Raw genomic sequence first — 44,334 nt, forward strand, 5'->3', positions numbered from 1 at the left:
GGCCGATGGCAGCGTGATCGCCGCCCTCTCGCTCGTGACCAGCGTGCAACGCATGGCCGTGATCGACCGCAGCAAACTCACCCCCCTCATCCAGCGGGCCGCGCAAGAAATTTCCGCGCGGCTGAGCTGATCCTTTCCTTTTGTTGACCCACCTGAAAGCCAGACCATGAAACTCATCAGCTTCCTGAACCAGGGCGTGCCCTCCTACGGCGTCGTGAACGGCGACGACGTGCTCGACCTGACCCCCATCCTGGGTGCACAAGCGCCCGACCTGAAAACCCTGATCGCCAAAAACCTGTTGGGCGCGGCGGCCGATGCGGCCAAGGCGCACAAGCCCACACTCCAGTTCTCGCAACTGCAGCTCTTGCCCGTGATCCCCAACCCGGGCCAGATTTTTTGCATCGGCTTGAACTACGGCGAGCACGTGCGCGAAACCGGCCGCGAGGTGACCGAGGTCCCAACGATCTTCATCCGCTTAGCCGACTCGCAGGTGGCGCATGGCCAGGACATCGTGCGCCCACCCGAGTCGCACCGCCTGGACTACGAAGCCGAGATCGCCGTGATCATCGGCAAGGGCGGCCGCCGCATCCAAGAGGGAGACGCCTGGGACCACATTGCGGGCTACAGCTGCTACAACGACGGCTCGGTGCGCGACTGGCAAATCGCCACCTCGCAGTGGACACCCGGCAAGAACTTCTACAAGACCGGCGGCTTCGGCCCCTGGATGGTCACCAGCGACGAGATCGCGCCTGCGCAAGTGATGCGCCTGCAAACCGTGCTCAACGGCCAGGTGCTGCAAGACACCACCACCGACAAGATGATCCACAGCATCCCGCGCCAGATCGCCTACATTTCCACCTTCATCCCGCTGTCGCCCGGCGACGTGATCGTGACGGGCACCCCCGGTGGCGTGGGCAACAAGCGCACGCCGCAGATCTTCATGAAACCCGGTGATGTGTGCGAGATCGTGGTGGACGCGATCGGCACGCTGCGCAACGGCATCCGCGACGACGCATGAGCCAAGAGGCGTTTTCAACGGCCGATGCCCAAGGCTATTTCAGCCGCATGTTGCGCGGCGAAACGCCCCCTGCGCCGGTGCTCACGCTGCTGGGCAGCCGGATCATTGCGGTGGACGCGGCCGCAGGCAGCCTGAGTGCCCGCTACGAAGCGCAGGCCAATTTCCGCAACCCGGCGGGCACCGTGCAAGGCGGCATGCTGAGCGCCATGCTCGACGACCTCACGGCCAGCTTGGTGGATGCCACCCTGGCTGCAGGGCAAGGCGTGGCCACACTCAACCTGAACGTGTCCTTCCTGCGCCCGGCGCAGGTGGGCACGCTGCAGGGCGAAGCGCGCATGCTGCGCCGTGGCCGCGATGTCTGCCATGCGATGGGCACATTGCTGCAGGACGGCAAGGAAGTGGCCACCGCGGTGGCGGTGTGCAAGATTGTCTCGGTGCCCTCGTAAGACCACGATCCTCATCACCATGACCCGTCACATGTTCTCGTCCTATCAGACCCACATCCCTTTTCAGGAGAACGCCCGATGAACAGTTCCACGATTCATTCCCCTCTCAACCGCCTTGGCCACACGCTGGGCCGCTCATGGGTTCTGGCCCTGGGCCTGATGGCCAGCTTGGGCGCAGCACACGCGCAGGACGCTTGGCCCACGCGGCCCATCAAGCTGCTGGTGGGCTTTGCGCCAGGCGGCAGCAGCGACATGGTGGCGCGCTTGATCGCCACGCCGCTGGGCGAACGGCTGGGCCAGCCCGTGGTGGTAGAGAACCGGGCGGGTGCAGGCGGCAACATCGCCGCCGATGCGGTGGCCAAAGCCACGCCCGACGGCTACACGCTGGTGCTGCTGCCCAGCGGGCATTCGAGCAATGCCGCGATGAAAAAGAACCTGCCCTTCGACCCGGTCAATGACTTCGCCTGGGTCTCCACCGTCACCACCTACCCGCTGACGCTGTCGGTCAAACCGAACTCGCCGATCACCTCGTTCCGTGATTTCATCCAGCGCGTGAAAAGCGAACCCAACCGCTACACCTACACCTCGGTGGGCGTGGGCACGGCCATGCATTTGTTTGGCGAATGGCTGATGGCGGAAAGCGGTGGTGTGGCCACGCATGTGCCCTTCAAAGGCGGCACGGCCCCGATGATGGAACTGCTGGCCGGTCGTGTGGATGTGATGATCGACACCATGACCACCACGGCACCACTGTTCAAGGAAAACCGGGTGCGGGTGCTCGCCACCACCGCACCTGCGGGCCAAAACGCCTTGCCTGGCGTGCCCTCGGTGGCCGACAGTTTTCCGGGCGTGGTGTTCGATTCATGGCTGGGCATTGCGGGCACCAAAGGCACGCCGCCAGCGGTCGTCGATCGGCTCAACCGCGAACTGCGCGCCGTGCTGGAGCTGCCTGCGGTCAAGCAACGCCTGACCGACTGGGGCGGCCACCCGCAGGCCAGCAAGCCTGCAGAATTTCGCAGCCGGGTGGACGGCGAGATCCGTCAGCTCAGCCGCATCGTGACCGAGCGAAAGATCGAAGCGCAGTGACCAGCGGCGGTGCAGTGCTGTTGCCAGCTTGACCCGCAACAGTGCACCGCCCACTGCACAAAGGATCAAACCCGCTCGATGATCAGCGCAATGCCCTGACCCACACCGATGCACATGGTGCACAGCGCGTAGCGGCCGCCCGTGCTGTGCAGGCGGTTGATGGCGGTGGTGGCCAAACGGGCACCGGAGGCACCCAGCGGGTGACCCAGCGCGATCGCACCGCCCCAGGCGTTGACACGGGCGTCGTCGTCTTTCAGGCCCAGCATGCGCAGCACGGCCAGGCCTTGTGCGGCAAAGGCTTCGTTCAGTTCGATCACATCGATCTGGTCCAGCGTCAGGCCAGTCTGGGCCAGCACCTTGAGGGTGGCAGGCGCGGGGCCAATGCCCATGATGCGCGGGGCCACGCCAGCAGTGGCCATGCCGACCACGCGCGCTTTGGGGGTCAGGCCGTTCTTGGCCGCGGTGGCCTCATCGGCCAGCAGCAAGGCGCATGCGCCGTCGTTCACGCCCGAGGCGTTGCCTGCGGTCACGGTGCCGTCTGGGCGCACCACACCTTTGAGCTTGGCCAACGCTTCAAGGCTGGTTTCGCGGGGGTGTTCGTCGGTGTCAACGATGATGGCGTCGCCCTTTTTCTGGGGGATGCTGACGCCCACGATTTCACGGGCCAGGTGACCGGCCTTGATGGCCGCCACCGCACGCAGCTGGCTGTTGTAAGCCATCAGGTCTTGCGCTTCGCGCTCGATCTTGAAGTCGGTCGCCACGTTCTCGGCCGTCTCGGGCATGGAGTCCACGCCGTACTGGGCCTTCATCAGCTTGTTCACAAAGCGCCAGCCAATGGTGGTGTCGTACACCGCATTGGCGCGGCTGAAGGCGCTTTCGGCCTTGGGCATGACAAACGGGGCGCGGCTCATGCTCTCCACACCACCGGCGATCATCAGGCTGGCTTCACCGGCCTTGATGGCACGCGCTGCGGTGCCCACAGCATCCAGGCCCGAGCCGCACAGGCGGTTGAGGGTAGCGCCCGGGACATCGATCGGCAAACCGGCCAGCAAGCTGCTCATGTGGGCCACGTTGCGGTTGTCTTCACCGGCCTGGTTGGCGTTGCCGTACAGCACGTCGGTCACCGAAGCCCAGTCCACGTTGGGGTTGCGGGCCATCAGGGCGCGCAGGGGCACAGCGCCCAGGTCGTCGGTGCGCACGCTGCTCAAAGCGCCACCGTAACGGCCGAAGGGGGTGCGGATGGCGTCGCAAATGTAGGCTTGGTTCATGTTTTCAGTCTCCAGGTTAAGGGTGTATGCATTTTATTGCATGTTTGATGTATATACTGAAGTCATTCTAGGGCTTGAATCCGCAAGGGGCCTGTGCGGCGCTGCCCGGGCTCAGAGGCGCTTCGCTTTGCCACATCGCCCGAACAGCGCCGCACAGGCCCCTTGCTCGATTACAGGCTTGATTTGCCCCTTGCCCACGCTGGTGGGTTGGGGTCAGGGGCTGGGGTGATGTGGCAAAGCGAAGCGCCTCTGAACCCCAGCCCCTGACCCCAACCCACCAGCCCACAAAGGGCAACATGAAGGACAATCCACCCCATGCTGATTCAACCTTCACAAGCCGATGTGCGGCGATTTTTTTGTGGCGTTTACGCCAAGGCCAAAACAGCGGCTCCGCTGGAGCCGATGGAAATGCTGGTGAGCCAATGGATCGACGAGCACCCGGAATACCACGCTGAACTGGCGGATGTGGACGCGGCGCTGGCCAGCATGCTCAAAGCAGACCCCAACAAGGAAAACCCGTTTTTGCATTTGTCCATGCACCTGTCGATCAGCGAGCAATGCAGCATCGATCAGCCACGAGGCATTCGCCAGGCGGTGGAGTTGCTGACGCACAAACTCAACTCACTGCACGACGCGCACCACCAAGCCATGGAGTGCCTGGGCCGCATGGTCTATGAAAGCCAACGCGCCGGCCGCATGCCCGACGGCGCGGCCTACATCGACTGCGTGCAAAGGCACGCGACCAAGGACTGATGTTTCAACGGTGCGTGGCGCCGCTGAACTGGCGCTCTTCGGCCAACCAGGTCAAGACAGGTATGGTGCCGGGCAATACCGGTACCACGTCCACTGGCAGTTGCTGCCAAGCGTGCGTTTGCGCTTCGCGCATTTGCAAGTCACCCTGCCAGTCCCACACTTTGCAAAAGTGCAGCCGCACCAAGGCGTGCGGGTAGTCCACCATCTGGGTTTTCCAGATCGCGGCTTGGCCAATCACGATGCCCAGCTCTTCCTGCAGCTCACGGCGCAAGGCCTCTTCGACCGTTTCACCGGCCTCGAGCTTGCCACCCGGAAACTCCCAATAGCCCGCATAGACCTTGCCCTCGGGGCGCGAGGTCAACAAAAACTGGCCATCGGCTTGCATGAGCACGCCCACCGCAACATCCACCACGGGGCGGTCGCTGCCGCCTTCGCGCTGGCGCTCGCCGTCGGCCACCAACAAGCTGCTCATGCGCTGACCTGACGGCCCATGTAGTCACGAGCAAACTGATACGCCACACGGCCGCTGCGTGAGCCGCGCTCCAGCGCCCACAGCAAGGCATCGGCACGGGCTGCTTCGATTTGGGCAGCAGTGGCACCCAAGCTGCCCAGCCATTGCGCGGCGATGTGCAGGTACTCGTCTTGCGAGAAGGGGTAGAAACTGATCCACAAACCAAAGCGTTCGGACAGGGAAATTTTTTCTTCCACGCCTTCACCGGGATGCACTTCACCGTCATCGGTGTGTTTGTAGGTGAGGTTCTCGCTCATGTACTCGGGCAGCAAGTGGCGGCGGTTGCTGGTGGCGCAGATCAGCACATTGGGGGTGGACGCTGCCACCGTGCCGTCGAGGATGGACTTGAGCGCCTTGTAGCCAGGTTCGCCATCTTCAAAGCTCAAGTCATCGCAATAGACCATGAACTTTTCAGGACGCGAAGCAACCACTTCGATGATGTCGGGCAAGTCGGTCAGGTCGGCCTTGTCCACCTCGATCAGGCGCAAGCCTTGCGCTGCATACGAATTCAAACAAGCCTTGATGAGCGAGGATTTGCCGGTGCCACGCGCCCCGGTCAGCAGCACGTTGTTGGCCGGGCGGCCGTTGACGAACTGCTCGGTGTTGCGTTGCAGTTTTTCTTTTTGCTGGTCGATTTCCTTCAGGTCATCGAGCGTCATGGCCGCCACGTGGCGCACCGGCTCCAGCACGCCGTGACCGGACGAGCGCTTGCGGTAACGCCAGGCGATCGCTTGCGACCAGTCGGGTGCGGACAAGGGTTGGGGCAAGACCGATTCGATGCGGTCCACCAGTTGGCTGACTTTGGCCAGCAGTTGTTCCAGCGTTTGGCTCATGAACGGTAATCCGCGTTGATGGTGACGTACTCGTGGCTCAAATCGCAGGTCCAGACGGTGTCGGTGGCGGTGCCGCGGCCCAGGCCCACACGCACGGTGATCTCGCTGCCCTTCATGACGCGCTGGCCGTCTTCCTCGCGGTACTCGGGGCGGCGACCGCCTTGCGAGACCACGTGCACATCGTCCAGGTGCAGCTCGATCAGGCCCTGGTCCAGATCGGTGATGCCGGCATAACCCACTGCCGCCAGAATGCGGCCCAGGTTGGGGTCGCTGGCAAAGAAGGCGGTTTTGACCAGGGGCGAATGCGCGATGGCATAGGCCACCAAACGGCACTCTTCGGCAGTGCGGCCGCCTTCGACCTGCACGGTGATGAATTTGGTGGCACCTTCGCCATCGCGCACGATGGCGTGGGCCAGTTGGCGTGCGACCTGCATCAGGCCCTTGAACAAAGCTTGACCGTCGGCGCTGTCCAGCGAAGTGATCTGCGCGTGAGCAGCCTGGTGGGTGGCGATCAGCATGAAGGAGTCGTTGGTCGAGGTGTCACCGTCGATGGTGATGCGGTTGAAAGACCCATCGGCCAAGGTCTTGACCAAAGCGGGCAGCAAGGCCGGATCGATGTTCGCATCGGTGGCCACAAAGCCCAGCATGGTCGCCATATTGGGGCGGATCATGCCCGCGCCTTTGCTGATGCCGGTGATGTTCACCGCCTTGCCACCGATGTTGACCTGCACGCTGGCCGCTTTGGGCTGGGTGTCGGTGGTCATGATGCCTTCGGCGGCTTGCGCCCAGTGGGCCGCTTGGGCGTTGGCCAATGCAGCTGGCAAACCGGCGACGATGCGGTCCACCGGCAGCGGCTCCATGATCACGCCGGTCGAAAACGGCAAGATCTGCGCAGGCGCGCATTGCAGCAAGCTGGCCAAAGCCTCGCAGGTCTGGCGCGCATGGGCCAGGCCCGGGGCACCCGTGCCCGCATTGGCGTTGCCGGTGTTGATCACCAAGGCGCGCACCGCACTGCCTTGCGCCAGATGCTCACGGCATACCTGCACGGGTGCTGCGCAATAGCGGTTGCTGGTGAACACCCCCGCCACACTGGCGCCTGCGTCCAGCAGCATGACGCTCAGGTCTTTGCGGTTGGCTTTGCGCACGCCGGCTTCGGCAATGCCCCAACGCACACCGGCAACGGCGTGCAATTGGGCGGGATCGATCTGGGGCAGATTCACGGGCATGGTGATCTTTCAAAAATGGAGATGAATTCAAAGTCCACAAACAAAACGGGCCGAAGCCCGTTTTATCCGCTGAGACATGCTCAAGCCAACTTGCCGTGGCATTGCTTGTATTTTTTGCCACTGCCGCAAGGGCAAGGATCGTTGCGGCCCACCAGGCCCCAGTCCTGCTGACCGCCAGCGGCGACGGTTTGCGGCTCGCCCGACTCGTCGGGTGCGCTGTAGGTCACGTTGCTGATGTGCTCGGCACGCTCTTCGATGTCGTGCGCAGCTTGCTCGATCTGCGCTTCGGACTCGATGCGCACCAACATCAAGGTGCGGGTGACTTCGTTTTTGACCGAGTCCAGCAATTGACCGAACAGCTCGAAGGCTTCGCGCTTGTATTCCTGCTTGGGTTGCTTTTGGGCATAGCCGCGCAGGTGGATGCCTTGGCGCAGGTAGTCCAGCGCACTCAGGTGTTCGCGCCAGTGGGTGTCGATGCTTTGCAGCAAGACCATGCGTTCAAACGGCGTGAAATTGACTGCGCCCACTTGGTCGAGCTTGGCCTGGAACTGGGCATGGGCCGCAGCCACCACGGTCTCCAGAATCTCTTCGTCGGTGATGGCGTTGGAGGCCTGCACTTTTTCACGCAGGTTCAAAGGCAGTTGCCATTCATCGGCCAGTACTTTTTCAAGGGCTGCCAGGTCCCACTGCTCTTCCACCGTTTCGGCAGGCACGAATTGACGCACCAAGTCGGTGAAGCAGCCTTCACGCAGCGATGCGATCTGGCTTTCCATGTCTTGCGCATCCAGGATGTCGTTGCGCTGCTGATAGATCACCTTGCGCTGGTCGTTCGAGACATCGTCGTATTCGAGCAATTGCTTGCGGATGTCGAAGTTGCGCGACTCCACTTTGCGCTGGGCGCTTTCGATGCTGCGGGTCACGATGCCCGCCTCGATGGCTTCGCCCTCGGGCATCTTCAAGCGGTCCATGATGGCGCGCACGCGGTCGCCCGCAAAGATGCGCATCAGCGGATCGTCCAGACTCAAATAAAAGCGCGATGAACCGGGGTCACCCTGGCGGCCCGAACGGCCACGCAGCTGGTTGTCAATGCGGCGTGACTCGTGGCGCTCGGTGGCGATGATGCGCAAGCCGCCGTTGGCTTTGACCTGCTCGTGGGTTTGTTTCCATTGTTCGCGCAAGGCGGCGACTTTGGCTTGGCGATCGGCTTCAGACAAGGACTCGTCGGCTTCGATGGCCTGCACGTCTTTTTCGATGTTGCCGCCCAGCACGATGTCTGTGCCGCGACCAGCCATGTTGGTGGCAATGGTGATCATGGCCGGACGACCGGCCTGCGCCACGATGTCGGCTTCACGGGCATGCTGCTTGGCGTTGAGCACCTGGTGCGGCAAGTTCGCTTGCGTGAGCAATTGCGAAATCAGCTCGGAGTTCTCGATCGAGGTGGTGCCTACCAGCACGGGCTGGCCGCGCTCATGGCATTCACGGATGTCGGCAATCGCAGCGGTGTAACGCTCTTCGGAAGTCTTGTAAACGCGGTCGAGTTGGTCTTCGCGCTGGCTCTTGCGGTGGGGCGGGATCACCACGGTCTCCAGACCATATATTTCCTGGAACTCATAGGCCTCGGTGTCGGCCGTACCGGTCATGCCACCGATCTTGTTGTACAGGCGGAAGTAGTTCTGGAAGGTGATCGAGGCCATGGTCTGGTTCTCGGCCTGGATCTGCACGCCTTCCTTGGCTTCCACCGCCTGGTGCAGGCCATCGCTCCAGCGGCGGCCGCTCATCAGGCGACCCGTGAACTCGTCCACGATCACCACTTCGCCGTCTTGCACCACATAGTGCTGGTCGCGGTGGTACAGGTGCTGCGCGCGCAGCGCGGCATTCAGGTGGTGCATCAAGGTGATGTTGGCCGGGTCGTACAGGCTCGCGCCTTCCGGGATCAAGCCCAGTTGGGCCAGCACGGCTTCGGCTTTTTCATGACCGTCTTCGGTCAAAAACACCTGATGTGATTTTTCGTCCACGGTGAAGTCGCCGGGTGTGATGATGCCCTCACCCGTGCGGGGATCGGCTTCGCCTTCCTGGCGCGTCAGCAGGGGGATGACCTGCTTCATCGCCAAATAGGTGGCGGTGTGGTCTTCGGCTTGCCCGCTGATGATCAGTGGCGTGCGGGCTTCGTCGATCAGGATCGAGTCCACCTCATCGATGATGGCGTAGTTCAGCGTGCGCTGCACACGGTCTTGTGCTTCATAGACCATGTTGTCGCGCAGGTAATCGAAGCCGTATTCGTTGTTGGTGCCGTAGGTGATGTCCGAGTTGTAAGCGGCCTGCTTTTCCTCACGGGACATCTGAGCCAAGTTGATACCGACCGACAGCCCCAGAAAGTTGAACAGCTTGCCCATCCACTGCGCATCGCGGCTGGCCAGGTAATCGTTCACCGTGACCACGTGCACGCCGCGGCCTGCCAAGGCGTTCAAATACGCAGGCAATGTCGATGTGAGCGTCTTGCCTTCACCGGTGCGCATCTCGGCGACCTTGCCGTTGTGCAAGGCGATACCGCCGACCAGTTGCACATCGAAATGCCGCATCTTCATGACGCGCTTGGAGCCTTCACGCACCACGGCGAAGGCTTCTGGCAGCAAAGCATCGAGCGTCTCGCCTGAGGCCACGCGCTGCTTGAAGCTTTCGGTCTTGGCGCGCAATGCGTCGTCGCTCAAGCCTTCCAGACCGGCTTCCAGGGCATTGATGCGCTCCACCGTTTTGCGGTATTGCTTGAGCAGACGATCGTTGCGGCTGCCGAAAATTTTGGTGAGGAATGGGATGGCCATGTTTGCGAGATCCACCTACAGCCATAAGCCGAGGAACAGACCGTCTATCCTGTCAAGTTAAAAGGTTCATTTGAAGCCGGGGCCACAGAAAACAAGTCCTGCACGACCCCGACCTGGCCCTGTCAGACCAAAGGATCATTTTAGCCTCTGACGGTGACCGTTCTGGGCTGGATCCATGCCTGCGCGGTGATGCTGCGTGATAATGCTTTGGCCTCGGTTCAACATGCAAAGACGCCACCACCCCATCCCCCTGCAACAAGCCGTGCAAGAGTCACCCACTTTTGCACTGCTGGCCAGCCGCGTGCGCGAATCATCCGAGCGCCTTCAGGCCATTCGCAGCCTGCTGCCTGCCCCTTTGCGCGCCAGTATTCAAGCCGGGCCGATCGAAGAGGGCTCCTGGTGCTTGCTGGTCAGCTCCAACGCCGTTGCGGCCAAATTGCGTCAGATGACCCCCGCACTGCAAGCTCATCTGAACCAAAAAGGTCTGCAAGTGACGGCCATCCGCATCAAGGTTCAAAACCAGCGTCTTTGAGGGTCGAGACCCAAGAAAAAAGCCCCTGATCTTGCGATCAGGGGCTTTTTAATTTTGGTGCCGCTTGTCGGATTCGAACTGACGACCTACCGCTTACAAGGCGGGTGCTCTACCAACTGAGCTAAAGCGGCACGGGCTAGATTTTAACGCGCTAAGCACAGCACTTTGGCCGAGCACGCGTAATTTTTTACTTTATTCGCGTCAACGCGGGACGCCCCGAAACCGGCGGCGGCGTGGGTTCACCATCGCCCTCATCGGCGCTTGATTTGTCCACGGCCGCTAAGTTGGCCGGCACCGACTCTTCGTCGCTGACCGGAAACGCCATGCCTTGACCGTTCTCGCGGGCATAGATGGCCATGACACGGTGGATGGGCACCATGATGTCGCGCGGCTTGCCGCCAAAGCGGGCCTTGAATTCAATGAACTCATTGCCCAGCTTGAGCGAACTGGTGGCGTCCATGCTCACATTCAGGACGATCTCGCCGCCTTGCACATATTCACGCGGCACCTGCACCGAGCCATCGACCTTGACCGCCACATAGGGCGTGAAGCCGTTCTCGGTACACCACTCATACAAGGCCCGAATCAGGTACGGGCGGGTCGATGGCAGTTCGGTGTCGCTGAACATGTCGGTCCTCACAGGCAATTACTTGCGCATGACTTTCTCGGAAGGGGTCAATGCTTCGATGTAGGCAGGGCGCGAGAAGATGCGCTCGGCGTACTTGAGCAAAGGTGCGGCATTCTTGCTCAGCTCGATGCCGTAGTAGTCCAGACGCCAGAGCAGCGGCGCGATCGCCACGTCCAGCATCGAGAAGTTGTCACCCAGCATGAACTTATTCTTCAGGAACACGGGAGCCAACTGGGTCAGGCGGTCACGGATGTGGGCGCGTGCCTTCTCCAGTGCCTTGTCGTTGCCCTTGAGGGTGCGGTTTTCCAGCGTGACGACGTGGGCAAACAGTTCTTTCTCAAAGTTGAGCAGGAACAAGCGCACGCGTGCACGGTCGACTGGGTCACCGGGCATCAACTGAGGGTGTGGAAAACGCTCGTCGATGTACTCGTTGATGATGTTCGATTCGTACAGAATCAGATCGCGCTCGACCAGGATGGGCACCTGACCGTAGGGGTTCATCACATTGATGTCTTCGGGCTTGTTGTAGAGGTCCACATCACGGATCTCGAAGTCCATCCCTTTTTCAAACAACACAAAGCGGCAGCGGTGTGAAAAAGGGCAAGTGGTTCCGGAATAAAGCACCATCATGGCGGGAGGCTCCTCAAAAAATCAAAAAGAGTGGGAGGCCACAAAGGCCCACCACTCCACAAGACCCGGCTCAAAGACCGGGTGGAAGATCAATTACTTGATGTCTTTCCAATAAGCGGCATTCAAGCGCCAGGCGATGAATGTGAAACATGCCAGGAACAGCAAGACCCACACGCCAATGCGCACGCGGCTGTTTTGTGCAGGCTCGGCCATCCACTGCATGTAGCTGACCAGGTCACCCACGGCAGTATCGTACTGCTGAGGTGTCATGGTGCCGGGCTTGACTTGTTTCCAGCCTTTGAAGATTTGCACGGCATGGCCATGTTCTTCACGCTCTTCGTAGACGGGCTGGCGCTCGCCTTGCAGTTCCCACAAAACGTTGGGCATGCCCACGTTCGGGAAGGCCAGGTTGTTCCAGCCGGTGGGCTTGCTTGCATCGCGGTGGTAGCTGCGCAGGTAGGTGTAGAGGTAATCTGCACCGGTGCCGCCATGACCGGAACGCGAACGTGCCATCAAGGTCAAGTCAGGTGGATTCTTGCCGAACCACTCCTTGGCTTGCAGCGGATCGATCGCTGCCTTCATGGTGTCGCCCACCTTGGTGGAAGCGAACAAGAAGTTGTCCTTGATCTGCTGCTCGGTCAAACCGATGTCTTTCAAGCGGTTGTAACGCATGAAAGCAGCTGAGTGGCAGTTCAGGCAATAGTTGACGAACAACTTGGCGCCGTTTTGCAAAGCAGCCAGGTCATTGGTCTTGGAGGGGGCCTTGTCCCAGGCGATGGTGTCGCCACCGGAAGCCTGTGCGCCTGTCACCAATCCGAGGGCCATCACAAAGCCCAACGCGAGTTTCTTGAGGTTTTTCATGTTCTTGAATCTCCGTGATCTCAGTGAGGCGTGAAGGTCACGCGGTCAGGAACGGGCTTGGGCGTACCCAGCTTGCTCCACCAAGGCATCAACAGGAAGAAGCCGAAATAAAACAAGGAACCGACTTGAGAGACACGCTCACCAATAGGCGATGGAGGCTGCACACCCAAGTAGCCCAGGATCAGGAAGTTGACCACGAACACGGCATACAGGTATTTGTGCCAGTCAGGACGGTAGCGGATCGACTTGACGGGGCTGTTGTCCAGCCATGGCAAGAAGAACAGGATGACAACAGCGCCACCCATGACGACCACACCCCAGAACTTGGCATCGATGGCCAGCATCATGGCGGAAACCACCACAGCAGCACCGATCACAGCGCCCTTGAGCAACTGAGGCAGTTTGCCTTTGGCCACAGCCAGGACAGCACCGATGACCACGCAAGCGATCAAGGCATACATCATCTCGCTGGTGATGGCACGCAGCATGGAGTAGAACGGCGTGAAGTACCACACAGGTGCAATGTGCAAAGGCGTGGTCAGTGGATCGGCCGGGATGAAGTTGTTGTACTCAAGGAAGTAACCACCGAACTCAGGCGCGAAAAACACAATCGCGGTGAACACCATCAGGAACAGGCTCACTGCAAAGATATCGTGCACTGTGTAGTAAGGATGGAAAGGGATGCCGTCCAGTGGGTGACCTTGGGCATCTTTGGGGGCGTTGGGGCCCTTGATTTCAACGCCGTCCGGGTTGTTGGAGCCGACTTCGTGCAGCGCAATGATGTGCGCCACCACCAGACCCAGCAAGACCAAAGGCACAGCGATCACGTGGAAGCTGAAGAAGCGGTTCAAGGTGGCGTCGCCCACCACGAAGTCACCACGGATCAGCAAAGCCAGATCAGGACCGATGAAAGGAATGGCCGAGAACAGGTTCACGATCACCTGGGCGCCCCAGTAGGACATCTGGCCCCATGGCAGCAGGTAGCCCATGAAGGCTTCGGCCATCAGGCACAGGAAAATCGCACAACCGAAGATCCAGACCAGCTCGCGCGGCTTGCGGTAGCTGCCGTACATCAGGCCACGGAACATGTGCAGGTACACCACCACAAAGAAAGCTGAAGCGCCTGTGGAGTGCATGTAGCGGATCAACCAGCCCCAAGGCACATCGCGCATGATGTATTCGACAGAGGCAAAAGCCACAGCCGCATCAGGCTTGTAATGCATGACCAGGAAAATCCCGGTGACGATCTGGATGACCAACACCAACAAGGACAAAGAGCCAAACATGTACCAGAAGTTGAAGTTCTTCGGTGCGTAATATTCGCTCAAATGCTCTTTGTAGAGCTTGGAAGCGGGGAAGCGGTTGTCCACCCAGTTCAGCAGTTTTTCGCCAGCAGGCGCGTTGGGGGAAATTTCTTTGAATTCAGCCATGTCGTTCTCCATCAGGCCTTCTTGTCTTCACCAATGAGCAACTTGGTGTCAGACAGGTACATGTGCGGAGGCACTTCGAGGTTGTCAGGCGCAGGCTTGTTCTTGAAAACGCGACCAGCGAGGTCGAACGTCGAACCATGGCATGCGCAGAGGAAACCACCCTGCCAGTCATCCGGCAGCGAGGGCTGGGCACCGGTTGCAAATTTTTCTCCAGGCGAGCAGCCCAAGTGGGTACAAATACCCACAGCCACCATGATTTCAGGCTTGATCGAACGGTGACCGTTCTTGGCGTATTCAGGCGTGGGGTAAGCATTGCGACTGGATGTCGGGTCGGCCAGACTGCCCTCGACCTTTTTCAAGGATTCGAGCTGCTCAGGCGAGCGCTTCATGATCCAAACTGGTTTGCCGCGCCACTCGACAGTGAGCTTCTCACCCGTTTTGAGGGCGGAAATGTCCACTTCGACGGCTGCGCCAGCGGCTTTAGCACGTTCGGAGGGTTGGAAGCTGCTGACGAAGGGGGTGGCCACAAAGCCAGCGCCTACGGCGCCTGCGCAAGTGGAGGCAATCAGCCACGTCCGCTTGCTGCTGTCGACTGGGGTGTCACTCATGGGATTCCTCTAGCGAGTCGTTATCGGGGTCAACCGAGGATTGTAGCGGAGTGAAACAGGCAACCGACTTACAAAGCTTGAGGACAGTTGATTTGCCCCCAACAAAAAATAAACTTTATGATTCACATTTTTCGAAGAGGATTCCCATGTCATTTTTTCAAGAATTCAAATCTTTCGCGGTTAAAGGCAACGTGATGGACTTGGCTGTGGGCGTGATCATTGGTGGCGCCTTCGGCAAAATTGTCGATTCCGCCGTTGGCGACTTGATCATGCCGCTCATCAGCAAGGCATTCGGAGGCTTGGACTTTTCCAGCTATTACATTGGCTTGGCAGGGCAAGCAGCAGGCCTGTCCCTGCTTGAGGCCAAAAAGATCGGCGCTGTGTTCGCCTACGGCAGCTTCATCACCGTGGCGTTGAATTTCATCATCCTGGCCTTCATCATCTTTGTGATGATCCGTCAGATGAACAAAATGGTGGCATCCCAACCAGTGGACGCTGCACCCACCGAAGCCATCACCCCTGAGGACGTTTTGTTGTTGCGCGAAATCCGCGACAGCCTCAAAAACAAGGGTTGACGCACCGCGCAGTCAGCGCCCACCACTGACCAGCTGCCAGGCCATGCGGATGGCCTGGACCATGCTGCTGGCATCGGCCACGCCGCGACCCGCCAGATCCATGGCGGTGCCGTGGTCAGGACTGGTCCTGACCAGTGGCAAGCCCAAGGTCACGTTCACACCCTGCTCCACCCCCAAATACTTGACCGGGATCAAGCCCTGGTCGTGGTACATCGCGATCACCACATCGAACTCGCGGCGGCCATCGGCTTGCCGCCGTGCCCGCATGAAGACGGTGTCTGGGGCATAGGGCCCATGCACATCCAGGCCTTCGGCGCGAGCTTGTTCCAGGGCCGGGTGCAACACTTCAATTTCTTCGCGGCCAAACAAGCCGCCCTCCCCTGCATGGGGGTTCACGCCCGCCACCGCCATGCGTGGTGCGCGTCCCAACACCCTCGACAGCGACAAATGGGTGATGCGCAAAGTCTGCAAGACGCGGTCCACTGTGATGGCGTCCAATGCTTCGCGCAAGGACACATGGATGCTGACCAGGACCGTGCGCAACTCCTCATTGGCCAGCATCATGCGCACCGGCATCTGCGCCAGCGATACGCCCGCATGCCGAGCGGCTTCGGCCTGCAGCAATTCGGTGTGCCCCGGATACTGGTCATAAGGGGCACCTGCGGCATGCAAGGCCTCCTTGTGCAAGGGCGCAGTCACCAGCCCCGCCACCTCGCCACGCAAGGCAGCACGCGTGGCCCACAAGACGGCCTCGCCAGCCAACTGACCCGCACGCGCATCCACCTGTCCCCAAGGCAGGGCAGGCGCTGTGGGCACCACTTGCAGCACCGGCAAGCAACGGGGCGGCACGGTCAAGGCTTGTGCCGGGCTGTCGATTTCGCACACCGCGAAAGCCGGTGCCGCTTGCACCAAAGCCATGGCTCGGCGCATCACGCCCACATCACCCGCCACAAAACAGTGGCGCGTTGCCGAGGGTGCATCACGCCATGCGCGGGCGATGATTTCAGGGCCGATCCCACACGGATCACCCGGGGTGATGGCCAAAGGCAGTTGTGTCATGTCGGGCCCCCATCAAGCGGGGTTATCGATTTCGATGAAGCGGTGCGCCAACCCCAGGTCCTGGGCGATGCGCGCGCCCACGGCTGACGCACCATACCGTTCGCTGGCGTGGTGCCCGCAGGCCAAAAAGGCCACGCCGGACTCTCGCGCCAAATGGGCTTGCGGCTCGGAGATTTCGCCGGTGATGAATGCATCGGCCCCCGCCGCCATGGCCGATTCAAAGTAGCCTTGCGCGCCACCGGTGCACCAAGCGATTCTGCGAATTGGACGCTCGGAGCCAGAGACACAAGTCACCTGCCGCCCCAACACCCGCGCCACGTGATCGGCCAGGCTCTGGGCTGTGTCCCACATTTGATCGCCCTGGCCGATGAATCCAAGATTTTGCTCACCAAAGCGTCCATCTGACTGCAAGCCCAACAGGCGCCCCAATTGTGCGTTGTTGCCCAACTCGGCATGGGCATCCAAAGGCAAGTGGTACGCGAAAAGATGGATGCCATGTGCCAGCAGCAAGCGCAGTCGCTCCCGCATCCAGCCCGTCACTCGGCCATCCTGCCCACGCCAGAACAAACCATGGTGGACCAAAATGGCATCGGCGTTCGCCGCTATGGCGGCCTCGATCAGGGCGCGGCTGGCGGTCACACCACTGACCAGCAAGCGCACCTCGCGGTCGCCCTCGACCTGAAGGCCATTGGGGCCGTAATCTTTGAACTTGTCCGGCTCCAGCAGCGCATCCAGCGCCAGGCCCAGGGTTTTGGCATCGGTCATGTGAGCATCTCTTGGCAATGGCTTCTATTGTGGCCCAAGGCGGTCTGGACCTGACACCTTCTGAACACGCACAGGAAAAGATCAAGGACAATCGCTTGCATGAAACGCTATTGGCTCTTTTTCTCTCAGTGGGTCACCGTCTTGTTGGCCGCCTGGTTTGTGGTGGCCAGCCTCAAACCTGAATGGCTGCGCAGCACGCAACGCTCGGCCGACGGCATGACGCTGTTGCAAGCGCCCGCTGGCTCGCCCTTGAACCGTCCCGCCGGCAGCCTGAGTGCTCCAGCCCAAAAAGCATCACCCGCAGTGGTCAGCATCAGCACCAGCAAAAACCGCACATCGCGCAACACCGATCCATGGTCGCGCTTTTTCGAGGGTGACCCGGAAGAGAACACAGGCGGTCTGGGCAGCGGCGTGATCGTCAGCCCCGAAGGCCACATCCTGACCAACAACCATGTGGTCGAAGACGCTGACGACATCGAGGTGATTTTGGCGGACGGCCGACGTGCAGCGGCCAAAGTGATCGGCACCGACCCGGACACCGATTTGGCGCTGCTGAAAATCCAGCTCGACAAATTGCCGGTCATCGTGCTGGGGCAACCCCAGGATTTGCAAGTCGGCGACGTGGTGCTGGCCATTGGCAACCCTTTTGGCGTGGGCCAGACCGTGACATCGGGCATCGTCAGCGCACTGGGACGCAGTCAACTGGGCATCAACACTTTCGAGAACTTCATCCAGACCGATGCGGCCATCAACCCCGGCAATTCAGGTGGCGCATTGGTCGATGTGCATGGCCATCTGATGGGCATCAACACCGCGATTTATTCGCGCTCTGGCGGCAACATGGGCATTGGCTTTGCCATTCCCGTGTCCACTGCAAAGCAAGTCATGCAAGACCTGCTCAAAAACGGCAAAGTCTCACGCGGCTGGATCGGCGTGGAGCCCCAGGACCTGACGCCCGAATTGGCCGAGAGCTTTCAGCTGCCCGCTGCTGGCAAGCAAGCCTTGCCGCAAGGCGTGGTCATCACTGGCGTGTTGCAAAACGGTCCTGCGGCCAAAGCTGGCATCCGCCCTGGTGACGTGATCGTTCAAGTTGGAGGCCAGAACGTGGGCAATGTGTCGGAGCTGCTGACGCAAGTGGCCAGCTTGCAACCGGGCAGCGCCACCGATGTGAAGGTCTGGCGCCGGCATGGTGAACTGGTCTTGCGCCTGACGCCCACCGAGCGCCCCACACAACGCAAACCCAACCGCTGACATCGGACCCCAACAGGCGCAAAAAAGGGAGCTTACGCTCCCTTTTTTCATGATCCGTCGCTCAAATCAAGCTTTTGCTTCTTCAGCCTCTTCGGGCGCCTGGGTGTGCTTGATGAAAATCTGCGCCGCCCAAATGCCCAGTTCATACAGCAAGCACATGGGAATGGCCAAGGCCAGTTGGGACACCACATCGGGCGGCGTGACCACGGCAGCGATCACAAAAGCCAGCACCACGAAATAGCCCCGAAAGTCCTTGAGTTTTTGCACAGTCACCACGCCCATGCGGGCCAGAACCACCACGGCCACAGGCACTTCAAAAGCCAGACCAAAGGCCAAGAACATGGTGAGCACAAAACTCAGATAAGCCTCAATGTCAGGCGCGGCGGTGATGCTCTTCGGTGCAAAGCCCTGGATGAACGCAAAGACCTGTCCAAAGACGAAGAAATAGCAAAACGCAACACCGATCAAGAACAAGAGCGTGCTGGAAACTACCAAAGGGAGAACCAACTTTTTTTCATGGGCATACAGGCCAGGCGCCACAAACGCCCACACTTGGTAAAGCACCATCGGCAAAGCGATCAGGAAAGCCGCCATCAACAAGATCTTCAAGGGCACCATGAAAGGTGAAATCACCGAAGTGGCGATCAAGGTGGCCCCTTTGGGCAAGTGCGCCACCAGGGGTTGGGCCAAAATATCGTACAACTCACCCGGGCCGGGGAAAATGGCCAACACCGCAGCCGCCACAGCTATCGCAGCGACCGCACGAACCAGTCGATCCCGAAGTTCAATGAGATGGGCAACGAAGGGCTGTTCAGAACCAGTGAGTTCGTCTTGAGGGTTGGTGTCGGACATAGGGCAATGGATTGGACGGCCTGCCCCAAAGGGGCGCACCCGTCACAAAGTGTTGAGAGACTTTGGCCTGTAGCGCGCCACGCGGGCCGCACCAGAGAGCGCCTTGGTGCGCACACCCGAGCGCGCCTTGTACCACTGAGGTACGGCGCCACGCTTGAGACGCCAATTTTTGTCCGGATGTTTGTAACTGGGTGGCGGCGACTCCAGTTCAGGCAATTCACTGGCCAAGCCGGCCGTGGTTTCTGCCCAATCTTTTTCAAATTCAGAAGCGGTGGTCTGAACCGACTGCTCGACATCACGGGCGGCGGTCTCCATCGTCTCCTTCATTTTTTTGAGCTCTTCAAGGTCCATGGACCGATTGACCTCGGCTTTCACGTCAGACACATACCGCTGGGCTTTGCCGATCAAGGCCCCCAGAGTACGCGCGACCTTGGGCAGCTTTTCGGGGCCGATGACGATCAACGCCACCACCCCGATCAGCGCCATTTTGGAGATGCCTAAGTCAAGCACAGCAGCGCATTCGTTGTTTCAAGCGATCAAGACTTGGTCTTGGCTTCAACGTCAATGGTGGCTTTTTCAGCCACTGCCGGTGCGGCCACCGACTTGTCGTCTGCAGCAGATGCACCACCATCTTTCATGCCATCCTTGAAGCCTTTGACGGCACCGCCCAAGTCTGAGCCCATGTTCTTGAGCTTTTTAGTGCCAAAGACCATGACCACGATGAGCAAGACGATCAACCAATGCCAAATGGAAAAAGAACCCATGGAAAACTCCTAATGTTTGTTGAATTCTAAGGGGATACACCCCACGAATCTGAACGACCTTGATCAAGTCAGGAATTGAATAGGGAAACCGGGGCCTCAGCCCTTGAGCCAAGGGCGAGGCCCGCCCATCACATGCATGTGCAAGTGATGAACTTCCTGACCACCTTCAGCACCGGTATTGAGCACAATTCGGTATCCGCCCTCCGGGTAAGGTTTGCAGCCTTCTTGCAAAGCCAGCTTGGGCGCCAGCGTCATCATGTGGCCCATCAGACCCTCATGGGCAGGCGTCAGGTGCGCCATCGATGGCACATGCAGCTTCGGGATGATCAGGAAGTGCACAGGCGCCCAAGGGGAAATGTCATGAAAAGCAAACACATGCTCGTCTTCATGCACTTTGCGAGAGGGGATCTGACCCGCGATGATTTTGCAAAAAATACAGTTGGAATCGCTCATCGTTCACACACTTTCAGGATCAGTCACTCACCGGGCGCTGCGCATTCAGGCGCACCATGCCCAAGACGATCCGGTACAAAAACCAGATGGAAATCAGCCCCCAAGCCACCCAGCCAGGGAACAAAAAGAAAAACCACAAAGGCACCGTGACAAGGTACAACACCGCCGCCCAAAGCACGGTGCGGATGCGGAAGCTGAAATGGCTAGCCTCCCAACCCGTGACATCGCCCTTTTTGACCAGATCGATGACCAAGGCGACCACCAACAAAGCCGGGCCCATTTGCCCACCCGGGGTCACCACACTGACCGCCACGATCAGGTGCAGGATGTAGCTGACCCAGCTGACCGTGAGGTTGCTGTCGTCGTTGGCAGGTGCGTTCATGGGGGGCTTACTCGCCTGCGGCTTCGCGTGCTTGCGCTTTGCGCAGGGCTTTTTCTTCCAGTCCGCTCAAGCCTTCACGGCGAGCCAACTCGTTGACCACATCGGCAGGCGTCAGGCCGTAATGCGCCAGCGCAATCATGCTGTGAAACCACAAATCAGCCACCTCATAAACCAGCTTGGACGCATCGCCCCCGTGGTCCACATCTTTGGCGGCCATCACGGTCTCGGTGGCTTCTTCGCCAATCTTCTTCAAAAAGGCGTCTGGGCCTTTGTGCAGCAGGCGGGCCACATAGCTTTTTTCGGGGTCGCCGCCGTTGGCCGCTTTGCGGCTTTCGATGATGGCCGCCAAACGCGCCAGCGTGTCGTTTGAGTTGAGGTCGCTCATGGGCTTATTTGTATATGGTTTCAGGGTCTTTGAGCACGGGATCGGCCGCAACCCAATCTTCGCCTTGCAGGCTTTGGAAAAAACAGCTGTGACGTCCCGTGTGACAAGCGATGCCGGGCTCATGCCCCAGCTGGGTCACTTTGAGCAAGACCACATCGCTGTCGCAATCGAGGCGAATGTCGTGCACAGTCTGCACATGGCCGGACTCCTCGCCTTTAAACCACAGCTTCTTGCGTGAGCGGCTGAAATAAACAGCGCGCTTGAGCTCGGCTGTTTTTTGCAGGGCTTCGCGGTTCATCCAGGCGAACATGAGCACATCGCCCGTCGATGCTTCTTGGGCAATGGCCGGAACCAGCCCGTGTTCATCCCATTTGATTTGATTGAGCCAATTCATGGTGTGCGATCAAAGACGGACAGAAATACCACGCTCGCGCATGCGCTGCTTGGCTTGTTGCACAGTGTATTCACCGTAATGAAAGATGCTGGCCGCCAGCACGGCGTCGGCGCCGCCAATGCTCACGCCGTCGGCCAAGTGGTCGAGGTTGCCCACGCCGCCAGACGCGATCACGGGCACGCTGACGGCGTCGCTCACGGCGCGGGTCAGTTGCAGGTCAAAGCCGCTTTTGGTGCCGTCACGGTCCATGCTGGTGAGCAAGATTTCGCCTGCGCCGTACTCGGCCATTTGCGTGGCCCAGGCCACGGCGTCCAGGCCCACGTTTTTTCGGCCGCCGTGGCTGTAGACGTCCCAACCGGGGCCCATGGGCAAGCCATGGATGCCGATGCGCTGTTCGTCGTCAGGCGTGCGTCGCTTGGCGTCGATAGCGACGACGATGCACTGCGCGCCGTATTTGGCCGATGCGTCACGGATGACTTGCGGGTTGGCAATCGCAGCCGAGTTGAAGCTGGTTTTGTCGGCACCGGCATTCAGCAAGCGGCGCACGTCTTCGACGGTACGCACACCCCCACCCACGGTGAGCGGGATGAAGACTTGGCTGGCCACGGCTTCGATGATGTGCAGGATCACGTCGCGCCCGTCGCTGGTGGCGGTGATGTCCAGGAAGGTGAGTTCGTCGGCGCCCTGCTCGTTGTAGCGGGCGGCGATTTCGACCGGGTCTCCGGCATCGCGCAGTTCGACGAAATTGACGCCCTTGACCACACGACCACCGGTCACGTCAAGGCAGGGAATGATGCGTTTGGCCAGCATGGAAAGCTATCTTTTCAAAAAATCAGAGCACGCGCAGACGCTGTGCGCCCTGCCAGAAATCACCCGGCGCAATGCCAACCGGTTCGTACACCTGTGCCGCCTCCACACACAGCATGTGCTGCCAACCGTCAGCTGGCATGTCGGCCAGGGCTGCGCATTTGGCTGCACCCGGGTTCCAGACCACGGTCTGGGCCCAATCCATGTCTTGCTCAATCGACAGGGTGTGTGGGCCGTCTTGCAGCTCATAGCCTTGCGGAGCCGCGGAGTAGACGCGGTCAAACTCGCCCAAAAAGCGCAGTTCAGGCGCTGCGGTGGCGTGACGGTCTTTGACCGCATCCCATTCGGCCTGACCACCCAGGCCAAACAATCGGGCCTGCGCCACATCGCTGACCGCGAAATAGGTGTGCAGCGCCCCGGTGAAACTCAGTGGCTTGCTGTCGGTGTTGCGCACCGCCAAGTCCACCTGCAGTGCGCCGGGCGTCAATTCGATCAGCAACAGCGCTTCAAAGGCCTGGTCCCACCACTGGCGTGTGGCGGCGCTGTCGTTCAACGTCAGCACCAGATGGGCTTGGTCATCTTCTAGGCGCGCGGGTTTGACCGTCCACGATTGGTTGCGTGCAAAACCATGCTTGGGCAAATCACCCCGCTGGTTGAACTGGGGAAAACACACCGGAATGCCACCGCGAATGGCCGCCTGGCCATCCATCACGCTTTGAGGACTCAGGTACAGACGCTCACGGCCACCGGCCACCCAGGACAACACATGGGCACCGTGGTGCGCCACGACCACCCGGTCACCATTGGGCAATTGCAACTCGGTGGCAGGCAGTCCCGCGAACAGCACCTCGCGGCTGGTGGCGCCAGTGCTCATGTTCAGCCGTTCAGCTCATCGGCGCGTTGCTGGGCCAGCGCAAAGTCCAGGTCACCGGAATACACCGCACGGCCACAGATCACGCCTTCGACGCCTTCGTCTTCTACCGCGCACAGCTGTTCGATGTCGGCCATGTTGGACAAACCGCCCGAGGCGATCACCGGAATGGTGAGCGCCTGCGCCAGCTTGACGGTGGCGTCGATGTTGATGCCGCTGAGCATGCCGTCGCGGCCGATGTCGGTGTAGATGATGGACTCGACGCCCCAGTCTTCGTACTTCTTGGCCAGGTCCACCACTTCGTGGCCGGTGAGCTTGCTCCAGCCGTCGGTGGCCACTTTGCCGTCCTTGGCGTCCAGGCCCACGATGATGTGGCCGCCAAACGCGGTGCAGGCGTCTTTCAAGAAGCCGGGGTTCTTCACGGCGGCGGTGCCGATGATGACGTAGCGCAGGCCGCTGTCGATGTATTTTTCGATCGTGTCCAGATCGCGGATGCCGCCACCCAGCTGAACCGGGATGTCGTCGCCCACGGCCTTGAGGATGGATTTGATGGCGCCGAAGTTTTGCGGCTTGCCCGCGAACGCGCCGTTCAGATCCACCAGGTGCAGGCGGCGTGCGCCTTTTTCCAGCCAGGTGCGGGCCATGGCGGCAGGGTCTTCGCCAAAAGTCGTGGCTTGGTCCATATCGCCCTGCTTGAGGCGAACGCAGTGGCCGTCTTTGAGGTCAATGGCGGGGATCAGAATCATGGCGAATTAAAAAAAGACTGAGGGGCTGAAAAACGGCAGTGAAAACTTCTCAAGGCTGCCAGTGGAGGAAATTGCGGAACAAGGCCAGGCCTTGGGCCGCGCTTTTTTCGGGGTGAAACTGGGTGGCAAAAATATTGTCACGGGCAATCGCACAGGCAAAGCGACCACCGTAATCGGTCTCCGCCGCAGCGTGCGCTGGGTTGGCGACCTTGGCATAGAAGCTGTGCACAAAATAATACCAGCTGCCATCGTCAATGCCGCTCCACAAAGGGTGGGCTGGCGAGGCTTGCCAAACCTGATTCCAGCCCATTTGCGGCACTTTGTAGCGGGTACCGTCGGGCTGAATTTGCCCTGCCAGCTCAAACTTGACGACACGGCCGGGGATCAAGCCGAGGCCCGGCGTGTTGCCCTCGTCGCTGTGGTCCAGCAGCATTTGCATGCCCACACACACGCCAAACAGCGGTTTGCTGGCGGCGGCTTCGAGCACGGCGTCCAGCAAGCCCGACTCGCGCAGCTCGCGCATGCAGTCGGGCATGGCGCCCTGCCCTGGCAAGACCACGCGGTGGGCGTTGCGCACGACTTGCGGGTCAGAAGTCACGGTGACCTCGGCATGGTCCACGCTGGAGGCCGCATGGATCACCGCCTGCGCCACACTGCGCAGGTTGCCCATGCCGTAGTCCACCACTGCAACGCGATTGACGCTCATGTCAGAGGCTGCCTTTGGTGGAAGGGATCACACCCGCCGAGCGGGGATCCAGCTCGAGCGCCGCGCGAATAGCCCGAGCAAAGGCCTTGAAGATGGTCTCGCACTGGTGGTGCGCGTTGACACCCTTGAGGTTGTCGATGTGCAGTGTGCACAGCGCGTGGTTCACAAAGCCCTGGAAGAACTCGTACACCAGCTGGGTGTCGAGCGTGCCCAAAGAACCCGAGGTGAAGTTCACGTCCATGTACAGGCCAGGGCGACCCGAAAAGTCCACCACCACGCGGCTCAAGGCTTCGTCGAGCGGTACATAGGCGTGGCCATAACGGCGGATGCCTTTTTTGTCGCCAATGGCCTGCGCAAACGCCTGACCCAGCGTGATGCCAATGTCTTCGACCGTGTGGTGACCGTCGATGTGCAGGTCGCCTTCGCAAGCGATGTCCAGATCGATCAGGCCGTGGCGCGCGATCTGGTCGAGCATGTGGTCCAGAAAACCGATGCCGCTGGCCAGTTTGGCTTGGCCCGTGCCGTCCAGGTTGATGGCGACGCGGATGTTCGTCTCGGCCGTCTTGCGGGTGACGTTTGCTGAGCGGTTCATAAGGAGACTTTCAAAGCGGCAAGGAGTTGGTCGTTTTCTGCGGCGGTGCCCACCGTCATGCGCAAGCAGTTGGCCAGCAATGGGTGCATTTTAGAAACGTTCTTGATCAGCACACCGTGTGCTTTCATACCTTCAAAGGCTTTGGCCGCATCGGGCACGCGGGCCAGGATCATGTTGGCTTCGCTGGGGAAAGGCTGCACGCCGGGCAAGGCGGCCAACTCTTTCAGAAGGCGGGCACGTTGCTCGCGCAGGTCTTTGGCTTGCGCGGCAAACACCTCGGCATGCTCCAGCGCGAACAGGGCGCACTCGTAATTGAGCACGCTGATGTTGTAAGGCGGGCGCACCTTGTCGATCTCGGCGACCAAGGCCTTGGGGCCCACCATGTAGCCCAGGCGCACCCCAGCCAGGCCAAACTTGCTGAGCGTGCGCATCAGCAAAACGTGCGCATGGCGCGTGATGCGGTCCATGTAGCTCTTGCTGGCAAAGGGCTGGTAAGCCTCGTCCATGACCACCAATCCGCCTTGCGCGCCCTGGGCGAGCACGATCTTCTCGATCGTCTCGTCGTTCCAGAGGTTGCCGGTGGGGTTGTTGGGGTAAGCCAAGTAGACGATGGACGGCTTGTGCTCGGCAATGGCTGCCAGCATGGCGGCTTCGTCGAGTTCAAAGTCGGCCGTGAGCGGCACACCGTGGAAGGCCAAGCCTTGCAGTTGGGCGCTCATGGCGTACATCACAAAGCCGGGCAGCGGGGCCAGAATGCTGGCTCCGGGCACATCGCAGGCCATGGCCAACAGCGAGATCAACTCGTCCGAGCCATTGCCCAGCATGATGTCGAAGCCTTCGGGCATGCCAGCATAGCTGGCCAATGCTTGGCGCAAGTCGTCAACACGGCCATTGGGATAACGGTTCAGGGCCAAAGCGCCCAAGCGCTCGCCCAAGGCCTTTTGCAGCTCAGGCGGCAGACTGTGCGGATTCTCCATCGCGTCGAGCTTGACCATGCCCACCGAATCCTGGATGGCGTAGGCGTGCATGGACTGCACGTCTTGGCGGATGCGTTGCATGAGTTGGGGACTGACGTTGCTCATTTCGGGTCTCGCATCGGGGGCACAGGGTTCAAACGGAGTTCGGCGGCACGGGCGTGGGCTTGCAGGCCTTCGCCATAAGCCAGCTCGGCGGCAATGCGGCCCAGTGGCTGTGCACCCGCTTCGCTCACCTCAATCAGGCTGCTGCGCTTTTGAAAGTCGTACACGCCCAGCGGCGAAGAGAAGCGTGCCGTGCCGCTGGTCGGCAGAACGTGGTTAGGGCCAGCGCAATAGTCGCCCAGCGATTCGCTGGTGAACGCGCCCAAAAAGATGGCCCCCGCGTGGCGCAGCAGCGGCTCCCAGCGGTGCGGTTCATTGCTCGACACCTCCAGGTGCTCGGGCGCGATGCGGTTGCTGATGGCGCAGGCTTCTTCCATGTTGCGCGTGAGGATCAGCGCACCCCGGTCGTTCAGGCTCTTGGCAATGATCTCGCGACGGGGCATTTCGGGCAGCAGTCGGTCAATGGCGGCTTGCACCTCGGCGATGTAAGCCGCATCGGGGCACAGCAAAATGCTTTGCGCCAACTCGTCGTGCTCGGCCTGGCTGAACAGATCCATCGCCACCCATTCGGCGGGCGTGGTGCCGTCGGCCAGCACCAAAATTTCTGAGGGGCCCGCAATCATGTCGATGCCCACGGTGCCGAACACGCGCTTTTTGGCGCTGGCCACATAGGCGTTGCCCGGGCCGGTGATCTTGTCCACCTTGGGGATGGTGGCCGTGCCGTAGGCCAGCGCCGCCACGGCCTGCGCACCGCCCACGGTGAAGGCGCGGCTCACACCGGCCACACAGGCGGCGGCCAGCACCAGGGGGTTGCGCACACCTTGAGGCGTGGGCACCACCATGATGATCTCCTGCACCCCGGCCACATGGGCGGGGATGGCGTTCATCAACACCGACGAGGGGTAAGCCGCTTTGCCACCGGGGACGTAAATGCCCACGCGGTCCAGCGGCGTGACTTTTTGCCCCAGCAGCGTACCGTCTTCGTCATGGTAAGACCAGCTTTCACCAGACGCCTTTTTTTGCGCTTCGTGGTACTTGCGCACACGGGCGGCAGCGGCTTGCAGGGCTTCGCGCTGTACGGCAGGCAGGCTGTCCAGCGCGGCTTGCAGCTCGGCCTGGGTGATCTCCAGCGCCTTCACATCGGCCGCTTGCAGGCCGTCAAAACGCTGGGTGTACTCGAGCACGGCCGCATCGCCGCGCTGTTGCACATCGGCCAGGATGTCGGCCACGCGCTGCTCGATGGCGGCGTCGGTGTCGGCAGACCAATGCAGGCGGGCCGCGAAGGCCGCTTCAAAACCGGCGTCCGCCGTGTTCAGTTGCAATGGTTTGGCTTGCAGACCCATGTTCAGTCTTTCTTCACGGCGCCCGCAAAGGCGTCGATGATGGCGCGGATCGGCGCCTGTTTGAGCTTGAGCGCGGCCTGGTTCACGACCAGACGCGAGCTGATGTCCATGATGCGCTCGACCTCGACCAAATGGTTGGCCTTGAGCGTGTTGCCGGTGGACACCAGATCGACAATCGCATCGGCCAGCCCCGTCAGCGGGGCCAGTTCCATGCTGCCGTAGAGCTTGATCAGGTCGACGTGCACACCCTTGGTCGCGAAAAAGTCGCGCGCAATGGCGGTGTATTTGGTCGCCACCTTCAGGCGCGAGCCTGTGCGCACGGCACTGGCGTAGTCGTAATCGGCACGCACCGCCACACTCATGCGGCATTTGGCGATGTTCAGATCCAGCGGCTGGTACAGACCCTGGCCACCATGTTCAATCAAGGTGTCCAAACCGGTCACGCCCAGATCGGCGCCGCCGTATTCCACATAGGTGGGCACGTCGCTGGCACGCACCAAGACCACGCGCACATTGGGCTGGTTGGTGGGCAGGATCAACTTGCGGGATTTTTCGGGGTCTTCGAGCACCTCGATGCCTGCGGCCAGCAGCAGCGGCAGGGTTTCGTCAAAGATGCGTCCTTTGGACAGGGCCAGCGTGATCATTTCACTCTTTCGATGTCGGCGCCCACGGCGCGGAGTTTGGCTTCCATGCGGTCATAGCCGCGGTCCAGGTGGTAAATGCGGTCCACGATGGTTTCGCCTTCGGCCACCAGACCGGCGATCACCAGACTGGCTGAGGCGCGCAGATCGGTCGCCATCACGGTGGCGCCCGAGAGCTTTTCCACACCTTCAATCACCGAGACCTTGCCGTCGATCTGGATGTGCGCGCCCAGGCGCACCAGTTCGTTGACGTGCATGAAACGGTTTTCAAAAATCGTTTCGGTCACCTTGCTGGCACCTTGCGAGATGCAATTGAGCGCCATGAACTGGGCCTGCATGTCGGTCGGAAAACCTGGGTATTCGGTGGTGCGAAAGCTCTGGGCTTTCAGGCGACCTTCGGACTTCACGCGGATGAAATCAGCCCCCGCTTCAATCGTGGCGCCAGCATCACGCAGCTTGTCGATGACCGCATCCAGATGGTCGGCGCGGCCATGGCGCAACACCACATCACCGCCGGTGGCGGCCACAGCGCACAAGAAAGTGCCTGCCTCAATGCGGTCGGCCACCACCTGGTGCTCGGCACCATGCAAACGCTCTACACCCTGGATGCGGATCTTGCTGGTGCCGTGGCCTTCGATCTTCGCGCCCATCTTGATGAGCATCTCGGCCAAGTCGGTGATCTCGGGCTCTTGTGCAGCGTTTTCGAGCACAGTCTCGCCTTCGGCCAAAGCGGCGGCCATCATGAAGTTTTCAGTGCCGGTCACCGTCACCATGTCGGTGGTGATGTGCGCGCCCTTCAATCGGGTGCGGCCTGCGGGCAGGCTGGCCAGCATGTAACCGTGCTCGACCGTGATCTCGGCGCCCATGGCCTGCAGGCCTTTGAGGTGCTGGTCCACTGGGCGTGAACCGATGGCGCAGCCGCCGGGCAAGGACACCTTGGCCTTGCCAAAACGGGCAAGCAAGGGCCCCAGGGCCAGCACCGAAGCACGCATGGTTTTCACCAGTTCATAGGGCGCCTCGGGGTTGTTCAAGCCGCCTGCGTCCAGGGTCACGCGACCGTCTTCATGGTGCTCGGCCGTGACCCCCATGTTCCGAATCAGCTTGAGCATGGTGGCCACGTCCTGCAAGCGCGGCACATTCACCAAAGTGACCGGCTCAGCGCTCAGCAAGGCGGCGCACAACTCGGGCAATGCGGCATTTTTGGCGCCAGCGACGTCCAGCACGCCATGGAGGCGCTTGCCACCGCGAATTTTCAGTTTGTCCATGTTTTCAAATCACTCAGCGAGGCAAAGCCGCCCATTCGGCAGGGGTGTAGGTTTTCATCGACAAGGCATGCACCTCGTCGGTCTGGATTTTTTGTCCCAAGGTGGCATACACCTTTTGATGGCGTGCAATCAGACGCAAACCGGTGAACGATTCGGACACGACCACCGCACTCCAATGGCGACCATCCCCATCGACCTCCAGGTGTGTGCACGCCAGACCGGCCGCGATGATGGAACGAAGTTGCTCTGCATTCATGGTGTTCAGCTCCGGATCTTGTAGCCGGTGCGCAAAAGGTGAAGGGTCACGCCACTGACCAGGGCCAGGGCCGTGGCCACCACACCCAAGCTGGTCCAGGGCGACACATCGCTCTGTCCAAAAAAGCCGTAACGAAAACCGTCGATCATGTAGAAAAACGGGTTGAGGTGGCTCAGCTGCTGCCAGAAAGCGGGCAGCGAATGGATGGAATAAAACACGCCCGACAAAAAGGTCATGGGCATGATGATGAAGTTCTGGAAAGCGGCCATCTGATCGAACTTCTCGGCCCAAAGACCGGCGATGACACCCAAAGCCCCCATCATGGCCGCGCCCATGATGGCAAAGGCCAAAATCCACAAGGGGTAGACGAACTGGATGTTGACCATCCACCCGGTGATGACGAACACACCCAGGCCCACAGCCAAGCCACGCACCACCGAAGAGCCCACATAGGCCACAAACCAGCTGCGGTGCGACAGGGGGGTGAGCAACAAAAACACGAGGTTGCCCATGATCTTGCTTTGCACCAGGCTTGATGAGCTGTTGGCAAAAGCGTTTTGCAACACACCCATCATGATGAGACCCGGCAGCAAGAACGAGGTGTAGGCCACCTGGTCGTAGACCTTGACATGGTCTTCGAGCACATGGCCGAAGATCAGCATGTAGAGCACCGAGGTGAGTACGGGCGCTGCGATGGTCTGAAAAGCGACTTTCCAAAAGCGCAGGACTTCTTTGTACAGCAGGGTTTGCCAGCCGGTCATTTCATGGCTCCAGACTGGTTGCGGTTCATCACTTCGAGGAACACGTCTTCCAGATCGGCCTGGCGAATCTCGACGTCTTCGGCCACCAGACCCGCTGATCGCACCGTGTTCAGGCACGTCTCAATGTCCAGCGCGTTGTTGACAGGCACCTGCACGATGCGGCCTGTGACACGCGCCAGAGCAGCCACCGAAGTGGGCAACTCACCATCGAGCTTGAAGCGCAGCACCTGGCTGGTGGCGGACTTGAGCAAGACCGATGTTTTCTCCAGCGCCACCATCTCGCCGCGCTTGAGCATGGCAATGCGGCCGCACAAGGCCTCGGCCTCTTCGAGGTAGTGGGTGGTCAACAAGACGGTGTGGCCTTGTTTGTTGAGTTTGGCAATGAACTGCCAAAGTGTTTGACGCAGTTCAACGTCCACGCCCGCCGTGGGCTCGTCCAGAACAATCACACGCGGCTTGTGCACCAAGGCCTGCGCCACCAGCACACGCCTCTTCATGCCGCCCGAGAGCTGGCGCATGTTGGCATGGGCTTTGTCGGTCAAGCCCAGGCTGTCGAGCAGCTCGTCAATCCAAGCGTCGTTCTTCTTGACGCCGAAATAACCCGACTGGATTTTCAGGGATTCACGGACGGTGAAAAAAGGGTCAAACACCAGCTCTTGCGGGACCACACCCAACAAGCGGCGTGCTGCTGCGTAATCGCTCTGAACATTGTGGCCATGCACCAGAACCTGCCCTTGGCTGGCACGGGTCAAGCCCGCCAGGATGCTGATCAAGGTGGTCTTGCCAGCGCCATTGGGGCCCAGCAAACCAAAGAACTCGCCCTCCTCCACTTCGAAGCTGACCTGATCGAGCGCACGGAATGCGGCGGCGCCTGCCTGTTTGGCAGGGTAGATTTTCGAGACGGTTTGAAATGAGAGCGCAGACATGGGAGGGGCTTATTTTAAGTGCTGACCCACGTGAAGGCGGCTCAATGGCCTGGAACAAGGCAAAAAGAGAGGGGATTTGCCCCCGAAACAAGCTCAGGCGGGCTGCAAAAGGTCGAGCACGCCGTACAAAGCGGCCAATTCGCTCAAACGGGCCGACATGCCCTCCACCAGGACCGAACGCCCCTGCGCCTTGGCCACACGACGCAAACCCAACAAAACAGCCAAGGCCGAAGAGTCAAAGTCGCTGAGCGCGGAGGCATCGACCAACACGGGCTCCGGCTGAGGCGCTTGCGATTGAAGCTGACGGATCCACTGCGACAAGCACGCATCGGCCTGCTCATGCATCAAACTGGGTGGCAACTTCAAAGCATTCATGGTCTCGACTCCAGCGTGGATCAAGAATTGCGGGCGTTGGATTTGTTGCGCGCCGCCAAACTGGCGATCAACGCATCAATGCCGCCTGCATTGATTTCCTTGGTGAATTGGGTGCGGTAGTTCTCGATCAACCAAACGCCGAGCACATTCAGGTCAAAAATCATCCAACCAGCACCTTCGCCTGGTGTTTTTTCCAGACGGTAATCGAGCTGGATCGGATCGCCTTTGCCGCGCACTTCGGTGTTAACCACCAAGTTCTTGTCTTCCTGTCCACCACGCAAGGGCTTGACCACCACCACCTGGTCGCTGACCTGACTGAGTGCGCCGGCATAGGTGCGGACCAACAAAATCTTGAATTCGTCTTGCAAGCGTTTTTGCTGCTCGGGCGTGGCTTTGCGCCAAGCAGGGCCAGTCGCCAAAGCCGTCATGCGGCGGAAGTTCACATGCGGCATGAGCTTGTCATCGACCAGTTGCGTCAATTTGTTCACATCGCCATTGCGCAGGGCTTTGTCGGCTTTGATGATGTCCAGCGTTTCATTGGTAATGCGCTTGATGAAAACTTCAGCGGCCTCATCGGCGGCCCAAGCGGCACCGGTCGATGACACCACGGCAGCTGCGAAGGCCGCACCCAAAATCTGGCGGCGGCTCAATGAAAAGAGGGCAATTGGATTCTTCATGCGGAAACTATAAAGGCGATTGAACAAGCGCTTGTGAGCAACTGTAACGAGGCCAAATGCACTCACTGGGCATCGACATCGCTGTAATCAAAACTGGACGGCGGGTTTCCATCATGGACATCGTTTTCCCGCTTTTGCAGATAGGCATCGCGAACAAACGAATAAGGATCGAGTGAGGCTTCTTTGACCGTGTCCACGGTTTTGAGCAAACTGGCGCGCACATCCACGATGCGCACGGCGGTCAGGCTGTTGCGCGTGGCTTGATCGCTGAACTGACGCGTTGCATCGCCTTGGTAATCCACAGGCAAGGTCAGTCCGTCACGCAAGGTCGAAGGCCCCAAGATGGGCAGCACCACATAAGGCCCCGGCTTCACACCCCAATGGCCCAAAGTTTGTCCAAAATCTTCCTTGTGCCGCTCCAGACGCATTTCTGTCGCAATGTCGAGCAAGCCACCCAAGCCAAACACGGTGTTCACCGTCACACGCATGAAGCTCTCTGCCGCATGCTGGCCTTTCAACTGCATGGCACTGTTGGCCATGGACCAGACATCGCCCAAATTCCTCACGACATTGTGCAAACCGGTTCGGACAAAACTGGGAACCACATTCACGTAAATTTGTGCGGCAGGCTTGATGGCCACTGTGTCAACGGCATCGTTGAAGTTGTAAACGCTGCGGTTCATCGACTCCCACGGATCGCGTGCATCTGCGCTCTTGACACTGGCACAACCTTGCAAGGACAACAACGCGACAGCAGCCAACCCTGCAAGCCAGCGCTTCATCTCTGAACTCATGGCTTGCTGCCTTCCGCCTTGGGTTTTTCGGCTTGGCTGTAAAGAAACTGGCTGATCAGGTTTTCCAGGATCACCGCGGACTGTGTAGAGCCGATCTTGTCGCCTGCGGCCAGGTTCTTTTCATCGGCGCCGGGCGCAATGTCGAGGTACTGCTCACCCAACAGGCCGCTGGTGAGGATCTTGAGCGAGCTGTCTTGAGGAAATTGGTTTTCCGATTGCAAAGCCAAAATGACTTTGGCCTGGAAAGACTCACCATCGAAAGCAATGGTCTTGACGCGACCCACCACCACGCCAGCGCTCTTGACGGCAGCACCCGGCTTGAGGCCACCGATGTTGTCGAATTTGGCGCTGACTTCGTAGTCCGAACGGAAATTCAAGGTCAGCAAATTGGCCGATTTGAGCGCCAGAAACAGCACGGCCACCGCGCCCAACAAGACAAACAAACCCACCCAGATATCATTTTTTGAACGCTGCATCTCGTCCTCCTCAAATGCTGAACATCATCGCTGTGAGGATGAAGTCCAGGCCCAAAACCGACAAAGAAGAAACCACCACACTGCGGGTGGTGGCACTGGCCACGCCCTCGGGGGTGGGCTTGGCCACGTAACCTTGCAACAAGGCAATGAAGGTCACGGCCACACCGAACACAATGCTCTTGACGATGCCGTTGCCCACATCCTTGAACACATCCACGCCACCTTGCATCTGGCTCCAGAACGAGCCCGCATCGACACCGATGAGCAGCACCCCCACCACATAGCCACCGAAAATACCGACGGCGCTGAACACAGCCGTGAGCAAAGGCAAAGCAATCACGCCGCCCATGAAGCGGGGCGCCAAAATGCGTTGCACTGGGTCAACGGCCATCATCTCCAGTGCGGTGAGCTGCTCACCCGCGCGCATCAAACCGATCTCGGCCGTGAGCGACGCACCGGCGCGACCTGCATACAAGAGGGCCGCCACAACGGGGCCCAACTCGCGCACCAGACTGAGCGCCACCAGCAAACCCAAGGCCTCGGCCGAGCCATAGCGCTGCAAGGTGTAGTAACCCTGCAAACCGAGCACGAAACCCACAAACAGCCCCGACACCGTGATGATGGCCAGAGAATAATTGCCCAGGAAATGCACCTGGTCGCGCACCAAGCCAAAACGCTTGAGCGCCGCGCCCGACATCTTGAGCAGTTTGAAAAACAAACGGGCGCCAAAGCCCCAATCGGCCAAGGCCTCGCGGGTGGCCGCGCCCAATGCACCCAGCATCTGGATCACATTCATGCAGACCTCCGGTCGTAATCTTCGGCAGCGGTCGGTGCGGGGTAGTGGAAAGGCACTGGCCCATCGCTGAGCGCATGCACAAACTGGTGGATCAGAGGGTCGGTGCTGGCGCGCAACTCGGCAGGCGTGCCTTGTGCGGCCAGACCGCCATTGGCCAGGATCACCACATGGTCGGCGATCTCGAAGGTTTCGGTCACATCGTGCGAGACGATCACGCTGGTGATGCCCAAGCTGTCGTTCAGGCGGCGAATCAAACGCGCCGCTGTGCCCAAGGAAATGGGATCCAGGCCCGCAAAGGGCTCGTCGTACATGATCAGGTCGGGATCGAGCGCAATGGCGCGTGCCAAGGCCACACGGCGGCTCATGCCACCGGAAATTTCGGACGGCTTCAAGTCCCGTGCACCACGCAAACCCACCGCATCGAGCTTCATGAGCACGATGTCGCGGATCAGGTCTTCCGACAAGGCCGTGTGCTCACGCAAAGGGAAAGCCACGTTGTCGAACACGCTCATGTCGGTGAACAAGGCACCAAACTGAAACAACATGCCCATGCGACGTCGTGCGGCGTACAGCTCGGTTTGCTGCATGCGGCCCACATCCTGGCCATCCAACAGCATTTGTCCCTGCTGCGCCCGGATTTGCCCACCGATGAGCCGAAGCACGGTGGTCTTGCCACCACCCGAGACGCCCATCAGGGCCGTGACTTGACCACGCGGGATTTTGAAACTCAGATTTTTCAAAATCAAACGCTCACCGTAGCCAAAGCTCAGGTCACGCAGTTCAACGAGGGTGGATGGATTGGGCGTATTCATGAAAAAGCAAGAGCCGGGAAAACCGGCTCTTGTGATCTTAGCGAACCAAAGTGAACACAATGTAAACCTTGGTGTTCTAGGGATTGTACCTAGAACGAAATGACCTCAACGGGGCAAGTCGCTTTGCCCCATCAGGAACTCGTCCACCGCGCGTGCGGCTTGACGGCCTTCACGGATGGCCCACACGACCAAAGACTGGCCACGGCGCATGTCACCCGCTGCAAACACCTTGTCCACGTTGGTGGCGTAGCCGCCCGTGAAGTCGGTGCTCGCCTTGGCGTTGCCACGGGCGTCTTTGTCGATGCCAAAGGCGTCGAGCACGGTGGCGACCGGGTTGGTGAAGCCCATGGCCAGCAGGACCAGGTCGGCTTTGTATTCCTTTTCGGTGCCGGGCACTTCGACCATCTTGCCGTCTTTGAACTCGACGTGCACGGTCTTGAGGCCTGTGAGCTTGCCTTTTTCGCCAATGAATTCCTTGGTGGAAATGGCGAATTCGCGTTGCAGCAGACCTTTTTCGGCGCTCTCGTCGTGGCTGGAGCTGGTGCGCAGCTTCATGGGCCAGTAAGGCCAGACCATCAGCTTGTTTTCTTTTTCGGGTGGCTCGGGCATCACCTCGAACTGGGTCACGCTGACAGCGCCGTGGCGTGTGCTGGTGCCCACGCAGTCGCTGCCGGTGTCACCGCCACCGATCACGATGACGTGCTTGCCGTCAGCGCGCAATTGACCTTTGAGCTTGTCACCTGCATTGACCTTGTTTTGCTGGGGCAGGAATTCCATCGCGAAATGGATGCCGTCCAGGTCGCGGCCGGGCACGGGCAGGTCGCGCGACTGCTCGGAGCCGCCGGTCAGCAGCACAGCGTCAAAGTCTTTCTTGAGCTGCTCGGCGCTGATGGTTTCCTTGGCCCAGTTGGTGACCTTGGAGTCCTTGGGCCACTCGCCCACCAGCACGCTGGTGCGAATCTTCACGCCTTCGGCTTCGAGCTGCTTGACGCGGCGGTCGATGTGCGTCTTTTCCATCTTGAAGTCAGGGATGCCGTAGCGCAGCAAACCACCGACGCGGTCGTTCTTCTCGAACAGGGTCACGTCGTGGCCTGCACGCGCCAGCTGCTGCGATGCGGCCAAGCCCGCAGGGCCTGCACCGATCACGGCGACTTTCTTGCCGGTCTTGACCTTGGCAGGACGGGGTGTGACCCAGCCCTCGGCCCAGGCGCGGTCGATGATGGCGTGCTCGATCGACTTGATGCCCACGGCGTCGCCGTTGAAGTTCACCACGCAAGCGGCCTCGCAAGGTGCGGGGCAGATGCGGCCGGTGAACTCGGGGAAGTTGTTGGTGCTGTGCAGCACCTCGATCGCGTTCTTCCAGTCGCCGTGGTACACCAGGTCGTTGAAGTCCGGGATGATGTTGTTGACCGGGCAGCCGTTGTTGCAAAACGGTGTGCCGCAGTCCATGCAACGTGCGCCTTGGGTTTTGGCTTGCTCATCGGTCAGACCGATCACGAACTCGCCGTAGTTTTTCAAGCGCTCTGCGACGGGCTTGTAGCCTTCTTCGATGCGCTCAAATTCCATGAAGCCTGTGACTTTTCCCATGATGTTTCCTTCGATTCTTGACGTGGGGCTCAGGCGGCAACAGGCTGGGCGGCCTTGGCAGCTTTGCGGGCGTTGATTTCACCCAGAGCACGCTTGTATTCGTTCGGGAACACCTTCACGAACTTGGCACGGGCCGTGGCCCAGTTGTCCAGCAACTCGCGGGCGCGCTGGCTGCCGGTCCACTTGAAGTGGTCTTCCAGCAGTTTCTTCAGCTGCGCTTCGTCGGTTTGGTCGCGGTGCCACACCTTGCGGTCGATCTGCGCTTCTTGCTCGGCAGCGGACAGCACCTTTTCCATGCTGACCATGGCGGTGTTGCAGCGCGAAGCGAACTCGCCGTCTTCGTCGTACACATAAGCGATACCACCGCTCATGCCCGCGCCAAAGTTGCGGCCGGTCTTGCCCAGCACCGCCACAGTGCCGCCGGTCATGTATTCGCAACCGTGGTCGCCTGTTCCTTCGACGACCGCCGTGGCGCCCGACAGGCGCACCGCGAAACGCTCGCCAGCCACGCCAGCGAAGAAGGCCTCACCGGTGGTCGCGCCGTACATGACGGTGTTGCCCACGATGATGTTTTGCGAGGCCACACCGCGGAAGTCCAGGCTCGGGCGCACCACCACGCGGCCACCCGACAAGCCCTTGCCGGTGTAGTCGTTGGCTTCGCCGATCAGGTACAGCGTGATGCCGTTGCACAAGAAAGCGCCGAACGACTGACCGCCCGTGCCTTCGAGCTGGATGCGGATGGTGTCATCTGGCAAACCTTCGGGGTGCACCTTGGTCACCGCGCCGGACAACATGGCACCGACCGAGCGGTTCACGTTGCGGGCCGTTTCCATGAACTGGACTTTTTCGCCCTTGTCGATGGCTGGACGGCTCTTGGCGATCAGCACATTGTCCAAGGCCTTGGCCAGACCGTGGTCTTGGGTTTGCACGTGACGCACGTCGGCGTCCATCGTGACTTGCGGCACGGCCAGCAAGCGGCCGAAGTCCAGACCGCGGGCCTTCCAGTGGCTCACGCCAGCGCGCATGTCGAGCAGGTCGGCACGGCCCACCAGATCGTCGAACTTGGCGATGCCCAACTGGGCCATGATCTGACGCACTTCTTCAGCGATGAAGAAGAAGTAGTTCACGACATGCTCTGGCTTGCCAGTGAACTTGGCGCGCAGTGCGGGGTCCTGGGTGGCCACGCCCACGGGGCAGGTGTTCAGGTGGCACTTGCGCATCATGATGCAGCCCTCGACCACCAGCGGTGCGGTGGCGAAGCCGAATTCGTCCGCGCCCAGCAAAGCGCCAATGGCGACGTCGCGGCCGGTCTTCATCTGGCCATCGGCCTGCACACGGATGCGGCCACGCAGACCGTTGAGCACCAGGGTCTGCTGGGTTTCGGCCAAACCGATTTCCCAGGGCGAACCGGCGTGCTTCACAGACGACCAAGGCGATGCGCCCGTGCCACCGTCGTGACCGGCGATCACCACGTGGTCAGCCTTGCACTTGGCCACACCGGCAGCAATCGTGCCGACACCGATTTCAGACACGAGCTTGACGCTGATGTCGCTGTGCGGCGCCACGTTCTTCAGGTCGTGGATCAGCTGGGCCAAGTCCTCGATCGAATAGATGTCGTGGTGGGGTGGTGGCGAAATCAGGCCCACACCGGGCACCGAGTGGCGCAGCTTGCCGATGTATTCGGACACTTTGCCACCAGGCAGCTGGCCGCCCTCACCGGGCTTGGCACCCTGGGCCATCTTGATCTGGATCTGGTCGGCGCTGGACAGGTATTCGGCAGTCACACCGAAGCGGCCTGACGCGACTTGCTTGATGCGTGAACGCAGCGAGTCACCGGCTTGCAAAGGCAGGTCCACTTCGACGTTGGCTTCGCCGATCACGCTCTTCAAGGAGTCGCCCAATTTGATCGGGATGCCCTTGAGTTCATTGCGGTAACGGTTGGCGTCTTCACCGCCTTCGCCGGTGTTGCTCTTGCCGCCGATGCGGTTCATGGCCACGGCCAAAGTGGCGTGCGCTTCGGTGGAGATCGAGCCCAAGGACATCGCGCCGGTGGCGAAACGCTTGACGATCTCGGCCGCCGGCTCGACCTGCTCGAGCGGGATGGCCTTGGAAGGATCGATCTTGAACTCGAACAGACCGCGCAGCGTCATGTGGCGCTTGCTCTGGTCGTTGATGATCTGCGCGTATTCCTTGTAGGTGCTGAAGTTGTTCGCACGGGTGGAGTGCTGCAACTTGGCGATCGCGTCCGGTGTCCACATGTGCTCTTCGCCACGGGCACGCCAGGCGTATTCACCGCCCGCGTCCAGCATGGTGGCAAGCACAGGATCGTCACCAAAGGCTGCGGCGTGCATGCGGAAGGCTTCTTCGGCGATTTCAAACACGCCGATGCCGCCCACGCGGCTGGGTGTGCCGGTGAAGTACTTGTTGATGGTCTCGGTGTTGATGCCGATGGCTTCAAACAACTGGGCACCGCAGTAGGACATGTAGGTCGACACGCCCATCTTGGACATGATCTTGGACAGGCCCTTGCCGATCGCCTTGACGTAGTTGTAGATGGCCTTCTCTGCCGACAAATCGCCGGGCAGCTCTTTGTGCAAGGCAGCCAGGGTTTCCATGGCCAGGTAGGGGTGCACAGCTTCGGCACCAAAACCTGCCAACACGGCAAAGTGGTGCACTTCGCGGGCGGTACCCGTTTCGACCACCAAGCCAGCCGTCGTGCGCAGGCCTTCGGTTACCAGGTGCTGGTGGATAGCCGACAGCGCCAGCAGCGCGGGCACAGCCACTTGGGTGGCGTTCACGCCACGGTCGCTGATGATCAGGATGTTGTGGCCGCCTTTGATGGCGTCCACGGCTTCAGCGCACAGCGAGGCCAGCTTGGCTTCCACGCCTTCGCGGCCCCACATGGCGGGGTAAGTGATGTCCAGCGTGGCGCTCTTGAACTTGCCCTTGGTGGCTTGCTCGATGTTGCGCAGCTTGGCCATGTCGGCGAAGTCCAGGATGGGCTGGCTCACTTCGAGGCGCATCGGTGGGTTGACCTGGTTGATGTCCAGCAGGTTCGGCTTGGGGCCGATGAAGGACACCAGCGACATCACGATCGCTTCGCGGATCGGGTCGATGGGTGGGTTGGTCACTTGCGCGAACAACTGCTTGAAGTAGTTGTACAGCGGCTTGTTCTTGTCGGACAGCACGGCCAGCGGGCTGTCGTTGCCCATGGAGCCAATGGCTTCTTCACCGGCAGAGGCCATGGGGGCCAGCAAGAACTTGATGTCTTCTTGTGTGGTGCCAAAGGCTTGTTGCAGGTCGAGCAAAGCCACATCAGCAGCGGGCGCTTGCACGGGGGCAGCGGCCACGTCGTCGAGCTTGATGCGCAGGTTCTCGATCCACTGCTTGTAGGGCTTGGCGCTGGCCAAACCGGCCTTCAACTCTTCGTCGTTGATCATGCGGCCTTGTTCCAGATCGATCAGGAACATCTTGCCGGGCTGCAGACGCCACTTGCGCACGATCTTGCTTTCGGGGATCGGCAGCACGCCGGTTTCCGAACCCATGATGACCATGTCGTCGTCGGTGATGATGTAGCGCGAAGGACGCAGGCCGTTGCGGTCCAGCGTGGCGCCGATCTGGCGGCCGTCGGTGAACACGATCGAGGCGGGGCCATCCCATGGCTCCAACATCGCAGCGTGGTATTCATAGAAGGCCTTGCGGCGCTCGTCCATGGTGGTGTGCTGTTCCCAAGGCTCGGGGATCATCATCATCACGGCCTGGCTGATGGGGTAACCCGCCATCGTCAGCAGTTCCAGGCAGTTGTCAAAGGTGGCGGTGTCGGACTGACCGGCGAAGCTGATGGGGTAGAGCTTTTGCAGGTCGGCGGCCAGCACGGGCGAAGACATCACGCCTTCGCGGGCCTTCATCCAGTTGTAGTTGCCCTTGACGGTGTTGATCTCGCCGTTGTGCGCCACATAGCGGTAAGGGTGAGCCAATGGCCACTCGGGGAAAGTGTTGGTCGAGAAGCGCTGGTGCACCAGACCCAGGGCCGAGACGCAGCGCTCGTCTTGCAGGTCCAGGTAATAGGTGCCCACCTGGTCGGCCAGCAGCAGGCCTTTGTACACCGCAGTGCGGCTGGACATGCTGGGGATGTAGTACTCGTTGCTGTGCGTCAGATTCAGGGCCTGAATGGCGGCGCTGGCGGTCTTGCGGATCACGTACAGCTTGCGCTCCAGCGCGTCTTGCACGATCACATCGGCGCCGCGGCCAATGAAGATCTGGCGCATGATCGGCTCTTTTTCGCGCACGCGGGGCGACATGGGCATCTCGCGGTTGACCGGCACATCGCGCCAGCCCAACACCACCTGGCCTTCGGCCTTGACGGCGCGCTCGAGTTCTTGCTCGCAAGCCATGCGCGAAGCATGCTCTTTGGGCAAGAAGACCATGCCGACGCCGTACTCACCGAAAGGCGGCAAGTTGATGCCCTGCTTGGCCATCTCTTCGCGGTACAACGCGTCGGGCAGCTGGATCAGGATACCGGCACCGTCGCCCATGAGCGCGTCGGCACCCACAGCACCCCGGTGGTCCAGGTTTTCAAGAATCTTGAGGGCCTGCGTCACGATCGCATGGGTCTTGTGACCTTTGATGTGCGCGACAAAACCGACACCACATGCATCGTGTTCATTGGCCGGGTCATACAGACCGGTGGATTGGAAATGTTGTTTATCGGCTGCCGTGGACATGGCGCACTCCTAGGGTTTTTACGCAGGGGGATGAGTTTACTGCACTGCAGCAACCATGCCAAGACAATTAATTGGGGTCAGATCCCAATTAATTTGAATTTCTTTTTCGGCTGAGATTAATTGGGGACAGATTCATCACTCTGTCTTTTTGAAAGGCCTTCCCGCCTTGGCTGGCAAGAGCCTGCGCGGCGTGGACTGCTGCAACTCTTGCACAAACTGGGGGGAACCCATGGCCCATCCCGACAAGGCACTTTTGGTGAGTTGGTCTTTTTCCGATGCTGCCAATCCTGCGTGAACCAGTTCGAGGTAGGCCGCTTCACGCGCAAATGGCGTATTGCCCAGGCCCCAAAACAGGGCGTGTGGCGTCACCAATTTGTCGCTCACCTGCCCAATACAGTGCCTGTGGCTGGACCATTTGAAGTCGGCCGCCTGCGCGACTATGCCGGCACGCACCGGGTTCAGATCGATGTAGACCATGCAAGCCAAAAGATAGCGCTCACTCTCAATCAAATTGCTGCGGTAACGGCCTTCCCACAAGGTGCCGGTCCGCTGATGGCGCAAATTGAAGTAACGCACATAGCTGCGCCCCACGGCTTGCATGAGTTTGGGCACACCTTCATCCGTTTCAGGCGTGGCCAGCAAATGAAAATGGTTGTCCATGATCATGTACGCATGAATGGCCACTTTGAAAATCGCCGCTTGCTCACCCAGCAGCGTCAGCATTTTTTCCCGGTCAGCGTCATCCCGCACGATGGCCTGGCGGTCATTGCCGCGCTGGATGACGTGGTGCGGATAAGCGGCGACGGTGAGACGGGGTTGGCGGGCCATGGGTTGCGAGGAACAATCAAAAGAAACAGTTTAATTGGAATCTGACCCCAATTAAATCAAGATGCCATGCTCGTGACTGACAGTGGCGGGATTTGCCTTTAGGCTCGGCGCATGGACACAACAACTTTGCGCATCGGCACGGGAGCGGGCTACGCGGGCGACCGCATCCCGCCTGCGGTGGAGCTGGCCGAGAAGGGGCGACTGGACTATCTGGTTTTTGAATGCTTGGCTGAGCGCACGATTGCGCTGGCTCAGCTCGAACGCAGCCAGCATCCCGATCGCGGCTTTGACCCCATGTTGGCCGATCGCATGCGGGCAGTGCTCAAACCCTGTATGGACAACGGCACCCGCATCATCAGCAACATGGGCGCGGCCAACCCTTTGCAAGCTGGTCACGCCGTCCTGGCCATCGCACGTGAACTGGGTCTGCCCCAGGTCAAGGTCGCCGTGGTGCTGGGCGACGATGTGCTGACCACGCTGACGGCAGACCACCTGTCGCTGCCTGTGATCGAATCCAACCAGACCCTGGCCGACCTGCAGCCGCAGCTGATCTCGGCCAACGCCTATCTGGGCGCCGAGGCCTTGCTGCCCGCCTTGCAGACCGACGCCCACGTCATCATCACCGGCCGCGTGGCCGACCCTGCCCTGTTCCTCGCACCCTTGATCCACCACTTTGGCTGGGCGCTGGACGACTGGGCGCGCCTGGGCAAAGGCGTGCTGGTCGGGCATTTGCTCGAATGCGCGGCGCAGATCACCGGGGGCTACTTTGCCGACCCGGGTTTCAAGGACGTACCCCACATGGCCCGGCTGGGCTTTCCGCTGGCCGAGGTCAGCGCCTCGGGCGATGCCGTCATCACCAAGGTGGCGGACTCGGGCGGTTGCGTCACGGTGGCCACGTGCACCGAACAATTGCTCTACGAAATCGAAAACCCCGCACGCTATCTGCAGCCCGATGTGGTGGCCGATTTCTCGCAGGTGCAGCTCACGCAGATCGGCCCTGACCGCGTGCAGGTCACGGGCGGCAACGGCAGCCCACGCACCGACACGCTGAAAGTCACCCTGGGTTACCGCGATGGCTTCATCGGCGAAGGACAAATCTCTTACGCAGGCCCGGGCGCACAGGCACGTGGGCAACTCGCGCTCGATCTGGTGCGCGCACGGCTGGCCGATGCAGGCTACGCACAGCACGAAGGCCGCTATGACCTGATCGGCGTCAACGCCATCCCGGGCGAACCGATCACACCCACAGAACCGGCCGAAGTGCGCGCCCGCGTGGCGCTGCGCGTACCCACACAGCGTGAGGCTCAGCACGTGGCACACGAAGTCGAAGCGCTTTACCTCAACGGCCCGGCAGGCGGCGGTGGCGCCACGCGCTCGGTGCGAGAAGTCATCGCCGCTGCGGCGGTGCTGATGCCACGTGACGCGGTGCACACCAGCACCGTTCTGCTCAACACCGAAGGACTCTGACATGCTGCTGCGCGACATCGCCCACACCCGCACCGGAGACAAGGGCAACCGCTCCACCCTGTCGGTGATTGCCTACGACCTCAAAGACTTTGCCCTGCTCGAAAAAGCGCTCACGCCTGAGCGGGTGCGCCAGCACTATGCAGGCATCGTGCACGGCCCGGTCGAACGCTACAGCCTGCCCCAGTTGGGCGCGCTCAACTTCGTCATGCACCAGGCCCTGGGCGGTGGCGTGACCCGCTCGCTGGCACTGGACGCCCACGGGAAATGCCTGAGTGC

At 60.4% G+C, this 44,334-nt stretch carries 50 protein-coding genes and 1 tRNA gene (1 of these 51 cut by a window edge); 10 read left to right on the top strand and 41 right to left on the bottom strand.

Annotated features, from left to right (window positions below; all coding sequences use genetic code 11):
* The 4 genes from Q1W40_RS08340 to Q1W40_RS08355 all read left to right on the top strand — a co-directional run.
* Positions 1 to 130 carry the 3' portion of an IclR family transcriptional regulator gene (locus tag Q1W40_RS08340; RefSeq protein ID WP_300710913.1) on the top strand. 623 nt of this gene lie to the left of the window's left edge, so the window shows 130 of its 753 coding nt (coding positions 624-753); its start codon lies off the left edge, out of view; its stop codon occupies positions 128 to 130.
* Positions 131 to 166: 36 nt separating this feature from the next.
* Positions 167 to 1,018, top strand: a complete 852-nt coding sequence (locus tag Q1W40_RS08345; RefSeq protein WP_300710915.1) for a fumarylacetoacetate hydrolase family protein — start codon at positions 167 to 169, stop codon at positions 1,016 to 1,018.
* Positions 1,015 to 1,464 carry a PaaI family thioesterase gene (locus Q1W40_RS08350; RefSeq protein ID WP_300710917.1) on the top strand — a complete coding sequence of 150 codons (450 nt, stop codon included), beginning with the start codon at positions 1,015 to 1,017 and terminating at the stop codon, positions 1,462 to 1,464. The genes Q1W40_RS08345 and Q1W40_RS08350 overlap by 4 nt, the downstream gene beginning before the upstream one ends.
* A 78-nt stretch (positions 1,465 to 1,542) precedes the next feature.
* Positions 1,543 to 2,550: a tripartite tricarboxylate transporter substrate binding protein gene (locus tag Q1W40_RS08355; RefSeq protein WP_300710919.1), complete on the top strand. Its 1,008-nt coding sequence runs from the start codon at positions 1,543 to 1,545 to the stop codon at positions 2,548 to 2,550.
* A 65-nt stretch (positions 2,551 to 2,615) separates the two neighbouring features.
* On the opposite strand, the gene pcaF is transcribed toward Q1W40_RS08355, so the two are convergent.
* Positions 2,616 to 3,818, bottom strand: coding sequence for a 3-oxoadipyl-CoA thiolase (pcaF, locus tag Q1W40_RS08360; protein WP_300710921.1), 1,203 nt, complete (start codon positions 3,816 to 3,818; stop codon positions 2,616 to 2,618).
* A gap of 318 nt (positions 3,819 to 4,136) precedes the next feature.
* Here pcaF and Q1W40_RS08365 point away from each other — a divergent pair, with 318 nt between their 5' ends.
* A complete protein-coding gene (locus Q1W40_RS08365; RefSeq protein ID WP_300710976.1) occupies positions 4,137 to 4,571 on the top strand; it encodes a DUF1841 family protein in 435 nt (144 codons plus the stop codon).
* 4 nt (positions 4,572 to 4,575) lie between these two features.
* Here Q1W40_RS08365 and Q1W40_RS08370 read toward each other — a convergent pair whose 3' ends face one another.
* The 4 genes from Q1W40_RS08370 to secA all read right to left on the bottom strand — a co-directional run bounded on the left by Q1W40_RS08370 (position 4,576) and on the right by secA (position 9,960).
* Entirely contained in the window at positions 4,576 to 5,043 is a 468-nt protein-coding gene (locus Q1W40_RS08370) for an NUDIX domain-containing protein (RefSeq protein ID WP_300710923.1), read from the bottom strand.
* On the bottom strand, positions 5,040 to 5,915 hold the full coding sequence (locus Q1W40_RS08375) for an ATP-binding protein (RefSeq protein WP_300710925.1): 876 nt from the start codon (positions 5,913 to 5,915) through the stop codon (positions 5,040 to 5,042). Before Q1W40_RS08375 ends, Q1W40_RS08370 begins: the two co-directional genes overlap by 4 nt.
* Complete coding sequence (argJ, locus tag Q1W40_RS08380; RefSeq protein WP_300710927.1) at positions 5,912 to 7,141, bottom strand: bifunctional glutamate N-acetyltransferase/amino-acid acetyltransferase ArgJ; 1,230 nt, start codon at positions 7,139 to 7,141, stop codon at positions 5,912 to 5,914. The genes Q1W40_RS08375 and argJ overlap by 4 nt, the downstream gene beginning before the upstream one ends.
* A gap of 80 nt (positions 7,142 to 7,221) precedes the next feature.
* Positions 7,222 to 9,960: a preprotein translocase subunit SecA gene (secA, locus tag Q1W40_RS08385; protein ID WP_300710929.1), complete on the bottom strand. Its 2,739-nt coding sequence runs from the start codon at positions 9,958 to 9,960 to the stop codon at positions 7,222 to 7,224.
* Between the two features lie 223 nt (positions 9,961 to 10,183).
* Here secA and Q1W40_RS08390 point away from each other — a divergent pair, with 223 nt between their 5' ends.
* Positions 10,184 to 10,492, top strand: coding sequence for a DciA family protein (locus tag Q1W40_RS08390; RefSeq protein ID WP_300710931.1), 309 nt, complete (start codon positions 10,184 to 10,186; stop codon positions 10,490 to 10,492).
* Between the two features lie 55 nt (positions 10,493 to 10,547).
* On the opposite strand, the gene Q1W40_RS08395 is transcribed toward Q1W40_RS08390, so the two are convergent.
* From Q1W40_RS08395 to petA, 6 genes are all read right to left on the bottom strand, one after another.
* Positions 10,548 to 10,623, bottom strand: a tRNA-Thr gene (locus Q1W40_RS08395).
* A 56-nt stretch (positions 10,624 to 10,679) separates the two neighbouring features.
* Positions 10,680 to 11,120 carry a ClpXP protease specificity-enhancing factor gene (locus tag Q1W40_RS08400; RefSeq protein ID WP_300710933.1) on the bottom strand — a complete coding sequence of 147 codons (441 nt, stop codon included), beginning with the start codon at positions 11,118 to 11,120 and terminating at the stop codon, positions 10,680 to 10,682.
* 18 nt (positions 11,121 to 11,138) lie between these two features.
* Positions 11,139 to 11,750: a glutathione S-transferase N-terminal domain-containing protein gene (locus tag Q1W40_RS08405; RefSeq protein WP_108326348.1), complete on the bottom strand. Its 612-nt coding sequence runs from the start codon at positions 11,748 to 11,750 to the stop codon at positions 11,139 to 11,141.
* A gap of 93 nt (positions 11,751 to 11,843) precedes the next feature.
* Positions 11,844 to 12,611, bottom strand: coding sequence for a cytochrome c1 (locus Q1W40_RS08410; protein WP_300710936.1), 768 nt, complete (start codon positions 12,609 to 12,611; stop codon positions 11,844 to 11,846).
* Between the two features lie 20 nt (positions 12,612 to 12,631).
* Positions 12,632 to 14,041 (bottom strand): cytochrome bc complex cytochrome b subunit, encoded by a 1,410-nt coding sequence (locus Q1W40_RS08415; protein ID WP_300710938.1) that lies wholly within the window; start codon positions 14,039 to 14,041, stop codon positions 12,632 to 12,634.
* Between the two features lie 11 nt (positions 14,042 to 14,052).
* Complete coding sequence (petA, locus tag Q1W40_RS08420) at positions 14,053 to 14,649, bottom strand: ubiquinol-cytochrome c reductase iron-sulfur subunit (protein ID WP_300710940.1); 597 nt, start codon at positions 14,647 to 14,649, stop codon at positions 14,053 to 14,055.
* A gap of 146 nt (positions 14,650 to 14,795) precedes the next feature.
* Here petA and mscL point away from each other — a divergent pair, with 146 nt between their 5' ends.
* Complete coding sequence (gene mscL / locus Q1W40_RS08425) at positions 14,796 to 15,224, top strand: large conductance mechanosensitive channel protein MscL (protein WP_300710977.1); 429 nt, start codon at positions 14,796 to 14,798, stop codon at positions 15,222 to 15,224.
* 12 nt (positions 15,225 to 15,236) lie between these two features.
* On the opposite strand, the gene pdxA is transcribed toward mscL, so the two are convergent.
* Together pdxA and Q1W40_RS08435 are read right to left on the bottom strand one after the other, a co-directional pair.
* Positions 15,237 to 16,283 carry a 4-hydroxythreonine-4-phosphate dehydrogenase PdxA gene (gene pdxA / locus Q1W40_RS08430; RefSeq protein ID WP_300710941.1) on the bottom strand — a complete coding sequence of 349 codons (1,047 nt, stop codon included), beginning with the start codon at positions 16,281 to 16,283 and terminating at the stop codon, positions 15,237 to 15,239.
* Between the two features lie 12 nt (positions 16,284 to 16,295).
* Entirely contained in the window at positions 16,296 to 17,048 is a 753-nt protein-coding gene (locus Q1W40_RS08435; protein ID WP_300710942.1) for a Nif3-like dinuclear metal center hexameric protein, read from the bottom strand.
* A 99-nt stretch (positions 17,049 to 17,147) separates the two neighbouring features.
* Here Q1W40_RS08435 and Q1W40_RS08440 point away from each other — a divergent pair, with 99 nt between their 5' ends.
* The gene (locus tag Q1W40_RS08440; RefSeq protein ID WP_300710943.1) at positions 17,148 to 18,299 is read left to right on the top strand and encodes a trypsin-like peptidase domain-containing protein; all 1,152 of its coding nucleotides are present in this window, start codon (positions 17,148 to 17,150) and stop codon (positions 18,297 to 18,299) included.
* 66 nt (positions 18,300 to 18,365) lie between these two features.
* On the opposite strand, the gene tatC is transcribed toward Q1W40_RS08440, so the two are convergent.
* The 28 genes from tatC to Q1W40_RS08580 all read right to left on the bottom strand — a co-directional run bounded on the left by tatC (position 18,366) and on the right by Q1W40_RS08580 (position 42,591).
* Entirely contained in the window at positions 18,366 to 19,151 is a 786-nt protein-coding gene (gene tatC, locus Q1W40_RS08445) for a twin-arginine translocase subunit TatC (protein WP_300710944.1), read from the bottom strand.
* Positions 19,152 to 19,193: 42 nt separating this feature from the next.
* The gene (gene tatB / locus Q1W40_RS08450) at positions 19,194 to 19,661 is read right to left on the bottom strand and encodes a Sec-independent protein translocase protein TatB (protein ID WP_108326366.1); all 468 of its coding nucleotides are present in this window, start codon (positions 19,659 to 19,661) and stop codon (positions 19,194 to 19,196) included.
* Positions 19,662 to 19,687: 26 nt separating this feature from the next.
* Positions 19,688 to 19,915: a Sec-independent protein translocase subunit TatA gene (tatA, locus tag Q1W40_RS08455; RefSeq protein ID WP_108326368.1), complete on the bottom strand. Its 228-nt coding sequence runs from the start codon at positions 19,913 to 19,915 to the stop codon at positions 19,688 to 19,690.
* 96 nt (positions 19,916 to 20,011) lie between these two features.
* Positions 20,012 to 20,368 carry a histidine triad nucleotide-binding protein gene (locus tag Q1W40_RS08460; protein WP_300710945.1) on the bottom strand — a complete coding sequence of 119 codons (357 nt, stop codon included), beginning with the start codon at positions 20,366 to 20,368 and terminating at the stop codon, positions 20,012 to 20,014.
* 19 nt (positions 20,369 to 20,387) lie between these two features.
* Complete coding sequence (locus tag Q1W40_RS08465; RefSeq protein ID WP_300710946.1) at positions 20,388 to 20,750, bottom strand: hypothetical protein; 363 nt, start codon at positions 20,748 to 20,750, stop codon at positions 20,388 to 20,390.
* A gap of 7 nt (positions 20,751 to 20,757) precedes the next feature.
* Entirely contained in the window at positions 20,758 to 21,135 is a 378-nt protein-coding gene (locus tag Q1W40_RS08470; RefSeq protein ID WP_300710947.1) for a phosphoribosyl-ATP diphosphatase, read from the bottom strand.
* 4 nt (positions 21,136 to 21,139) lie between these two features.
* Positions 21,140 to 21,529, bottom strand: coding sequence for a phosphoribosyl-AMP cyclohydrolase (gene hisI, locus Q1W40_RS08475; protein ID WP_300710948.1), 390 nt, complete (start codon positions 21,527 to 21,529; stop codon positions 21,140 to 21,142).
* A gap of 9 nt (positions 21,530 to 21,538) precedes the next feature.
* On the bottom strand, positions 21,539 to 22,339 hold the full coding sequence (gene hisF, locus Q1W40_RS08480; RefSeq protein ID WP_300710949.1) for an imidazole glycerol phosphate synthase subunit HisF: 801 nt from the start codon (positions 22,337 to 22,339) through the stop codon (positions 21,539 to 21,541).
* A 22-nt stretch (positions 22,340 to 22,361) separates the two neighbouring features.
* Positions 22,362 to 23,210: a D-hexose-6-phosphate mutarotase gene (locus Q1W40_RS08485; RefSeq protein WP_300710950.1), complete on the bottom strand. Its 849-nt coding sequence runs from the start codon at positions 23,208 to 23,210 to the stop codon at positions 22,362 to 22,364.
* A gap of 2 nt (positions 23,211 to 23,212) precedes the next feature.
* Positions 23,213 to 23,953 carry a 1-(5-phosphoribosyl)-5-[(5-phosphoribosylamino)methylideneamino]imidazole-4-carboxamide isomerase gene (gene hisA / locus Q1W40_RS08490; protein ID WP_300710951.1) on the bottom strand — a complete coding sequence of 247 codons (741 nt, stop codon included), beginning with the start codon at positions 23,951 to 23,953 and terminating at the stop codon, positions 23,213 to 23,215.
* Between the two features lie 49 nt (positions 23,954 to 24,002).
* Complete coding sequence (gene hisH, locus Q1W40_RS08495) at positions 24,003 to 24,659, bottom strand: imidazole glycerol phosphate synthase subunit HisH (RefSeq protein WP_300710952.1); 657 nt, start codon at positions 24,657 to 24,659, stop codon at positions 24,003 to 24,005.
* Position 24,660: 1 nt separating this feature from the next.
* Entirely contained in the window at positions 24,661 to 25,251 is a 591-nt protein-coding gene (hisB, locus tag Q1W40_RS08500) for an imidazoleglycerol-phosphate dehydratase HisB (protein ID WP_300710953.1), read from the bottom strand.
* Positions 25,248 to 26,333 carry a histidinol-phosphate transaminase gene (gene hisC / locus Q1W40_RS08505; protein WP_300710954.1) on the bottom strand — a complete coding sequence of 362 codons (1,086 nt, stop codon included), beginning with the start codon at positions 26,331 to 26,333 and terminating at the stop codon, positions 25,248 to 25,250. Before hisC ends, hisB begins: the two co-directional genes overlap by 4 nt.
* A complete protein-coding gene (hisD, locus tag Q1W40_RS08510; RefSeq protein ID WP_300710955.1) occupies positions 26,330 to 27,673 on the bottom strand; it encodes a histidinol dehydrogenase in 1,344 nt (447 codons plus the stop codon). The genes hisC and hisD overlap by 4 nt, the downstream gene beginning before the upstream one ends.
* Positions 27,674 to 27,675: 2 nt before the next feature.
* Entirely contained in the window at positions 27,676 to 28,317 is a 642-nt protein-coding gene (gene hisG, locus Q1W40_RS08515) for an ATP phosphoribosyltransferase (protein ID WP_300710956.1), read from the bottom strand.
* Complete coding sequence (murA, locus tag Q1W40_RS08520) at positions 28,314 to 29,579, bottom strand: UDP-N-acetylglucosamine 1-carboxyvinyltransferase (RefSeq protein ID WP_300710957.1); 1,266 nt, start codon at positions 29,577 to 29,579, stop codon at positions 28,314 to 28,316. The genes hisG and murA overlap by 4 nt, the downstream gene beginning before the upstream one ends.
* Positions 29,580 to 29,592: 13 nt before the next feature.
* On the bottom strand, positions 29,593 to 29,835 hold the full coding sequence (locus Q1W40_RS08525; protein WP_300710958.1) for a BolA family protein: 243 nt from the start codon (positions 29,833 to 29,835) through the stop codon (positions 29,593 to 29,595).
* 5 nt (positions 29,836 to 29,840) lie between these two features.
* Positions 29,841 to 30,596 carry an ABC transporter permease gene (locus Q1W40_RS08530; protein WP_108326388.1) on the bottom strand — a complete coding sequence of 252 codons (756 nt, stop codon included), beginning with the start codon at positions 30,594 to 30,596 and terminating at the stop codon, positions 29,841 to 29,843.
* Entirely contained in the window at positions 30,593 to 31,522 is a 930-nt protein-coding gene (locus Q1W40_RS08535) for an ABC transporter ATP-binding protein (RefSeq protein WP_300710959.1), read from the bottom strand. The genes Q1W40_RS08530 and Q1W40_RS08535 overlap by 4 nt, the downstream gene beginning before the upstream one ends.
* A gap of 93 nt (positions 31,523 to 31,615) precedes the next feature.
* On the bottom strand, positions 31,616 to 31,897 hold the full coding sequence (locus Q1W40_RS08540) for an STAS domain-containing protein (RefSeq protein WP_300710960.1): 282 nt from the start codon (positions 31,895 to 31,897) through the stop codon (positions 31,616 to 31,618).
* A 20-nt stretch (positions 31,898 to 31,917) separates the two neighbouring features.
* On the bottom strand, positions 31,918 to 32,574 hold the full coding sequence (locus Q1W40_RS08545) for a phospholipid-binding protein MlaC (protein WP_300710961.1): 657 nt from the start codon (positions 32,572 to 32,574) through the stop codon (positions 31,918 to 31,920).
* Between the two features lie 62 nt (positions 32,575 to 32,636).
* Positions 32,637 to 33,356: a VacJ family lipoprotein gene (locus tag Q1W40_RS08550; RefSeq protein ID WP_300710962.1), complete on the bottom strand. Its 720-nt coding sequence runs from the start codon at positions 33,354 to 33,356 to the stop codon at positions 32,637 to 32,639.
* An 8-nt stretch (positions 33,357 to 33,364) separates the two neighbouring features.
* Positions 33,365 to 33,844, bottom strand: coding sequence for an outer membrane lipid asymmetry maintenance protein MlaD (mlaD, locus tag Q1W40_RS08555; protein WP_300710963.1), 480 nt, complete (start codon positions 33,842 to 33,844; stop codon positions 33,365 to 33,367).
* Positions 33,845 to 33,854: 10 nt separating this feature from the next.
* Positions 33,855 to 34,640: a lipid asymmetry maintenance ABC transporter permease subunit MlaE gene (mlaE, locus tag Q1W40_RS08560; RefSeq protein ID WP_300710964.1), complete on the bottom strand. Its 786-nt coding sequence runs from the start codon at positions 34,638 to 34,640 to the stop codon at positions 33,855 to 33,857.
* Positions 34,637 to 35,452: an ABC transporter ATP-binding protein gene (locus Q1W40_RS08565; RefSeq protein ID WP_300710965.1), complete on the bottom strand. Its 816-nt coding sequence runs from the start codon at positions 35,450 to 35,452 to the stop codon at positions 34,637 to 34,639. The genes mlaE and Q1W40_RS08565 overlap by 4 nt, the downstream gene beginning before the upstream one ends.
* A gap of 105 nt (positions 35,453 to 35,557) precedes the next feature.
* On the bottom strand, positions 35,558 to 37,039 hold the full coding sequence (locus tag Q1W40_RS08570; protein WP_300710966.1) for a glutamate synthase subunit beta: 1,482 nt from the start codon (positions 37,037 to 37,039) through the stop codon (positions 35,558 to 35,560).
* A gap of 29 nt (positions 37,040 to 37,068) precedes the next feature.
* Positions 37,069 to 41,763, bottom strand: coding sequence for a glutamate synthase-related protein (locus Q1W40_RS08575; RefSeq protein ID WP_300710967.1), 4,695 nt, complete (start codon positions 41,761 to 41,763; stop codon positions 37,069 to 37,071).
* 135 nt (positions 41,764 to 41,898) lie between these two features.
* On the bottom strand, positions 41,899 to 42,591 hold the full coding sequence (locus Q1W40_RS08580) for a transposase (protein ID WP_300710968.1): 693 nt from the start codon (positions 42,589 to 42,591) through the stop codon (positions 41,899 to 41,901).
* A 111-nt stretch (positions 42,592 to 42,702) separates the two neighbouring features.
* Here Q1W40_RS08580 and Q1W40_RS08585 point away from each other — a divergent pair, with 111 nt between their 5' ends.
* Together Q1W40_RS08585 and Q1W40_RS08590 are read left to right on the top strand one after the other, a co-directional pair.
* On the top strand, positions 42,703 to 44,058 hold the full coding sequence (locus Q1W40_RS08585) for an acyclic terpene utilization AtuA family protein (RefSeq protein WP_300710969.1): 1,356 nt from the start codon (positions 42,703 to 42,705) through the stop codon (positions 44,056 to 44,058).
* Between the two features lies 1 nt (position 44,059).
* On the top strand, positions 44,060 to 44,334 hold a 275-nt coding region (locus tag Q1W40_RS08590), incomplete at its 3' end, for a hypothetical protein (RefSeq protein ID WP_300710970.1).

It is taken from the genome of Limnohabitans sp. (assembly GCF_030158565.1).
In the GTDB taxonomy this organism is placed as follows: domain Bacteria; phylum Pseudomonadota; class Gammaproteobacteria; order Burkholderiales; family Burkholderiaceae_C; genus Limnohabitans_A.

Excerpts from the sequence above, each read along its gene's own strand:
- Q1W40_RS08345 (WP_300710915.1), top strand. The coding sequence starts at position 167 with ATGAAACTCATCAGCTTCCTGAACCAGGGCGTGCCCTCCTACGGCGTC.
- Q1W40_RS08350 (WP_300710917.1), top strand. The coding sequence starts at position 1,015 with ATGAGCCAAGAGGCGTTTTCAACGGCCGATGCCCAAGGCTATTTCAGC.
- Q1W40_RS08355 (WP_300710919.1), top strand. The coding sequence starts at position 1,543 with ATGAACAGTTCCACGATTCATTCCCCTCTCAACCGCCTTGGCCACACG.
- pcaF (WP_300710921.1), bottom strand. The coding sequence starts at position 3,818 with ATGAACCAAGCCTACATTTGCGACGCCATCCGCACCCCCTTCGGCCGT.
- Q1W40_RS08370 (WP_300710923.1), bottom strand. The coding sequence starts at position 5,043 with ATGAGCAGCTTGTTGGTGGCCGACGGCGAGCGCCAGCGCGAAGGCGGC.
- Q1W40_RS08375 (WP_300710925.1), bottom strand. The coding sequence starts at position 5,915 with ATGAGCCAAACGCTGGAACAACTGCTGGCCAAAGTCAGCCAACTGGTG.
- argJ (WP_300710927.1), bottom strand. The coding sequence starts at position 7,141 with ATGCCCGTGAATCTGCCCCAGATCGATCCCGCCCAATTGCACGCCGTT.
- secA (WP_300710929.1), bottom strand. The coding sequence starts at position 9,960 with ATGGCCATCCCATTCCTCACCAAAATTTTCGGCAGCCGCAACGATCGT.
- Q1W40_RS08390 (WP_300710931.1), top strand. The coding sequence starts at position 10,184 with ATGCAAAGACGCCACCACCCCATCCCCCTGCAACAAGCCGTGCAAGAG.
- Q1W40_RS08400 (WP_300710933.1), bottom strand. The coding sequence starts at position 11,120 with ATGTTCAGCGACACCGAACTGCCATCGACCCGCCCGTACCTGATTCGG.
- Q1W40_RS08405 (WP_108326348.1), bottom strand. The coding sequence starts at position 11,750 with ATGATGGTGCTTTATTCCGGAACCACTTGCCCTTTTTCACACCGCTGC.
- Q1W40_RS08410 (WP_300710936.1), bottom strand. The coding sequence starts at position 12,611 with ATGAAAAACCTCAAGAAACTCGCGTTGGGCTTTGTGATGGCCCTCGGA.
- Q1W40_RS08415 (WP_300710938.1), bottom strand. The coding sequence starts at position 14,041 with ATGGCTGAATTCAAAGAAATTTCCCCCAACGCGCCTGCTGGCGAAAAA.
- petA (WP_300710940.1), bottom strand. The coding sequence starts at position 14,649 with ATGAGTGACACCCCAGTCGACAGCAGCAAGCGGACGTGGCTGATTGCC.
- mscL (WP_300710977.1), top strand. The coding sequence starts at position 14,796 with ATGTCATTTTTTCAAGAATTCAAATCTTTCGCGGTTAAAGGCAACGTG.
- pdxA (WP_300710941.1), bottom strand. The coding sequence starts at position 16,283 with ATGACACAACTGCCTTTGGCCATCACCCCGGGTGATCCGTGTGGGATC.
- Q1W40_RS08435 (WP_300710942.1), bottom strand. The coding sequence starts at position 17,048 with ATGACCGATGCCAAAACCCTGGGCCTGGCGCTGGATGCGCTGCTGGAG.
- Q1W40_RS08440 (WP_300710943.1), top strand. The coding sequence starts at position 17,148 with ATGAAACGCTATTGGCTCTTTTTCTCTCAGTGGGTCACCGTCTTGTTG.
- tatC (WP_300710944.1), bottom strand. The coding sequence starts at position 19,151 with ATGTCCGACACCAACCCTCAAGACGAACTCACTGGTTCTGAACAGCCC.
- tatA (WP_108326368.1), bottom strand. The coding sequence starts at position 19,915 with ATGGGTTCTTTTTCCATTTGGCATTGGTTGATCGTCTTGCTCATCGTG.
- Q1W40_RS08460 (WP_300710945.1), bottom strand. The coding sequence starts at position 20,368 with ATGAGCGATTCCAACTGTATTTTTTGCAAAATCATCGCGGGTCAGATC.
- Q1W40_RS08465 (WP_300710946.1), bottom strand. The coding sequence starts at position 20,750 with ATGAACGCACCTGCCAACGACGACAGCAACCTCACGGTCAGCTGGGTC.
- Q1W40_RS08470 (WP_300710947.1), bottom strand. The coding sequence starts at position 21,135 with ATGAGCGACCTCAACTCAAACGACACGCTGGCGCGTTTGGCGGCCATC.
- hisI (WP_300710948.1), bottom strand. The coding sequence starts at position 21,529 with ATGAATTGGCTCAATCAAATCAAATGGGATGAACACGGGCTGGTTCCG.
- hisF (WP_300710949.1), bottom strand. The coding sequence starts at position 22,339 with ATGCTGGCCAAACGCATCATTCCCTGCCTTGACGTGACCGGTGGTCGT.
- Q1W40_RS08485 (WP_300710950.1), bottom strand. The coding sequence starts at position 23,210 with ATGAGCACTGGCGCCACCAGCCGCGAGGTGCTGTTCGCGGGACTGCCT.
- hisA (WP_300710951.1), bottom strand. The coding sequence starts at position 23,953 with ATGATTCTGATCCCCGCCATTGACCTCAAAGACGGCCACTGCGTTCGC.
- hisH (WP_300710952.1), bottom strand. The coding sequence starts at position 24,659 with ATGAGCGTCAATCGCGTTGCAGTGGTGGACTACGGCATGGGCAACCTG.
- hisB (WP_300710953.1), bottom strand. The coding sequence starts at position 25,251 with ATGAACCGCTCAGCAAACGTCACCCGCAAGACGGCCGAGACGAACATC.
- hisC (WP_300710954.1), bottom strand. The coding sequence starts at position 26,333 with ATGAGCAACGTCAGTCCCCAACTCATGCAACGCATCCGCCAAGACGTG.
- hisD (WP_300710955.1), bottom strand. The coding sequence starts at position 27,673 with ATGGGTCTGCAAGCCAAACCATTGCAACTGAACACGGCGGACGCCGGT.
- hisG (WP_300710956.1), bottom strand. The coding sequence starts at position 28,317 with ATGATCACGCTGGCCCTGTCCAAAGGACGCATCTTTGACGAAACCCTG.
- murA (WP_300710957.1), bottom strand. The coding sequence starts at position 29,579 with ATGGACAAACTGAAAATTCGCGGTGGCAAGCGCCTCCATGGCGTGCTG.
- Q1W40_RS08525 (WP_300710958.1), bottom strand. The coding sequence starts at position 29,835 with ATGAATGCAGAGCAACTTCGTTCCATCATCGCGGCCGGTCTGGCGTGC.
- Q1W40_RS08530 (WP_108326388.1), bottom strand. The coding sequence starts at position 30,596 with ATGACCGGCTGGCAAACCCTGCTGTACAAAGAAGTCCTGCGCTTTTGG.
- Q1W40_RS08535 (WP_300710959.1), bottom strand. The coding sequence starts at position 31,522 with ATGTCTGCGCTCTCATTTCAAACCGTCTCGAAAATCTACCCTGCCAAA.
- Q1W40_RS08540 (WP_300710960.1), bottom strand. The coding sequence starts at position 31,897 with ATGAATGCTTTGAAGTTGCCACCCAGTTTGATGCATGAGCAGGCCGAT.
- Q1W40_RS08545 (WP_300710961.1), bottom strand. The coding sequence starts at position 32,574 with ATGAAGAATCCAATTGCCCTCTTTTCATTGAGCCGCCGCCAGATTTTG.
- Q1W40_RS08550 (WP_300710962.1), bottom strand. The coding sequence starts at position 33,356 with ATGAAGCGCTGGCTTGCAGGGTTGGCTGCTGTCGCGTTGTTGTCCTTG.
- mlaD (WP_300710963.1), bottom strand. The coding sequence starts at position 33,844 with ATGCAGCGTTCAAAAAATGATATCTGGGTGGGTTTGTTTGTCTTGTTG.
- mlaE (WP_300710964.1), bottom strand. The coding sequence starts at position 34,640 with ATGAATGTGATCCAGATGCTGGGTGCATTGGGCGCGGCCACCCGCGAG.
- Q1W40_RS08565 (WP_300710965.1), bottom strand. The coding sequence starts at position 35,452 with ATGAATACGCCCAATCCATCCACCCTCGTTGAACTGCGTGACCTGAGC.
- Q1W40_RS08570 (WP_300710966.1), bottom strand. The coding sequence starts at position 37,039 with ATGGGAAAAGTCACAGGCTTCATGGAATTTGAGCGCATCGAAGAAGGC.
- Q1W40_RS08575 (WP_300710967.1), bottom strand. The coding sequence starts at position 41,763 with ATGTCCACGGCAGCCGATAAACAACATTTCCAATCCACCGGTCTGTAT.
- Q1W40_RS08580 (WP_300710968.1), bottom strand. The coding sequence starts at position 42,591 with ATGGCCCGCCAACCCCGTCTCACCGTCGCCGCTTATCCGCACCACGTC.
- Q1W40_RS08585 (WP_300710969.1), top strand. The coding sequence starts at position 42,703 with ATGGACACAACAACTTTGCGCATCGGCACGGGAGCGGGCTACGCGGGC.